The sequence below is a fragment of the Pseudomonas sp. GW823-FHT01D03 genome, assembly GCF_058798255.1.
Map to the genome: position 1 here is coordinate 4,741,932 of NZ_JBXAKK010000001.1, position 57,671 is coordinate 4,799,602.

General features: G+C 60.4%; 35 protein-coding genes (2 of these 35 cut by a window edge). 21 read left to right on the plus strand and 14 right to left on the minus strand.

Annotated features, from left to right (window positions below; all coding sequences use genetic code 11):
• Positions 1-208 carry the 5' end (the start) of an exodeoxyribonuclease I gene (gene sbcB / locus AC1RBR_RS20975; RefSeq protein WP_492566410.1) on the minus strand. 1,223 nt of this gene lie to the left of the window's left edge, so only the first 208 of its 1,431 coding nucleotides appear in the window; it begins with the start codon at positions 206-208; the stop codon falls past the left edge of the window.
• 181 nt (positions 209-389) lie between these two features.
• On the opposite strand from sbcB, the gene AC1RBR_RS20980 reads away from it, so the two are divergent.
• The 6 genes from AC1RBR_RS20980 to AC1RBR_RS21005 are packed head-to-tail and all read left to right on the plus strand — an operon-like array spanning position 390 to position 7,109.
• Positions 390-1,115, plus strand: a complete 726-nt coding sequence (locus AC1RBR_RS20980; RefSeq protein ID WP_492566412.1) for an RDD family protein — start codon at positions 390-392, stop codon at positions 1,113-1,115.
• Positions 1,112-2,089, plus strand: coding sequence for a stage II sporulation protein M (locus AC1RBR_RS20985; RefSeq protein ID WP_492566414.1), 978 nt, complete (start codon positions 1,112-1,114; stop codon positions 2,087-2,089). The genes AC1RBR_RS20980 and AC1RBR_RS20985 overlap by 4 nt, the downstream gene beginning before the upstream one ends.
• A complete protein-coding gene (locus AC1RBR_RS20990; RefSeq protein WP_492566415.1) occupies positions 2,076-3,623 on the plus strand; it encodes a DUF4129 domain-containing protein in 1,548 nt (515 codons plus the stop codon). Before AC1RBR_RS20985 ends, AC1RBR_RS20990 begins: the two co-directional genes overlap by 14 nt.
• Complete coding sequence (locus AC1RBR_RS20995) at positions 3,620-4,783, plus strand: DUF4350 domain-containing protein (protein ID WP_492566417.1); 1,164 nt, start codon at positions 3,620-3,622, stop codon at positions 4,781-4,783. The genes AC1RBR_RS20990 and AC1RBR_RS20995 overlap by 4 nt, the downstream gene beginning before the upstream one ends.
• Positions 4,780-5,781, plus strand: a complete 1,002-nt coding sequence (locus AC1RBR_RS21000) for an AAA family ATPase (protein WP_492566419.1) — start codon at positions 4,780-4,782, stop codon at positions 5,779-5,781. Before AC1RBR_RS20995 ends, AC1RBR_RS21000 begins: the two co-directional genes overlap by 4 nt.
• On the plus strand, positions 5,778-7,109 hold the full coding sequence (locus AC1RBR_RS21005) for a DUF58 domain-containing protein (protein ID WP_492566421.1): 1,332 nt from the start codon (positions 5,778-5,780) through the stop codon (positions 7,107-7,109). The genes AC1RBR_RS21000 and AC1RBR_RS21005 overlap by 4 nt, the downstream gene beginning before the upstream one ends.
• A 26-nt stretch (positions 7,110-7,135) precedes the next feature.
• Here the strand turns inward: AC1RBR_RS21005 and AC1RBR_RS21010 are convergent, their stop codons facing one another.
• From AC1RBR_RS21010 to AC1RBR_RS21025, 4 genes are read right to left on the minus strand one after another with little or no spacing between them, the layout of a single operon-like run.
• On the minus strand, positions 7,136-11,410 hold the full coding sequence (locus AC1RBR_RS21010; protein WP_492566423.1) for an Ig-like domain-containing protein: 4,275 nt from the start codon (positions 11,408-11,410) through the stop codon (positions 7,136-7,138).
• Entirely contained in the window at positions 11,403-15,479 is a 4,077-nt protein-coding gene (locus AC1RBR_RS21015) for a Tc toxin subunit A-related protein (RefSeq protein ID WP_492566425.1), read from the minus strand. The genes AC1RBR_RS21010 and AC1RBR_RS21015 overlap by 8 nt, the downstream gene beginning before the upstream one ends.
• 46 nt (positions 15,480-15,525) lie before the next feature.
• Positions 15,526-19,152, minus strand: a complete 3,627-nt coding sequence (locus tag AC1RBR_RS21020; protein ID WP_492566427.1) for a Tc toxin subunit A — start codon at positions 19,150-19,152, stop codon at positions 15,526-15,528.
• Complete coding sequence (locus tag AC1RBR_RS21025) at positions 19,149-22,676, minus strand: hypothetical protein (RefSeq protein ID WP_492566429.1); 3,528 nt, start codon at positions 22,674-22,676, stop codon at positions 19,149-19,151. The genes AC1RBR_RS21020 and AC1RBR_RS21025 overlap by 4 nt, the downstream gene beginning before the upstream one ends.
• Before the next feature lie 492 nt (positions 22,677-23,168).
• Between AC1RBR_RS21025 and AC1RBR_RS21030 the strand changes: the two genes are divergently transcribed.
• Positions 23,169-23,543, plus strand: a complete 375-nt coding sequence (locus AC1RBR_RS21030) for a DUF6124 family protein (protein WP_492566431.1) — start codon at positions 23,169-23,171, stop codon at positions 23,541-23,543.
• A 147-nt stretch (positions 23,544-23,690) separates the two neighbouring features.
• Here AC1RBR_RS21030 and AC1RBR_RS21035 read toward each other — a convergent pair whose 3' ends face one another.
• Complete coding sequence (locus AC1RBR_RS21035; protein ID WP_095137007.1) at positions 23,691-24,050, minus strand: PilZ domain-containing protein; 360 nt, start codon at positions 24,048-24,050, stop codon at positions 23,691-23,693.
• Between the two features lie 228 nt (positions 24,051-24,278).
• On the minus strand, positions 24,279-24,665 hold the full coding sequence (locus AC1RBR_RS21040) for a tetratricopeptide repeat protein (protein ID WP_166496431.1): 387 nt from the start codon (positions 24,663-24,665) through the stop codon (positions 24,279-24,281).
• 174 nt (positions 24,666-24,839) lie between these two features.
• On the opposite strand from AC1RBR_RS21040, the gene pyk reads away from it, so the two are divergent.
• The 4 genes from pyk (at position 24,840) to AC1RBR_RS21060 (ending at position 30,717) form a co-directional block, all read left to right on the plus strand.
• Complete coding sequence (pyk, locus tag AC1RBR_RS21045) at positions 24,840-26,291, plus strand: pyruvate kinase (RefSeq protein ID WP_003227610.1); 1,452 nt, start codon at positions 24,840-24,842, stop codon at positions 26,289-26,291.
• Positions 26,292-26,403: 112 nt separating this feature from the next.
• Positions 26,404-27,626, plus strand: a protein-coding gene (locus tag AC1RBR_RS21050; protein WP_177325627.1) for an IS3 family transposase whose coding sequence is annotated in 2 segments (ribosomal slippage) — positions 26,404-26,755 and positions 26,755-27,626 — 1,224 coding nt in all. Because the reading frame shifts where the segments join, the coding sequence is not laid out codon by codon here.
• Between the two features lie 209 nt (positions 27,627-27,835).
• Positions 27,836-29,104 carry an NHL repeat-containing protein gene (locus tag AC1RBR_RS21055; RefSeq protein WP_492566433.1) on the plus strand — a complete coding sequence of 423 codons (1,269 nt, stop codon included), beginning with the start codon at positions 27,836-27,838 and terminating at the stop codon, positions 29,102-29,104.
• A gap of 281 nt (positions 29,105-29,385) precedes the next feature.
• Positions 29,386-30,717 (plus strand): NHL repeat-containing protein, encoded by a 1,332-nt coding sequence (locus AC1RBR_RS21060; RefSeq protein ID WP_492566435.1) that lies wholly within the window; start codon positions 29,386-29,388, stop codon positions 30,715-30,717.
• A 233-nt stretch (positions 30,718-30,950) separates the two neighbouring features.
• Here AC1RBR_RS21060 and AC1RBR_RS21065 read toward each other — a convergent pair whose 3' ends face one another.
• The 3 genes from AC1RBR_RS21065 to AC1RBR_RS21075 form a co-directional block, all read right to left on the minus strand.
• On the minus strand, positions 30,951-31,700 hold the full coding sequence (locus tag AC1RBR_RS21065) for an enoyl-CoA hydratase-related protein (protein ID WP_492566437.1): 750 nt from the start codon (positions 31,698-31,700) through the stop codon (positions 30,951-30,953).
• Between the two features lie 180 nt (positions 31,701-31,880).
• Positions 31,881-32,816 (minus strand): iron-sulfur-binding ferredoxin reductase, encoded by a 936-nt coding sequence (locus AC1RBR_RS21070; protein ID WP_492566439.1) that lies wholly within the window; start codon positions 32,814-32,816, stop codon positions 31,881-31,883.
• Complete coding sequence (locus tag AC1RBR_RS21075) at positions 32,809-33,915, minus strand: GGDEF domain-containing protein (protein WP_027612505.1); 1,107 nt, start codon at positions 33,913-33,915, stop codon at positions 32,809-32,811. The genes AC1RBR_RS21070 and AC1RBR_RS21075 overlap by 8 nt, the downstream gene beginning before the upstream one ends.
• Positions 33,916-34,400: 485 nt before the next feature.
• Here AC1RBR_RS21075 and AC1RBR_RS21080 point away from each other — a divergent pair, with 485 nt between their 5' ends.
• The 9 genes from AC1RBR_RS21080 (at position 34,401) to AC1RBR_RS21120 (ending at position 52,596) form a co-directional block, all read left to right on the plus strand.
• Entirely contained in the window at positions 34,401-35,924 is a 1,524-nt protein-coding gene (locus tag AC1RBR_RS21080; protein WP_492566441.1) for a fumarate hydratase, read from the plus strand.
• A 191-nt stretch (positions 35,925-36,115) separates the two neighbouring features.
• Positions 36,116-40,642 (plus strand): SpvB/TcaC N-terminal domain-containing protein, encoded by a 4,527-nt coding sequence (locus AC1RBR_RS21085; protein WP_492566443.1) that lies wholly within the window; start codon positions 36,116-36,118, stop codon positions 40,640-40,642.
• A complete protein-coding gene (locus tag AC1RBR_RS21090; RefSeq protein WP_492566445.1) occupies positions 40,627-43,356 on the plus strand; it encodes an RHS repeat domain-containing protein in 2,730 nt (909 codons plus the stop codon). Before AC1RBR_RS21085 ends, AC1RBR_RS21090 begins: the two co-directional genes overlap by 16 nt.
• A gap of 27 nt (positions 43,357-43,383) precedes the next feature.
• Positions 43,384-46,206, plus strand: a complete 2,823-nt coding sequence (locus AC1RBR_RS21095) for an RHS repeat domain-containing protein (RefSeq protein ID WP_492566447.1) — start codon at positions 43,384-43,386, stop codon at positions 46,204-46,206.
• A 77-nt stretch (positions 46,207-46,283) separates the two neighbouring features.
• Positions 46,284-48,044: an ATP-binding protein gene (locus AC1RBR_RS21100; RefSeq protein WP_492566449.1), complete on the plus strand. Its 1,761-nt coding sequence runs from the start codon at positions 46,284-46,286 to the stop codon at positions 48,042-48,044.
• Positions 48,044-49,375, plus strand: a complete 1,332-nt coding sequence (locus AC1RBR_RS21105; RefSeq protein ID WP_492566450.1) for a sigma-54-dependent transcriptional regulator — start codon at positions 48,044-48,046, stop codon at positions 49,373-49,375. Before AC1RBR_RS21100 ends, AC1RBR_RS21105 begins: the two co-directional genes overlap by 1 nt.
• 321 nt (positions 49,376-49,696) lie before the next feature.
• A complete protein-coding gene (locus AC1RBR_RS21110) occupies positions 49,697-51,016 on the plus strand; it encodes an MFS transporter (protein ID WP_007965880.1) in 1,320 nt (439 codons plus the stop codon).
• 414 nt (positions 51,017-51,430) lie between these two features.
• Positions 51,431-51,706 carry a hypothetical protein gene (locus AC1RBR_RS21115; protein WP_095136995.1) on the plus strand — a complete coding sequence of 92 codons (276 nt, stop codon included), beginning with the start codon at positions 51,431-51,433 and terminating at the stop codon, positions 51,704-51,706.
• Positions 51,707-51,966: 260 nt separating this feature from the next.
• Positions 51,967-52,596 carry a flavin reductase family protein gene (locus AC1RBR_RS21120; protein WP_095136994.1) on the plus strand — a complete coding sequence of 210 codons (630 nt, stop codon included), beginning with the start codon at positions 51,967-51,969 and terminating at the stop codon, positions 52,594-52,596.
• A 6-nt stretch (positions 52,597-52,602) separates the two neighbouring features.
• On the opposite strand, the gene AC1RBR_RS21125 is transcribed toward AC1RBR_RS21120, so the two are convergent.
• Both AC1RBR_RS21125 and AC1RBR_RS21130 read right to left on the minus strand, forming a co-directional pair.
• Positions 52,603-52,845, minus strand: coding sequence for a hypothetical protein (locus AC1RBR_RS21125; protein ID WP_047296118.1), 243 nt, complete (start codon positions 52,843-52,845; stop codon positions 52,603-52,605).
• 43 nt (positions 52,846-52,888) lie between these two features.
• A complete protein-coding gene (locus AC1RBR_RS21130; protein ID WP_095136993.1) occupies positions 52,889-53,242 on the minus strand; it encodes an antibiotic biosynthesis monooxygenase family protein in 354 nt (117 codons plus the stop codon).
• Positions 53,243-53,579: 337 nt separating this feature from the next.
• Between AC1RBR_RS21130 and AC1RBR_RS21135 the strand changes: the two genes are divergently transcribed.
• Complete coding sequence (locus AC1RBR_RS21135; RefSeq protein WP_108183644.1) at positions 53,580-54,509, plus strand: AraC family transcriptional regulator; 930 nt, start codon at positions 53,580-53,582, stop codon at positions 54,507-54,509.
• A gap of 162 nt (positions 54,510-54,671) precedes the next feature.
• On the opposite strand, the gene AC1RBR_RS21140 is transcribed toward AC1RBR_RS21135, so the two are convergent.
• Both AC1RBR_RS21140 and AC1RBR_RS21145 read right to left on the minus strand, forming a co-directional pair.
• The gene (locus tag AC1RBR_RS21140) at positions 54,672-56,123 is read right to left on the minus strand and encodes an aldehyde dehydrogenase family protein (protein ID WP_492566453.1); all 1,452 of its coding nucleotides are present in this window, start codon (positions 56,121-56,123) and stop codon (positions 54,672-54,674) included.
• Positions 56,120-57,671: the 3' portion of a 5-guanidino-2-oxopentanoate decarboxylase gene (locus AC1RBR_RS21145; RefSeq protein WP_492566455.1), read on the minus strand. The gene runs 86 nt beyond the window's last position; only the last 1,552 of its 1,638 coding nucleotides appear in the window; its start codon lies off the right edge, out of view; its stop codon occupies positions 56,120-56,122. Before AC1RBR_RS21145 ends, AC1RBR_RS21140 begins: the two co-directional genes overlap by 4 nt.

Sequence of the window (57,671 nt, forward strand, 5' to 3'; positions counted from 1 at the left end):
GTTCGGCGAGACAGCTCGGGGTGATCCCGGTAATGGCGCACGCTGCCGGATGCGGCAGGATGTCTTCGCTGGGCTGGCAGTAGAGGTTGACCGGTTCGTCGATTTCATTGAGGTCGTGGTCGGTGCGAATCCCGGCGACCTGCAGCGGACGGTCGTTGCGCGGATTGATGCCGGTGGTCTCGTAGTCGTACCAGAAGATTGAAGTCACGGGCGGTTCCTGAACTGAAGATCGGCAAAGTCTAGGCGTTGAACCGCCATCGCGGCCAGCGCTGTGTCATTCAACCCGCGTGCGCCACACGCGGTGCAATACATAGTTATGTCGTTTTCCCCCAAGAGGCTGCTAGCATCGGACGAACTTCGCATCCCGATCCGGCCCCATCAGGTAGCCCATGCTCGAGAACACAGCACTGCCACGGAAAGCACCGCTGACCCCGCCACTCGATACCCGCTATCAAGTGGAAACCCCGGAGGGCATCGACCTGCCGTTGCGCCCGGCCGGTCTGATGGTGCGCAGCCTCGCCTTCGGCATCGACCTGGGCATTCGCGGGGCCATCCTCGGCGTGCTGTTTCTGGTGCTGGCGTTTCTCGGTCAGCTCGGTATGGGCCTGGGCTCGTTGCTGCTGTTTGCCGTCAGCTGGTGGTACATGGTGCTGTTCGAAGTGCTGCATCAGGGCCGCTCGCCGGGCAAGCAATGGATGGGCCTGCGGGTGATTCACGATGACGGCACACCGATCGGCTGGTCGGCCTCGCTGCTGCGCAACCTGCTGCGTTTTGTCGATCTGCTGCCGTTCGGTTATTGCTTTGGCGCCATCAGTTGCCTGCAACATCCCACCTTCAAACGCCTCGGCGATATCGCCGCCGGCACCCTGGTGGTCTACAGCGAACGCCCACTCGCGCGCCCGCAACTGCCCGACGCTCAGCCGCGCCGTTCACCCATCCCGCTCAACCTCAGCGAACAACGCGCGCTGCTTGCTTTCGCCGAGCGCCAGGCTGAACTGTCGCCGGCGCGGGTCAACGAGCTGGCTGCCCTGCTCGCCCAACCGCTGCGCATCTCGGCACCCAAAGCGGTCAGTGAACTCAACGGCATCGCCCGCGGTTTGTTGGGGCCGACATGAAGCAGAGTCTTTTCGAAGCTCGCCACAAGGCCGAATGGGAGCGTTTCACCCTGGCCCTCGAACGCCTCGAACATGGCAAGGACACCTCGCAGGTGGCCGCTTTCCCCAAGGTTTATCGACGCCTGTGCCAGCATCTGGCGCTGGCACAGGAGCGTGGCTACAGCAGTTTTCTGATCGACTCGCTGCAACAACTGGTGTTGCGCGGGCACCAGCAACTCTATCGGCACCGCAGTCGCTTCGGCGCCAATCTGCTGGGGTTCATCCTCGCTGACTTCCCCCGACTGGTGCGCGCCGAATGGCCGTTCGTGCTGGCCGCCGGCCTGGTGTTTTTCGGCAGCCTGATCGGCTTTGCCTTGCTGGTGTATGCCTTTCCCGAACTGATTTACAACCTGATCCCCGCCGAACAGGTGCGCGACATGCAAAGCATGTACGACCCTGTGGCCGGGCACCTCGGGCGCTCGGCCGAACGGGCGTCCAGCGAAGACTGGGTGATGTTCGGCTATTACGTGATGCACAACATCGGCATCGCCTTCCAGACCTTCGCCAGCGGTTTGCTGCTGGGCGTGGGCAGTGCGTTTTTCCTGTTCTACAACGGGCTGGTCATCGGCGCAGTGGCCGGGCACCTGACCGAGATCGGGTTTGGCCAGACGTTCTGGTCGTTCGTGATCGGCCACGGCGCCTTCGAGCTGACGGCCATTGCCCTGGCGGGTGCGGCAGGGCTGAAACTCGGCTGGGCGGTGATTGCACCGGGGCGGCTTACCCGTGGTGAAGCGCTGGTGGAGGCGGCGCGCATAAGCGTGCTGCTGGTGTGCGGGGTCATGCTGTTCCTGCTGATCGCGGCGTTCATCGAAGCGTACTGGTCGTCGAAGACCGGGGTCACACCGCCGATCAAATATGCGGTTGGTGCCACGTTGTGGATCGCAGTGGCGACCTATCTGCTGTTCGCCGGAAGGACACGCCATGCGCCTGAGTGACGCCACCGTGGCGATCCGCCCGCGCAGCAGTTGGGAGGCCATGGACCTGGGCGTGCTCATGAGTCAGCAGCACCGGCGCCTGTTGATGACCAGTTGGGCCATCGTCACCCTGCCGCTGTTCGCCGTACTGACGTTGTTGCTGTGGGATTCGCCGTCGCTGGCGGTATTCATTTTCTGGTGGCTGAAACCGGCGTACGAACGCCTGCCGCTGTACATCCTGTCCAAGGCCCTGTTCGGCGAAACACCGACGCTGCAACAGGCCCTGGGCGAATTTCCACGGCTGCTCAAGCCGCAACTGCTGGCCAGCCTGACCTGGCGCCGGTTGAGCCTGAGTCGCAGCTTCCTGCTGCCGGTGCTGCAACTCGAAGGCCTCGACGGCACGGCCCGCCAGCAACGCTTACAAGTGTTGCTGCAACGCAATGCCGGCGCTGCGCAATGGCTGACGATCATCGGCATGCATCTGGAAACCGCGCTGTGGATCGGCCTGATGGTGTTGTTCTACATGCTCCTGCCACAGCAGATTGAAACCGACTGGGACTGGCAATCACTGATCCTCGATGCCGATCACCATTGGCGTTGGCTGGAGCACCTGACCAACGCGTTCTACGCGTTGGTGCTGGTGGTCTGGGAACCGATTTATGTCGCCTGCGGTTTCAGCCTGTATCTGAACCGTCGTACCGCACTGGAAGCGTGGGACATCGAGCTGGTGTTCCGCCGTTTGCGCCAGCGCCTGAACAGCAGCGCTTTGAGTCTGCTGCTGGCGGTCTGTCTTTTGCTGCCGGCGGTGCCACCCGTATGGGCTGCGGCCGATCCCGCCAGCGCACCGCAGACGCCACGCCTGCTGCACCAACCGCTGACCAGTCAGGCTGCGCATGACAGCATCAAGACGCTGCTCGAACAACCGCCGTTCAAGAACAAGGAAAGCGTGACCCGCTATCGCTTTGGCGACGACCCGCCAGCCCCGCCCGAGGGCAAACCCGGCGAGGCACCGCAATGGCTGAAAACCCTGCTCGGCTGGCTGGACAGTCAGCGCTTCAATGCGCTGGCCGGCCTGATTGAAGTGTTGTTGTGGGGAGCGTTGATCGCCGCAGTCGGCTGGCTGATCTGGCGCTACCGCGAATTCCTGAGCACCTTCGTCAGTCGCCGCCCGAAGTTGCCCTCCCGGATCAGGCCACCGCTACCGCCGCAAGCGTTTGGCCTGGACCTGAGCCCGCAAACCCTGCCCGACGACATCGCCGCCAGTGCCGAACAACTCTGGCACACCCAGCCGCGCGCCGCGCTGGGCCTGCTCTATCGCGGATTGCTCAGCCGTCTGCTGCACGACTTCGACCTGACTTTGAAACCTGCCGACACCGAGCATCAGGTACTGCTGCGGGTCGAGCAATTGCAGCGCCCGGAACTGCTGGCGTTCAGTCGCACCCTGACACAGCACTGGCAGAACATGGCCTACGGGCATCGCGTGCCGGCAGCGCATCTGCAACGGGAACTGTGTGATGGCTGGCGCGCCTTGTTCGACCATGGAGCGCGCGCTTGAACCGGCGCAACGCATGGCTGCTCGGTGGGCTGATCGTCGCCCTGCTCGCGGCGTTGAGCGTTTATCTGTACCTCAAGGCCCGGCCCTATCAGGAAGTGGTCGATCACGGCCCTTCGCCCCTGGCGCAGGCCAATCCTTATCTGGCGGCAGAGATGTTTTTGCGTGAACGCGGCCTGAATGTCGGCCAGGCCGAAACGCTGGCGGTGCTGCCGGAGATCGATCCGCGTCGGCACACCCTGCTGTTATTCGGCGAACGTTCGCGCATGACCCCGCGTGAGGTCGATCAGGTATTGAACTGGGCCCGCGCCGGTGGGCGCCTGGTGTTCGTGGCCGAAGCGCTGTGGGACAAGCAGGCCAGACAAAGCGATGATCTGTTGCTGGATCGAGTGCAGTTGCAGCAGTCGCTGAGCAAGGACCTCAAGGAGCCGCCGGCAGAACTGACCGATGATCCGTACCCGAACCTGACCAAACTCTACCTGGAAGACGAGGACGCGCCGGCCTACGCCGGTTTCGACACCGCGTTCCATCTGGAAGACCCGAAGAATCTCGCCCAGGCCTGGGCCAACAGCGCCAAGGCCACGCACATGATGCAACTGCCGTACGGCCTCGGCTCGATCACCGTGGTCACCGATGCCGAACTGTGGAAGACCCCGGCCATCAGCAAGCACGACAACGCCTGGCTGCTCTGGTACCTGAGCGCCGACACCGACGTCACGCTGATTTTCAACACCGCACACGATGGTCTGCTGACCTTGCTCTGGCGTTACTTCCCGCAAGCCATCGTCGCCCTGCTGGCGCTGATCGGCCTCGGCCTGTGGCACGTTGCTGTGCGCCATGGGCCACTGCAGGCACCCGCCCCGAGTGGCCGCCGGCAGTTGCAGGAACACCTGCGCGCCAGTGCCGATTTCATCCTGCGCCACAACGGTCAGCACACGCTGTTGCAAGCCCTGCAGCAGGACGTGCTGCGTCGTGCCCGACAACGCCATCCCGGCTTCGACCAGTTGAATGTGGCCGAGCAATGGCTGGTGCTGTCGCGCCTGACCCGCCAGCCGACCCGCGCCATCAGTCAGGCTCTGAGCCCGGTGCCGAAACAGCACATGAGCAGCGCCGATTTCAGTCGCCAGGTGGCCCACCTGCAAACCTTGAGGAACACGCTATGAGTGAACAGATCGAGCCCGGCAGCGCCAGCCACGCCGCCCAGCAACGCCAGCGTGCCAGCCAGTTGGCGCAAGCGCTGCGCGGCGAATTGCAGAAGGCCCTGATCGGCCAGAACAGCGTGATCGACGATGTGCTGACCGCGCTGATCGCCGGCGGTCACGTGCTGCTTGAAGGTGTCCCGGGACTGGGCAAGACCTTAATGGTGCGGGCGCTGGCGCGTTGCTTTGGCGGCGAGTTCGCGCGCATCCAGTTCACTCCGGACCTGATGCCCAGCGACGTCACCGGCCACGCGGTGTACGACCTGCACACCGAGCAGTTCAAGCTGCGCAAGGGACCGCTGTTCACCAACCTGCTGCTGGCCGACGAGATCAACCGTGCCCCGGCAAAAACCCAGGCGGCGTTGCTCGAAGCGATGCAGGAACGTCAGGTCACCCTCGAAGGCCGGGCGCTGCCGATCGCCCAGCCGTTCATGGTGCTCGCCACCCAGAACCCGATCGAGCAGGAAGGCACTTATCCATTGCCGGAAGCCGAGCTCGACCGCTTCATGCTCAAGGTGCGCATGGATTACCCGGAGGCCGAGCAAGAGCTGAACATGGTGCGTCAGGTCAGCCGCTCGACCCGCGCCGACATGCTTGATGTGCAGCCGCTGCGCACGGTACTGCAAGCCAAGGACGTACAGGCCTTGCAACGCATCGCCAGCGACCTGCCGATCGACGATCAAGTGCTCGATTACGCGGTGCGACTGGCGCGCAGCACCCGCTCCTGGCCCGGTCTGAGCCTCGGCGCCGGGCCGCGTGCCTCGATTGCGCTGGTGCGCTGCGCCCGCGCCCGCGCGTTGCTGCGCGGCGGCGAGTTCGTGATCCCCGATGACATCAAGGGCTGCGCGCTCTCGGTGCTGCGCCATCGGGTGCGGGTGGCGCCGGAGCTGGACATCGAAGGTCTGCAGGTCGATCAGGTGCTGCAACAATTGCTCGACCAAGTGCCGGCTCCGCGCCTGTGAAACCGTCACGCCTGCTGCTGATCTGGCTCGCGATTCTGCTGGCCGTCGGCACGCTGCTGGGCACGCTGCAAGCTCTCGACATCGACGTGCCCGCCACGCTGTTGTCGATCAACTGGGGCTTGCTCCTGGCTCTGCTGGTGCTGGCGCTCATCGATGCGCTGCGCCTGAACAAGCTGCCCTCGCCGCGCATCCAGCGGCAGATGCCCGGCAGCTTGGCACTCGGCCGTTGGAGCGAGGTGCGGCTGCAGCTCAGCCATGACTTCAATGAGCCGGTCGCGGTGGAGATTTTCGACCACGTGCCACAGGGCCTGAGCTTCGAAAACCTGCCGCTGGCGATTGAACTGCAACCCGGGCAATTCAGCGCGGTCGGTTATCGCCTGCGCCCGCTCAAGCGCGGGCACTTCAGCTTCGAACAGTGCGAAATCAACCTGCCCAGCCCGTTCGGTCTGTGGACAGGCAAACGCCTGCTCGCCGTGAGCGGCGAGATCCGCGTCTACCCGGACTTCGCAAAGCTCTACGGTGGGCAGTTGTTGGCAGTGGACAACTGGCTCAGCCAGCTCGGTGTGCGCCAGCGCCAGCGTCGCGGGCAGGGTCAGGAATTTCATCAGTTGCGCGAATTTCGCGAAGGCGACAGCCTGCGCCAGATCGACTGGAAAGCCACCGCCCGCCAGCGCACGCCGATTGCCCGCGAGTATCAGGACGAGCGTGACCAACAGATCATGTTCATGCTCGATTGCGGGCGGCAAATGCGCAGCCAGGATGGCGAGCTGTCGCACTTCGACCATGCGCTGAATGCGTGTCTGCTGCTGAGCCATGTCGCGCTGCGTCAGGGCGATGCCGTAGGGCTGAGCACATTCGCTGTCGCGCAACCGCGTTTTCTCGCGCCGATCAAGGGTGCCAGTCAGCTCAAGGTCCTGCTCAACGCCGTTTATGATCTGGACAGCAGTCAGCGTCCTGCCGACTATTCGACCGCGACCAGCCAGCTTTTGGCCCGGCAGAAGCGCCGGGCGCTGATCGTGCTGTTGACCAACCTGCGTGACGAGGACACTGAAGACCTTCTCGCCAGCGTCAAACGTCTGAGCCAGCAGCATCAAGTGCTGGTGGTCAGCCTGCGCGAGGAAGCCCTCGACCGCGTGCGCAATGCCCCGGTACAAACACTGCCCGAAGCGCTGGCCTATTGCGGCACGGTGGATTACCTCAATGCCCGGGCCGAGCTGCATGAGCAGTTGAATGCTCATGCAGTTCAGGTGCTGGATGTGCGCCCCGACGAATTGAGCACCGGGCTGGTTAACCGCTACCTCAACTGGAAGCGCGCTGGGGTCATGTAACCATCCGCCCGTCGCACTCTGACGGCTTAGAAATCGATAGCCCTTTCATACAAGCGACCGCTCATACCAATTTCGATACCCACATAAACTCTGCGACCGCTGACAAAGTTGAATACTTTTATGGTTTTGCCATCCGGTCCGGTGATTGTCGGTTCATATTCGGTATCGTCGAGGCGCCAGAAAACAGTTTTTCGCTCAAGCGGCACCTGCCGGCCATCGGTGATGAACACTTCAAAAAGATCTGGCCGGGGTCTCACGATATTGCTGATTCGCGGTGCTTCTGGCCCTACGACTTCGATATCGAACGAGCGTGATTGCGGATAACCGACGACCGAGCACGTCATAGGGAAGATTCCCGATTCATGCATACGCACGTTATTCAAAGTGGACACACCCGCAGGGCTGGTAACAGTCGATCTGATTTCGCCGTTGACATTCCAATCGACGGTCAACCCGCCCCAACCTAGACCGTCGCTCGAACTGACAATTGTCACTTGGCCTGAAACATAATCATTGGGATAAACCACTGCCGGGCCAACTGCAAATCTGTCAATGACCGGCCCGATCTCGACATCCAACGCGAGCAACGCGCTGTCCCATCCACCCAAGCCACCGCGTACCACAGCGGACAAAATCAGCTCGCCTGAGCTGGCGAGGTCGAACCGCACAGTCGCCTTGCCCATTGCATCGGTAACCGCCGATGGAAGTGCCACAGCATCAAGGTCCCACATGACTTCGACGCCGCCAAGCGGGTGCCGGTCAATTGCCGACACGACCGTCACTTGGGCTTCCACTTCAGCGCCCGGATAATTGGCGGAGCGAATCATGATCAGCTCAATAATTTCCCGCGGCTCCTGCAAGGTATACGGCAACTCGACTGACTCCAGATACGCGGCGTCCTCCAACGTAGCCGTGAGCACCGCCGCACCCGGGGTCTGCGGCTTGAACCGTACACGGGCCACACCATAAAAGTCGGTCTGGCTGGTGACTGTACCCAAGTCGTTGTTGCGCCAGGTGACGACCACCCCCGCGATGCCCTTACCGGTGATGGACGAAACCACGGTGACCTGCTCGACCAGTTCCTGCCCCCACTCCAGCACATGCTGGAGGCTGCTACTGGCAGCAAATTTCAATACCTGCACGCCCTCCCCCAGCGACATCGCATTGGCCGGTGACAGGCTGGCGAGGCGCTCCGCTCCCAGGCGCAGCGCGAAGCCACCGTCCTTCAGGTCGGCGCAACGCAGGGAATAGCGCAAACCGATTGCCGAGGGCCGGCGCGATGCGCCGAGCGCAGGTTCGAAACTCAGACCCAGTTCCGCAGGGCCGGTGCCGGTCAAGCCCAAGGTCAGCTCCTGGTCGAACAACGGGCTGCCATCCGGAAGCAGTACTTCGATGGCATGTGAGCCATTGCGTCGCGGAAAGTACGTGTGACTGCCCCATGGATGTTCATCATGCCCATCGAAACGCACCCGCACCGCTTCCCAAGGATCACGGGTAAGCGCCGTGAAGGACAGGGCACGCTGCTCTTCGTAGCCATCAAACGGGCTGTGCACATTGGCCACCACCTCCTGTCGACCAACCGTGTCCGGCAGCAGGCCAAAACCCGACCAGCCGAGGTCATCGCTGGCGACGATGTCGGAGCCGTTTGCGCTCGTCCACTGCACCGCCACCTGCGCTACCGCCTGGCTGGTAAAAGCCGAGACCACCCGGACCCAGCTCCAGGCTTTATCCTTGCCAAGGACGGCATCGACCGCGGACTCACGCCAGTCTTCGATTCGCAACTTGTTGTGGCCGAGCTGCATCGGGTTGACGGTCATGGACAGGTTCAAGGCAGGCAAAGAAAGCTCAAGCGCAAAGTGGCCAGTGGTCTTGCTCGCGCTGAAGTCCAGTGCCCATCCGATCCCCCCGTCGTCGAGTGGCCGGGCATTATCGAGCGGAGGTTCGACGCTCGCGTCCAGCTCTTCGGCCGGGGTTCCCAGCCACATCAACATCCCCTGCAAACCCACCAGCGGGCTCAAGGCATTGGGTAGATAGCGCAAGGTGTGCGTGGCCCCGATGCAGGGAAACATTCTCTGACTGGCGCTTGTCGCAGTCACCTGATCCAGCATCAACGTCAGTTCATCCATAAGCTCTGTGGAGATCAGCCGACCGAACAACTCCCGGGGCGCGGTAAGCCCCGGGCTGCTCAAGGTCAGGCTGAACAGACTGCTGGTACTCGACACGACCTGCGAACTGAAGTGCCATTCCAGCCCCAATGGCCCAAGCCTCAACGGCTTGCCGATATCCGAGACGATCAAGCCGTTCCCCGGCGGCTCGCCACGCCATTGCAGCGTGACCATCTCTCCATCCAGCGTACTGCCGGGCGTGATTTCTATCCGCAAGGTGTGCGGCTCACCGCGCCAGCACAGCAGGCCCAATTCGGTCAGGTCAACCTCATTGCCGTCAAACAGGATGTTGATTTTGCTTTTCCAGGGACTGCTCTGCAGTGCCTTGACCGCAAACGGTCGCTCCACCGGCACCGCTTCGTCATGCGCCCGCACGCGGGCGGTCACCACCAGCTCACCGTCACGGCTCGGTTGATACAACACGCTGGCCCAGCCACCGATCCCCGATCGGGTGGCAATCGTGCCTTCGGGAGTCTGCCAGTCCACCCGTGCATTGTTGACCGGATCGCCGTTGCCGCCGGTGACCACATGCACCACCTGCACCCGCAACAGAACACTTTCGCCTTCGTCCACCACGGGAAATTTGTTGGCCTCCTGAACGTCGCCAATGCGCACCAGATTGCGTGCCAGTGACATCGGTTTTCTGCTGGAGGGCAACAGCAGCTTCGAACACAGCAACTGCAAGTGGAAGCGACCGTCGAGTTTGTCCTGGCAGATCAAATCCCAGTTCAGGTCTGTTGTGCCTACAGGTATCGAGGCTTCCAGCTCCGGGCGCAGTTGCACGCCCAACTGTGCGGCGCTATCGCCTTCCCAATGCAATGCCATCGTGGAGCCACGTAACACTTCAGGCACCCGCGCGCTCAGTTGATAGGTCGAGCCACGGTTGGGATAGCCGGTCTTCTGCGCCCAGGGCCAGGCGCTGCTTTCTACCACCGCCAGAACGTCCTTCCATGGATCGGTCGCCAGTACCTGAACGTCCAGCGTCGTGGTTTCCACCCCACTGGCATAGTAGTGACTTGCCACCGAAGCCTGGATAGCAAGTTTTCCAGCAGCCGTTGGCAGATACTCAAAATATGCCCAGCCCTCGGCGTCGGTCGGTGTCGTGCTCAGCACCCCAAGCCCTTTGGTGGTCCAGGTCACCGTGCGCCCGGCCAGAAACTGACCGGTGTACCAGGAGGCCACTCGCCCCCCCAGGCGCACCGATTGCTCCAACTCCAGCACCGGGAAATACGCAGCCTCCAGTACCTCGCGAAACACCAGCCGGTGATGCCCCAGCGAGACCTGCATCGAATAAGGCTCGGCGGTGTACTGGTTCACCAGTTGCATCGTGAACAGGTAAGGATCCTGATCACCGATCAGCGGGCACTGCAGGTTCCACGGCAAATCCAGCGGTTGATCGACGCCCCAGTCAGGCGTTGCGATAACCGCGCCTTGTGGATTGTCATCGCTCACCAATGCAGCTTTGGTGTGCAGCCAGGGGCTGTCGGGGTCGGGTACGAACGCAAGCTGGTGCTGGAAGCCCCCGTCCGCGCCCAGGCAGAGGTGAACCAGCTTGCCGGATGACGATTGCTCCGCGTCTACCTTCACCGTCTGCATTCGCGCGGGCTCAAGTTGCAAGTCCAGGCGAATCCGAGTGATCAAAACCTGAAAGTTATAGTCCTCGGGATCATTACCCGGAGCGACCACTGTGACGCAAATCTTGTCCTGGCGCTGCAACGGCAGATCGAGCTCGGCGTTGTATTTGAGCGGTCTGAATTCCAGCGGCAACCCTTGAGTGATCCGTGCCTGGTCCTCTTCAAGGTTACGAGGGCTGCCGGGCGGCAACGGGATTTCTCTAAGGGTGGTTCCACCTTCATCAGTGAACATCATGCGGCCCGCTTCGGTATGCCGCGTTTCATACAGGAAACTCAGCACATACCTGGCTCCGGCGCTCGGCGTTACAGGTACGGACATTTCCTGAAAGGCAGAGGCAAGGTTTGCTACTGAAAGCATCCTGATCTGTGTGCCTTCGTACGGCTCGCCCACGACCGAAACCCAGCGGCCGTTAACCGGCCCCTTTTCCCAATGGCTCAAGGCCTCACGGAAATCACCATTGCGCACCAGACTTTCATTAGCCTGAATGACGGGTTCAACCATGATGGCCTGCTCCTTTGATATTGCCTGACTGGCGGGACGTGATCGCCCGGTTGACCAGGTCTTTGACGGCGAGGGTAAACGTCGGCTCACCGGCCTTGGCCGTGTATCGGACGCGCAGAATGATGTCGGTGAGTGATTTGAGCATCGGCGCTTGCGGCTCGCACTCGGGCCAGGGAAAGTGCAACTGCCAGCGCGAAACCGCACCGGTGTTCTCGAACGGGTTGAGCAAGCCTTCATCCGGTTTGCCGGCGTTCATGCCGGTGTCGGCGATCCCCACGGATAAACCGATCTGCTGGCCACTGCGCAGATTGAACAGCACCTCGACCGGCGCCACCTTGCCCGCCGGCTGATGCAGGTACTCGACCGAGCGCGCCGAGGCCTGGGTAGCGGTCATGCTGCCGACCTGCAGCAGCGTCGCCTGTACATCCTGATAAGGTCCGAGCAGTACGGGCAGGTCGACCTCGACCAGATTGAGCAGCCGGCAATACTCGCCCGGGTGATCGCGATCGAATGACAACTGCGTCAGCTGGAACTCCAGCACGCCCTTTTTGATCAACTCGGCCAGCGCCTGGGTCCAGTCGGAGAATCCCGTCTGCGGATCAACCTTGTCATCGAACAGCCGTCGCAGCGAAATGGTCTTGACCCGCTCCAGACGGCGCTCATGGCTTTGCAGGTACAGGCGATCCATGCGCAGCAGGTACTCGCGCAAGTGTTCACCGGCAGTCAGTCCATGACGGTTGTCCAGCCAGACCTGCGGCAAGGCCTCAGCGGTTTCGTAATCGCCGGTTTCAGCACTCAATGACGACCGGGCACTCAGGCACAGACTGACCACCGCATCGTAAGCCTGGTAGTGCAAGGCCTTGAGCTGGCCCAACAGCCAGCCGAACAACTCTGCGTTGGTCGCGCGTTTCTTCAGGTAGTTATAGAGCGCCAGTGCCTGACCGTTGGCCCGCAGGGTTTGCTCCAGACTCGTTCTGGCGGCATCGAGGGCAAATGTCTGCGCAGTGATCTGCTCGGCGATCGCCCCGACCTCGGCCAGTGCCTGATCTCGTTGCAACTCCCACTCTCTGCGGCGCAGGCGGTAGCTTTCGGTGATGGCTTGTTTATCCGCGTCGATCTGCAACAGCATCGCGCCGATTTCCAGACCAAAGACCACGGCATCGGCGATTTTCTCCGGACGATGGTTACCGTTGGCCATGCCGAAAATGCTCGGCAGGGCCCCCACGACCGCGCCTCCGGTCTTGATCGCGTGTGTCCCGGCATTCATCCATTTGACGGCCTGCAGTTTTTCCATGACCTGGTATTCGGCATCGCTGATGTGTTCGTAGTGCCAGGCTTTGTATCGATCGGCCCGTTGCTGGGCCATGGCCTGACTCTGGCCGAGGGCCGTGAGGCTGGCTTCAAGCTGGCCAATGGATTGCTCTTGAACCGTACGGGCGTAGTCGCCCAGCTCCTTGAGGTGCTCTTGCTGCAGCTCTTCCTGTTCCGCCCGGTCGCGCTGTTCCAGCAGACGCAATACCTGGCTGCCGTACTCCTGCAGTGTCTGCACGGCGCGCAACGCGGCCTCGTAGCTGACGCGCCAGCGAAAGGCGCCCACCACCAGACGTCCGCCCATCGGCCGCGGCATGCCCACCCCGCCAGCGGCCAGATCGCGCAACAATTGATTGGGATCGGTGGGCGGGCTGAACAGCGGAACGTCCAGTGGTTTACCGTCAAGGGTCAGGTTGTTGCGCAAGTTGCTCAGGCGCTGCCCCGGCAAGTCGAACAGCTCAAGCAACTGCTCATTGATCGGCAGTTTGAACGACTCGTTCGCCAGCAGGCCCATCAACGGTGACGCTTCGGCGGCCGGAGGAATGTCAGCCAGGGAAAACTGCAGCTCCTGCTCGAACTGCTCAAGCGCCGGGCGGCTCGTGCTCTGGTCCAGCAAGGCTTCTACCGTCTGCGTTTGCCAACGGGTTACTGCCCGGGCGGAAGGTGGCTTGCCCATCAGAAACTGCGCCTGCACGTAACACAGTTTTGCCGCCACCAGCGCATCGCGGGTGAGCTGGCGGTAGTACCAGTCGCCCCACGCCACCAGGTTCCTCACATACTCGGTGAACACCAGAATCTGGTAGTGCTGGGGTGCGGCATAGGCGATCGCATCCGGATCGGTCGGCAGCAAGGCTTCGACGCCCGCATTCCCCGCAGCGGCCAAAGGCCGGCAACGCCAGTATTCAGGCCTCGGCGGTGCATTCCCTGGTTTTTCCGGGTCTCGCGAATCTTGCGGATCGAACACGTAATGGGACCAGCTTTGCGCTTCCAGGTAGCGATCCTCGGCCCGCAGACGGGCCGCCACCAGATGCGGCAGATGAAAAAACAGCTCCCAGAAATACAGACCGTTGGCCCCGTCGAACGCCCCGTTCGGTTCGGCGATCGGGCCCGCGGCTGGAGGCGGTTCCGTCAGGAACTGGGTCTCCCAGTCGAGTACGGCATCCACGGAAATATTGCTCAGCTGCACCAGCACCGGGCCGAACAGCGAGTTCAAGCGCGCGCGCTCCAACATTCCGGGCTGCCTGAAACCGATGAACTGCGCCGCATCCAACGCGTTCTTTTCCAGAGTCGGCGGTACGAAACGGGTGATCTTGGTGAGTGAGACTGTAAAGGTCTTGCTGCCTTGGCCTGTGCCGCTCAAGGTAAATTCGGGCAGACCGGTAAATCCGCCTTTCGCGCGTTGCAGTTTCATCCACTCAGTAGCCCAACCACCCGCGACGGGCTGCTGGCCTTTGGTTTCTGTCGGGTCATCCCCGGCCGGATTGTTCAGCTTCAAGGTAAAATCGACCTTCGCACCTCCAACCGGAGACCGCGCCCGGCACAGGCCTCTAACCCATAGAAAGTCGTTTATTCCTATCTCCGAAAACACCGCCTGCAGCCCGTAATAAGCCGTCAGATCCCCCGAGGTCTGACTCTTGATCTCGACCACCGGCTGATTTTTCGGCGTCAGTGCATGCTGCAAGGTCAGGACATCGGTGAAGCGATGACTGGCCAGATATTCAAGCCAGTTGCCGTCGTCTTCAGGCAACGGACGAAAGAACACATCACGGGTGGTGCTCACCCTCAGACCCGCCGGGCTGATAAGCAATACGCCCAGGCGACCCTTGGGGTGAATTGCATCGGAAAACGTTGTTGCAATCAGCCGGGAATCAAGGCTCCTGTCGCTGTTGTTGGTGTCCTGATCAGCGCTATACAAGCTCAGCGGTGCCGACCATTCGGCGTTCTGGCTCATGAACGCCAGGTTGATATCCAGTCTGGGGGCCAAATAGCCCTCGCTCCCCTTGATACCCACCGGGTCGCGCCACTCAGCCCACACCAGACACAAACGCCCGCCCCAAAACAGCGGCCGCATATCCAGGACTCTATTCCCCACCGGAATGTCGACAGGTTGCCATTCACTCCATGCCGCCGGGTTGACCGGATTGCCGGAAGCGGTGAGCTCGATGTCGGCCTTGCGCCAGAAATACTGAAACGGCTGCACCCGCTGCCGGCCGACGAAATAGTAAGTGGCATCGCTTGCCGAGTCGCCATCCAGACAGGCGCTGATGACATCCAGATTGCAGGTCTGCTCGAATGCCTTGAGGTATTGCTGCGAGGCACGCTGCACCGAATCGCCGGTCAGCCGCGCCTGATTCAAGTCATTTTCCAGTGCCTTGAACAGGCGGGTCTTGCGCTGCCGCACGAAGGGGTTGATGAAGTTTTCCGGATAGACCGCGATCAACGCCAGCGCCGCCCAGTCGGGGTAATTGCTGTACAGCTCCCAGAGTTTCAGGTCCTGCGCCGGAAAAGCCGTGTTTTTGTAGCCCGGTTCAAGCTTGCGATACGCCGCATGAATGAATTGCTGCGCGCAACTGGTCGCCTCGGCGACCCACGAACTTTGCACCGGGTAGTTGTCCAGCGGGTCCATGCGCAACAGCTCGAACAGATCCTGCGGCGTTTTTACAAAGGAGTAGTGGGTCCTGGCAGCCTGACCGATGCAGTAATCGACCAGTGCTGCGCGGCGTTTTTCCAATAATGGAGCCAGATTGCGTTGAGTCATGGTCTTGTCCTGCATCCTGAGGTGAACGCTGCGTCAACCAACACGGTCATTGGTGAGTCAGTGCTTCGGTGAAGGTGATCGGGTCAAAAAATGTTTCTTTTTCACTGGCATCGCAATGCGCGCTGAAAATGAACTTGCCGCCGGAGGAACTCGACACGTAAACCCGTGTAACGCCCTCGAAGTCGGCGTAGTTCTGCCCGGGGCGAATCACCGCCGAGCCGCCACTGCCGCTCGCAGGTTCGACGGACCAGCGCACCAGACGGTTGCGCCCGGGGTTTTGATATTCGTCGCGCAGCGTGGCGTACAGCTCGACTTCCTGCCCCGCCGGAACCGGTTCCAGCGGCACCTGGGCAGTTAATGGTGCGGGGAAGAACAGCGTCTTGGGGTCATCGGAGATATTGATCGTCGGGGCCTGTTGTGCGTCGATCAGGTCAAGCCAGAACAGTGGCGTTTCCTGCCCCATGACCTTGCCCGGCAGATACTCGACCGTCACCGTTCCATTGACTTCAGTGGGCTTGGCCACAATCGTGCCGAGGCTCACTTGCCAGTACACATTGACGCCGCTCAGTGGCTTGTCATCGGCGTCCGTCAACGTCACGGTCAACAAGACTTTCTCTTCGGGTTTGCCGGCCACCACCTCGGTCTTGTCCACTTCACATTCCATTTTGACCAGTGGTTGCGCCACCTCATCGGCAAAGGCAACCACCGATTCACGGGTGGCTGAAAGGCTGAGCAGCGCGCGCTCGGCGGCGAATCGATACTTGTCCTTGTCTACGTCCTCCGGCAGATTTCCCACGAGGAAAATCGTCAGGGCGTCCATGCCGCTGTGCCGGGCCAATACGCGGATGCGCATCAGCAAATCGAGCTGGGGCAAAGTCTTGAGGATCTTCAGTTCAGGATCGATGTGGCTGACGCACTCGCGCACCTCCTGCACACTCCAGTCAAAAAACGCCGCCAGCCGCAGCGCTGCCGCGTCCTGTGCCAGCCGCAGCGCATGGCATGACAGGGGCGTGGGTAATGCGTTGACCTGACGCAGGTAGTCGAGCAGTTTGCCGGCCGGTTGCTCGCTCAACTCGAAGGCCCGTCCCAGCGCGCTCAGGTAATACAGGGTGCGGATCGACAGCAGGTGCCGATCGTCCTGAGCCATCCAGGCCGTGTGGCCGTATTGCAGAAAGTCTTCGAGCAACACCGCAGACAGTTCCAGCTTGCTCGCCACCGCACTGCGGCGTCGCACATCAGCCAGCAAGCTCAGCAGCGGGTCGGGTTGCTCTGCGGTGCGTGCAGCGGGACTGAGTGCCTCAGTTGCATCGGCACGCGCGCTGACCTGCGACAACAACTGATAAACCGTGGACTGCGCCCAGGTCAGCATCAGCAACCCGCGTTCGGTATCAAGGCCGGTGTACACCGCCAGACACTCCCGGGCGACCGAGACCTGCGCCTCCCGCGCCTGCAACAGCACGCCGAGCATGCGCTCGACGAGAATGCCCCGCACACTGGCGTCGTTCTCGCCCAGCCCTTCCCTGATTGCCTGGTCGAACCTTACCCGGGCACGGTTCAGGTAGTCGGTCTCGGGTAATTGCAGGTCGATGACCAGACCCGTCGGGTCGACCAGTTCGGTCAACAACCGCAGCCAGTCCAGCCCCTCCAGTGAGGGAACGCCAGCCATCGACAGCCCGGCATTGTTGAACAGTGCGGCAGGCAGCAGGTTGCGGATCTGCTCGAACAACTGCTGCTCAGCCTGCGTGGCAACCGCCAGGGCCTGCAGCGGTGCCACTTGCTGCAGCATCCACAGCACGGGAATCTCGCGATCCTTGCACCAGGACACACAGGAGTGCAGGGCGTAAATCAGATTCAGCACGTCCGGTGTGGTTTCGCTATTGAGCCGTGAGTGCACGCGCGGCAAACCTGCCAGCCCGTCGACCCAGCTCTCGCCGCCCAACAGCGTCAGCATCAGCACGCCTTCGACCGGAGTAATGCCCAGCAACCGTGGCAATTTCACCAGCCGGTAGAAACTCGAAATGACTGCCGTAGTACGCTTCAGCGTGCCGTTGAACTTGTGCGCCCGTTCGATCGCCACTGCCAGGTAGGCATACGTCTGCAGATCGATGCCCAATCCGCTGCACAACTGGCTGATCGTCAGCTCCGCGACACCCTGCGCCGGCAGCGTCGCGAACGTCGCGCCGTCCAGCAGCAGGGGCTGGCGATAATTGCCCTGACTGTTGAAGGTGCGATCGAACAGTGACAGGGCATTGGCACGCCCGTAAATCGAGACTTCATCGATAAATGCCGCGAAATCCTCTGCCGAACAGCCATAGCGTTCACGCAGCGACTGAAACAGGCCCAGCGCATGCACCTGATGGGTAGAAATCCACCACGGATTTGCCGGTGTCGCATGACGGGCCTCTGCCCTGATCGCCGCCGTCAACAACGCATCCACCTGCTCGCTGGGCAGCTCCAGCCATCGATCCAGGCGCAACTTGCGATTCATTCGTTCGTAGCGGTCAATGATGGTCGGGTCTTGTGTCAAACGATGCAGAAAGGCTTCGCTGTCTTCCCTGTAATCAATGTCGAGCGCCGGGATGGTCGCGGCGTTTAGATACACCGAGCCGGATCGCTGGCTCTCGTCAGCGCCCGGTTGCTCGCTGTCATACACGCTGACGTTGGCCGAACGCGTCGGGGCGAATTCGCGAATCGACAGCAACGCCTCGATATCCCGGGTGTCCAGCCCCGTCCGCTCGCCAAAGAATTTCACCTGATTGAGATTTAGCCAATCGGTCCCAGGTGCTCCAAAGTTGCATTGGTAATAATCGTCCCTTGCGTCGGTATCACCAGATTTTATCGGAGCCTCCGTCAGCAATTTACGCTGATAAGGCCCCAGCCGCGACGCATGGGTAAAGGCGCGCCCGGCATCGTTGTCCCATGCCTCGGGCTGCAGGAAATAGGGATAGGCCAGATCCACCATGTGAGCGATATTGCCCACCGACAGGCCATGTTCACGGGCGACAAAATCAAGCGTGACCCAATGCTGGTAGTACGGCAGGCCATTGGGGTAACGGGTCTGGATCAGTGCCTCTTCGAGGTCCGGAGCGCTATCGTTTTCTTCGATAAACGTTTCGAGCACCGGGACGATGATGTCCAGCGCCGACACTGCCTGATGCACGGCATTGAAGTCGACCAGCAGCTTTTTCAGATCCTGACGGCGCTCATGCAAATCGAGCTTTTGCTCGCCGCCAATGGCGTGGATTCTGTCCTCGATCCAGCGCAACAACTCGATCAGGTAAGCCACCGGAGATGCGATTGACTCCAGGGCCTGCGGTGGGCACAACCCATCGAAATTGGTCGAGAACAAACTCTCGTAGCTCGGTCCCGCGACCATCGACAACAGACCGCTGTCGGGGCGCGTGACCCGGGCCTGCGAACCGCGCAACGAGTGTTCGATGAACTGGCGCCGGACAAACACCGCCAGGCTATTGGCCCTGCGTAAAAAGGCCCGCGCGTCGTCGGGACTCATCCGGTAGTGGCTGACCAGTCCCCGAACGCCTTGCTCAACCAGCGGAAAAATCGAACCGCCGTTTTCGAGGTAATTGCAAAAATCGGTATAGGTTTCGCGCTGTTCATCGCTGAACACTTGCCTCAGCAACTGCTGCACTGGACGGATCACAGGCTCGGTCATGGTCTTGCTCCCGGTGGAGTCGAAATCACCTCGAAACGCTCGCTTTCGACCCAGTCGGAAATGCTCGAGACATCCGCAGCGTCGGTGATGGTCTGTTGGAATCGGCACCAGTGGCCGCCTGGACGCAAGGCGTGCGATGCCTCGCCGCGCCAGCCTTGATCGGTGACGGCAATGTCTTCGCTCAAGACTTGATCAGGGTCGTACCAGGTCACCACGCGCCCCACGCCCGTGCGGCCTTTACCGACGAAGCGAAGCGGATTTTCTTTCCAGCTTCCCGGCGTCGGCTCATCAATCTCGGGCAGGTAAGTGCCGAGCTCCACTGGATGTGCAGCCGAGGGGGCAGACTCGAAGCCATCACACGAGGACACCGCCACCAACTGCGCAGTGCCGCCGGACTGCCCCGTTTCAAGCGTCAGCGACCAGGTACGATCCTCGAGCACCGGAGCGCTTGCGCGTACCGAGCCCTTGCTGCCCGTCAGCGTCACCAGCACTGTGTCACCGGGATAGCCGAAGCCGGACACAACAACCCGACGACCGACGTGCACACCTCGCCCGGGGCTTTCGATAACCGGCGCGGCGGGCACCACCTTGAAACTGCGCACAAGGCTTTCCTTCGACTCATGATTGTCGAAGAATTGCCGGGCCTTCACCTTGTAGTTGCCGACCGGCAACGTTACGTCGGCAAACCAATCACCCTTGGCGTCTATCGAGACTTTCTCGCGCAGGATTTCGCTCGGACTTTCACGCCAGATCGTTACGTGCCCAAGGGGTTCGCCGGTGCCATGAAGAGTCGAGGTGCGCGCCAGCGATTGATGCTCCTGCGGCACCGTGATGACCGGCGGCACCAGCACGACAAAAAAACTGCGCACAGCGCTGGGCAGAGAGGGTCTGCCGGCGATGGTTTGCACGGCATCGATCTGGTATTTGCGGAACTCGAGTTTTTTCAGCTCGATGAACCAGTCGCCATGAGCGGTCAGCCGTTTCGGCTCACCCAGATTCCGCCCGAATTGCGCGTCCCGCAGTTGCAATGTGGCACCCTTATAGCCGTTGATGCCGTGCACGTTCATGTCGTAGTGGGTGTCTGCGTTTTCCTCCGGCGCGGTGATATCCGGTTTCTCCGGGCTGACCGAGAACGTTTGCGAGGCTGGCGGCGACGGATGCCCGGCGACGGTCTGGATCACCGTCACGGTGTGCTGCTCGTCCGGAGCAAACCCGGCGTCGCGCTTGAAGGTCCATGTGCCACTGCTTCCATCAGGTTTGTGCTCGGTCGCACTGTCGCTGTACTTCAGGCTCAGTGTCGCGCCGGGCCAGCAGGTGCCGGAGATTTTCGGCGAGAGTCCATCGTCTTCGACGGCAGTGATGATGGGTGCCAGCAGCGGCACGGTGATGGTCATTTCCACCGGATCGGAGGCGAAAGCGTCTCTGGACTGCACCACCAGGACGATTCTGCTGGTATTCGGCTGCCAGGGTGTCGATGCCTCTGCCGTCCAGCCCTGGCCCGTCACGGGCGCGGGTGGTGCAATGGCGGCGCCGGTCTGCTTGTCCGTCACTTGCACGGTGGCGCCGGCTATCCCTCTGCCAGTGATACGCGGCTTGTAGTCGACAACGGTAAAAGCCAGCTCGGTCGGCGGTGGGAAACGGTCGATATTGATGACCAGCTCAACAGCGTCCGACACCGCCGCATCGAGCCTCTGCACCACACGCACGGTGCGGGTCGAACCCGGTGCCCACGCCTCGAAGGCACGGGTCAACCAGCCCTGATTCGTGACCTGCGTCGATGGCGCGAGCGCAGCGCCGGTCGCCTTGTCGGTGACCTCGACAGATGCCCCTGCAATACCTTCGCCGATGAATGTCGGCGTGTAGAGGTCATTGGTGTATCTCACTGCAGAGGGCGGTGGAAGTTTCGATGAAGCCTTGAAATGGTATTCATGCGAGGGAATCGAGCCACCAGCATTGTCGTCAACTTTCTGCACGACCTTCAGATCGTAGTCGCCGATGGGCCAGTACTGTGAAGTCGTTCTCCAACTGCCTGCGGTCACGACAACGGCAGATGGCGGCGTAGCTCCTGTCGGACCTCGGACAATCGTGATCTCGACCGTGGCGCCGGTAAAACCTGCGCCGGAAAACTCGATGGTGGTGAGGGACGGGTAGGTGAAGTTGATTGTGCTCGGTATTGGGGGGCGGACTTTGAACGAACGGGCCACACTCACTTCCGAAGTGCTGCTAGATACCTTTTGCTGCGCCACAACCGTAAAGCGGCCCGGCGGCATGTCGCGGGTGAACGTTGTAACTCTCCATCCTCCGTTGGCATCAGCAATGCCTTGGCCGACCTTGAATGAATGTTCGAAATCCTTGAGGACTTCGACGGTCGCACCTGGAACAGCCCTCCCCCCTTCTATCGGACCTCTCGGATCGGTCACCGCTGATTCGGATGGCGTCGTGATTGTCGGCTGCAGAAGCAAGGTGAAGAATTGTTGAGCGGTCCAATCATCCATGCCTCTGTGGCCAGCCGTGATATCGACGCGACCGCCGTCAGGGTAGTTGGACTGGTTGAATGATGCTTCCCACGTATCGTCAGGCTTGACGGTTGTCGTGGCGTGTAACACGCCGCCCCCCGGGGTCATCACATCGATGACTTTACCTGGCGTACCTCGGCCTTTGATCAGCAATCCGCTGGCCGACTTGAGTACCGCACTGTTTGCCGGAGAGTCGATACGTGGTGCCACGTACCTTGGCTTGAGGGTAACGGTATTGGACTTACCGGAGTTCTGGTTGCCAATGATTTGTACGGCGTAGAAATCCAAAAAGCCGGGCGGCAACACGATGGAGGTATTCCACCCCCCGTTGTTCTGGACAGTAGCAGTACCCAATGTAATTTCAGCGTTGTTAGACTGCCGCCGCAAATGAATTGTGCCGGGGACAAGCCCTTTGCTACCGGATACAGTGAACGGCTTCTCGACATCGATCTCGGTTCCGGAAGTGGGAACCTCGATAATCGGTTTCTGTGCTGGATAGATATCAAGGCCCCACCCTTCGTGGGGTTCAACATCGTTGTTTTCTCCGTCGTAGTTAACCCGGATTGCCAGCGACACGCCAAAATCAGGAGGACCGAGCGGGGAGTCGACATATTCCACATACTCGTGCCACCGGTCGTCTTGCAACATGCTGTCAGGTGAGTTCTTGCGCACCCATGTACCGGCCTGCAGGCCCAAATCTATGTTTGCCCTATCTTTATTGGCGCCCCGTGTGGTCATGTGGTAGCGCAAGGTCTTCACATAGATGCGGCCTGATTCGAACTTGTACCGGCACACCATTTGAGTTCGCAGCTCAGACACTCTGGGGTGTGTCTGGTAAAGCGATGTTTCGACCGCATCCGCCCAGAAAACCTCGGAAAACTGCGCTCCATCGCCCAGTTCCTTGAGTGATCCGTCTGCCAGTTTCGTGACCTGAGCGACAGTGGTCTGAACCTTTTCGGTATCAAGCCAGGCTCGTCCTTTCTCGTCGTCCTCGACGGTTTCGTTCATGTCGGCAATGCTCCGGGCAATGGGTCGCTCACGTTGTGGGATCAACATACGTGTGCTCATTGCACGCGACCACTGTCAGAACTGACAGTCCAAAAGATCCAATTCATCTAAAAAAATATTGCTTGAGTACTAGAGCATCTAAGTCTTTCGACGCCCTACTTCGACACGCGCAGCAAACTACAACGCCTTGCGCCTTTGCCTACAGATCCGCCAGAATCCGCCGGCTTGTGCGCTTTGCCGATGCTCCGTAACGTGGTCCGTGCCGCTGCCAATCAGTGGTCGGGTTTAGTCGTCCGGGGGTTTCACCAATGTGCATAAGCGTCATCAAGTCGGGTATTCCCTATCCCCGCACTCGATGGTGGCTGTTCGCAGGGCGCCTTCGGGCGCGCCGGTTTTTGGTGATGGTTTCCCCCGGTCGACTAACCTGCGTTCAGCCGCCACCCTCTCGTTTAGTCGCGAGATCGTGCTGGCATCACTTAAGGGAAAATCACCATGTTCAAACCAACTCCGAATCCGCCCGAAACAAATCCTGCCGATACCTCGCCCTACGAATCCCCTGATTCACGAAAGCTCCACGAAGCCGCCGAGCGCGCCCTCGATCACTACCTCAAACCTGAACCGCCCTCGCGCAATTCCGTGGATCGTGGCATGCAGATGTTCCGGGTCGCGCCCGACATCAACCCCGAAGCGATCGCCATTCAGACCTACGAAACCTTTTCGTCGGTGAGCATTCTGTTGCTGGATCTGGCGGACAGCCTGGAAGACAAACCACGGCATCTGGCGATGGCGATTTATCAGTTGAGCGAGATGGGGTTACTGCTCGCGGAGAAGACGCTGGACAGTGAGCGGGCGATTGCTGTGGGTTAGCCTTTGAAGAAGCGTTGTCCGGGCTGATGCCTTCGCGGGCAAGCCCGCTCCCACAGGGATTTGTGGTGTGCACAAATGCTTTGATCAACCCCGGACACTGTGGGAGCTGGCTGGCCCGCAATGGCAATTCGGCGAGCGTCGCCGAAGTCAGGCCGAGGCGGGCAATGGCTGGAAGCTGAAGTACTGACGCAGCGCCTCGACCAGTTGCGCATATTCCGGGGGCGGACGCTGCAGGCTGAACCCGGCGTCGTAATGCAGGGGCGTCGCGTCTTCGTGGCACCACAGGCAGCACGCCGTGAGGTCGATGACCTGCTGGCAGCCGTCGCTGAATGGCAGTTTGAGACGCAGACTGAAATCGACGCCGATCATCATCGGCAACTGGCTGATGAGCATCAGCCCGTCCTCGGACACGTTGCCCAGAAAACCGATGGGTTTGTCGGTGACGCTGTTGTACACCCGCAGGAAGTACGGCAACTGGTGCCGTTCAATTCGACGATCGGTAAACATGCGCAGTACGCCATGCAAGGCTCCATCACAGAGCCGCACCTTTGCTTCGGAACGTGCCTGCCCTGCAGACGCGCTCTCCCCGCTTCCGGTGTGACGGTCGCCAATACGCCATCACCTCAACCTCTACCAGTCGCAGGTGTTGCCCCGGCCCAAAATCAGACTCTGAACCGGATCACTGGACTATAGCTCAGCTTGTACAGTCGGCCAGCGTTTGTATGACAACCAGCATCAGAAACGTTGCGGACTTGGTGCTGCCGCTGCGCTGCGAGTCGGGTAATGTCCCAGGCTCTGCAGGGTTTCCAGGCGGGCGCGCGCACGGAAGGCGTATTCGCTGTGGGGGTACGAGGCGATGATGAACTGGTAGGTCTGCGCCGCATCGATGTACATTTTTTGCCGTTCCAGGCACTGGCCGCGCATCATCGACACTTCCGGCCAGACATATGGCCGGGCCCGGCTGGCGCGTTCAACCTTGGACAGTTCGAGCATCACCTGCTCGCAATTGCCCCGGTCGTAGGCGCTGTAGGCGTTGTTCAAATGATGGTTCATCGACCAACGGGTGCAGCCCGTGACGGCGAGGACGCTGAGGGCAAGGGCGGCAATGGGCAACAATCGCATGGGGAGGTTCTCCTGTCTTGAGCTCTGTATCGACCCCTGGTCGTAAATCTTCAGGCGCGTTTGTCCCAAAGTTGCCACGTTCAATAAAGAAAACAATAAGTAGTGCAAACGAACAATGACTACACCCCAAGAGCATAGTAGCCTCTGCTAGCGCTTGAACTCAGGAGTCTTTGCATGTCCGTCCGTCGTACCAAAATCGTCGCTACCCTTGGCCCGGCCAGTAACTCGCCGGAAGTTCTCGAACAGCTGATTCTGGCTGGTCTGGACGTTGCCCGTCTGAACTTCTCCCACGGCACCCCCGACGAGCACAAGGCTCGCGCGAAGCTGGTGCGTGACCTCGCCGCCAAGCACGGCCGTTTCGTCGCCCTGCTGGGTGACCTGCAAGGCCCGAAAATCCGTATCGCCAAATTCGCCAACAAGCGCATTGAGCTGAAGATCGGTGACAAGTTCACCTTTTCCACCAGCCATCCGCTGACCGAAGGCAACCAGCAAGTGGTCGGCATCGACTACCCGGATCTGGTGAAAGACTGCGGCGTAGGCGACGAGCTGCTGCTCGACGATGGCCGCGTAGTGATGCGCGTCGAAACCGCCACTGCTACCGAGCTGCACTGCGTGGTGACCATCGGCGGCCCGCTGTCCGACCACAAAGGCATCAACCGTCGCGGTGGCGGCCTGACCGCACCAGCCCTGACCGAAAAAGACAAGGCCGACATCAAGCTCGCCGCCGAAATGGAAGTCGACTACCTCGCGGTGTCCTTCCCGCGTGACGCGGCTGACATGAACTATGCCCGTCAACTGCGCGACGAAGCCGGCGGCACTGCCTGGCTGGTGGCGAAAATCGAACGCGCCGAAGCCGTGGCCGACGACGAAACCCTCGACGGTTTGATCAAGGCTTCCGACGCAGTGATGGTTGCCCGTGGCGACCTCGGTGTGGAAATCGGCGACGCCGAGCTGGTGGGCATTCAGAAGAAGATCATTCTGCACGCACGCCGCCACAACAAGGCGGTGATCGTCGCGACCCAGATGATGGAGTCGATGATCCAGAACCCGATGCCGACCCGCGCCGAAGTGTCCGACGTGGCCAACGCCGTGCTCGACTACACCGACGCCGTGATGCTCTCGGCCGAATCCGCTGCCGGCCTCTACCCGCTGGAAGCCGTTCAGGCGATGGCGCGCATCTGCGTCGGCGCTGAAAAGCACCCGACCAGCAAGACGTCCAGCCACCGTATCGGCAAGGAATTCGAGCGCTGCGACGAAAGCATCGCCCTGGCGACCATGTACACCGCCAACCACTTCCCGGGCGTGAAAGCGATCATCGCTCTGACCGAGAGTGGCTACACCCCGCTGATCATGTCGCGTATCCGTTCCTCGGTGCCGATCTACGCCTTCACCCCGCACCGCGAAGCCCAGGCTCGCGCAGCGATGTTCCGTGGCGTGTACACCGTGCCGTTCGACCCGGCCTCGCTGGCCCCGAACGAAGTCAGCCAGAAGGCGATCGACGAACTGGTCAAGCGTGGCGTTGTGGAAAAAGGCGACTGGGTCATCCTGACCAAGGGCGACAGCTACCACACCACCGGTGGCACCAACGGCATGAAGATCCTGCACGTTGGCGACCCACAGGTCTGAGTGATTCGTTGAAAACCAAAAGCCCCGGCATGCGAATGCCGGGGCTTTTTTATTACTCGTGTCGCGTCCTGAATAAGGTTTACACCTTCTGACCAATCTTCAGGAGGATTCAATGGATACCGGAAAAAGGCGGAGCCAGCGCGATTACACGCTAGCTTTTAAATTGTCAGTCGTAGATCAAGTCGAAAAAGGCGAGTTGAGTTATAAAGAGGCTCAACGGCGCTTTGGCATTCAAGGCCGGTCCACGGTACTGGTTTGGTTACGCAAGCATGGCCGACAGGACTGGAGCCAAGGCGCCTCAATCCGAGCGCTGCGGAGCAGGCCGATGACCGACCCCAACCTACCGCTGACACCCGAACAGCGGATCAAAGAGCTTGAAGAACAGTTGGCGCTGAGCAATCAGAAGGCCCAGTTCTTTGAAGCTGTCGTGAACGTCTTGAAAAATGATTACGGTGTGTCCATCGTAAAAAAGCGACCCGGCAAGTCCTCTCGCAAGGGCAAATCCAAGACCTGAGCATTACCAGGGCTTGCCTGTTTATGGGCATTTCGCGCCAAGCGTATTACAAGCGCAACCGAGCCTTTGACGCGAGAGTTTGCCAAGACCAGCAGGTAGTGGAATTCGTTCTGGAAAAGCGTCGGCGCCAGCCGAGGCTTGGGACGCGCAAACTGCACCACCTGATGCTAATTGAAGCCGCAACAGCGCTACGTGTCGGTCGAGACCGCCTGTTTTCCATCTTGCGAGAGGCGCGAGAGCTGGTTCCTCGCAAACGTGCTTATCATAAAACCACGCATAGCCATCATCGCTTCCGCCGTCACCCCAACCTACTCAAAGCTGGCCCGGAACAAGTTGTAGCCAGCAGACCTGAGCAGGTTTGGGTCGCAGACATTACCTATCTCCCAACGCGGGAAAGTGTCGCTTACGTTAGCCTGATAACAGACGCGTACTCACGCAAAATCGTGGGTCATCATGTGCACAGCAGCCTGCATACGGAGTCGGTGGTCAGGGCGCTGCAGAAGGCTGTTAGTCAGCGAAAATCCAATCAACCGCTCATTCATCATTCAGATCGCGGAGCCCAGTATTGCTCTGATTTATACCAACGGATGCATACCCGGCATGGAATCAGGTGCTCAATGACTGACGGTTATGATTGCTATCAGAACGCTATGGCGGAGAGGGTAAATGGGATTTTGAAGACTGAGTTTTTGCTACATCGCCCCAAAGACCTGGCGGATGCAGTGAAAATGGTGGATGAATCGGTGCAAATCTACAACCGGGAGCGGCCGCACTTATCCCTGAAATACAAAACGCCCGATGCGGTGCATCGGGCGTTTTGAGACTGAAACAGGTGTAAACCTATTTCAGGACTAGACATCGTTAACACCTGTCGGGCGAATCTACAACTGTCAGACCTGACAGTTGTGCCACTGAAGATGGAAGCTTTTAATCGAAACTCGTCCGATCATTAATCTTCAGAGTTTTACGCTTTTCTATCGTGCAATGAACTGACGACCTGTTTTTTCTGCAATTGCACGAGGTCGAAAAAATGACTAGTCAAAAAACTTACGGCGGGATGCTCGATACCGATTTCGGCGACGACGGAATTGTGACGATAGTCAACGGAAATCCGGACTACGGAACTGTCCATATCAAACAACTGCTGGTAAAGGATTCCTGGATTTATTTCGGCGGGCATTCCTCCAAAGGCAATTCCAGCTACTTCACCCTGGGCCGCCTGGATCTAAATGGCGATCCTGATCCTGATTATGGTGAGAACGGTTTATTCCAACACCCGCTTCCCGAGTTTTCCGGCCTTTCCTCGTTTGCTTTGCAAGATGGCAGGATTATCGTTAACGCCGAATCCAAATCGTCTATTGCTACCAATTTTTCGTATTTTTACCGATTGGAAGCAAATGGATCACTGGATAAAACGTTTGGCGAAGATGGCCAGGTTTGTCTGGAGCTCGGTTCGCTATCCACGCAACCAATTGAAGTTCTGGAAAGCTCCGCCGCTGACCAGACGAGTATGGTGATCTTGCGTGACGGCAAGATTCTCACTATTCATTACTATGGATGGATCATACGCCTGACGCCAGAGGGAGCCCCGGACACAACATTCTCCCCTACAGGCTTCATCCATATCAAAAACCCTCATAATCCAACGAGTCTGTTGCAGAGCTTGCTGGTTGACGATGAGCAAGAGAAGTATGTGGTTGGAGGCTTGACGCTCGCCGCATCAAGTCACCATGCCATGCTTGCCTGCTTGCATAAGAATGGCGAGCCCGATGAGTCGTTTGGCCGGATGAAAAATGGTTTCGTGGTGTTCGATGTGCGTACATCAGAGTTCAAACAACTTGTGCGACAGCACAATGGACGGATTCTTGGGGTTGGTGAAGCGGGAGCATTTCCAGATACCAAAGCGTTGCTGATCAGCTCCGAGCCCAATGGTGAACCGAACATTCAATTCAATCAGAGTCAACCGTTGCTGACGTCCCTGGCCAAGGAAACACAGTGGGAGGCCGGCGCATTTCAAAAAAACGGCCGGTCTGTTGTCGTGGGGTCGACAGGCACTTTCACGCCCATGACTCACCAGCTTGTCGTGGCCCGCTTTGACAGCGACGGGACACCAGATACCAGCTTTGGCAATGGACAGGGTTATGTCAAACAGACGCTGCCATCCTATGGAAAAGGAAGGTATATGGCGAGAGTTGCCCTGCAACCCGATGATGAAAAAATCCTCGTGAGCGCCATCCCGCTCGTCCCGAAAGACGAGGAACCTGGAAATCCGGTGATCTTGCGGTACTTACCCAACTGAAGTGCATTCCTCGCTGATAGCAGTTTAGGCAAACGTCCTATGCACGGGAGTTAATGTCTTGCCTCATCAAAGCCCCGGCATGTGAGTGCTGGGGCTTTTTTATGCCCGCTAACACCTCTTCAGCGGATCTACAACTGTCAGACCTGACAGTTGTGCTCACTCCAATGGACGACTCTAATCAAACCTCGTCCGGTCATTAATCTTCAGACTTATATGTTCTCGCCTATTGAGCAATGAGCTGACGGCTTCGCTGCAATTTCTCTTTAGACGAGGTTTGAACAATGACGACTCAAGAAAATATTCTCTCGGGAACGCTTGACCCAACCTTTAACGGTAATGGCATGTTGACCATCGATTATGGTGATTCTGACATGGGAGATATCTATATTCGCCAGATCAAGACCAAGGAAACGGGACCGAATCAAGGAATTTATTTTGCCGGATTTGCCCACCATTTTTACAACCGCACAGCGATTACTGTGGGCCGATTGGACTTCGACGGTAAACCTGACCCATCTTTTGGACCAACAGAAAATGGTTTAGTCCAAATCCGGTTTCCGAATGACATTGAAGCAACTGTAATGTCTTTCGCCATTCAGTCTGATGGCAACATAATCATCGAAGCGATTGACAACAACTACAACAACACCTTGTCCTGTTTCGCTCGGTTTAAACCCGATGGGTCGCTCGATTCGGATTTTGGCCAGGATGGCTTCGCAATCATACCTCTAGAGCGCTATGGCACCCCCCTGCCGCTGCCGGAGGATTCAAACACCACCCCGCGCCAAAGCGCCGGCGGCCTGATGGGAATGGAGTTACTGCCAGAGGGCTCTATATTGGCGTGCCACCCGAGCGGTGTAATCCTGCGTCTGACCTCTGAAGGCAAAATGGACAAAAGTTTCAACAAGGAAGGATTTCTCAAGGTCGATCACCCTGACTACCCCGAAGCTCGGATAGAAATCAGTGGAGTTATGCGGCGTGACGATGGCAAATATGTGGCAGTGGGCACTATTGTCGTCAGTCCATACAAAGCGATATTCGTATGCTGTGACTCTACTGGGATAATCGACACTTCATTTGGCTCGGATGGAAACGGTTTTGTCGTGATCGAGGGAACGCCGGAGCATCAGGGAATAGGTCTCGACCTTCTGGCCAAACAACCCAATCAGAGGCTACTCGGTATTGGTTCCGATTTTGCGTTCCCATTTGAATCGGGTCTATTGATCAGCCGCGAGTCCAATGGCAAGCCCAACATCCAGTTCAACAAGGGCGAACCTGTTTACACGCGTCTGAATGACGAGAAGATGCGAACCATCTGGATGGGCGCGGCTTTTCAAGAGAAAGATGGCAAGACCGTGGTCTCGGGCGCGTTGGGCACTCCCGATTTGGAGAACTTTTGGATTGTCATTGCGCGTTTCAACGCCAACGGAGAAATGGACACAACCTTTGGCGCCGAGCAAGGCTGGGTAAAAAAGCGTATGCAAACACAAGGAGGAGGCTATGCAACCAACGTGACCTTGCAGGGCGACGGTAAAATCCTGGTATGCGCTATACCGACCACCCTGAGGGGCGTCGAAGATAAAAACGCGAGGATCTTGCGCTTTTTATATTGATAGATGGCAATGCCGGCAGGTGCACCATTGAGTCTGCAGATGAAACACAAAAGCCCCCGGCATGTGAATGCCAGGTCTTTTTGTATTCTGAGCTAAAAGATCGGCGTCTATCTGCCCTCATCGCTGACAAACCAGCTCCCACAAGGCTCGCGGCGCCCATAGATTTTGCATCCACTACAAAACCTGTGGGAGCGGGCTTGCTCGCGAAGGGGTCCGCATGCTCAGCGAAGATCTCAGTGCCGCTTGATAAACCCGGTCAACGCCGCCAACGCCTCCGGCGAGCGCAAGCGCTGGGTGAACAGTGCGCCCTCCTCCTCGATCACCTTACGGACCAATTCGCGATCCGGCGCTCGCATCAATTGCTTGCTGATGCGCACCGCTTCGGCCGGTAGCTCGTCGAAACGCAGCGCCATCTCCCGCGCCTTGCTTAGCGCCGCAGCGCCGCTACCCAATGCTTCGGTGGCAATGCCCCACTGCGCCGCCTGCTCACCGCTGAATCCTTCGCCGAGCAACAACAGCTCCGCCGCTTTCGCGTGTCCGAGCAAACGCGGCAGGATCAGGCTGGAGCCGAACTCCGGGCACAGCCCGAGGTTGACGAATGGCATGCGCAACCGCGCATCGCGGCTGACGTAGACCAGATCGCAATGCAGCAACAACGTGGTGCCGATGCCCACCGCCGCGCCGGCCACGGCGGCGATCACCGGTTTGCGGCACTCGAGCAGGTTGAGCATGAAATGGAACACCGGGCTGTCGAGGTCGCTCGGTGGCTGCTGGATGAAGTCGGCGATGTCGTTGCCGGCGGTGAAGCACTCGGCGCTGCCGGTGATCAGCACGGCGTTGATTTCAGGATCGTTGTCGGCCAGCCTCAAGGCCTCGGCGAGGCGGCTGTACATCGCTCGGGTCAGGGCGTTTTTCTTATCCGGGCGGTTGAGGCGCAGGGTGAGCAAACCGCGTTCGCGTTCCAGCAGGATGGCTTCGGTCATCAGCGTTACTCAACATTTAAAAGGGCTGACAAAGTTCTTTTGGTGAGGCAAAACTTCTGTGGTGAGGGGATTTATCCCCGATTGAGTGCGCAGCACTCACAAAATCCCGGGGCCGCTACGCAGCCCATCGGGGATAAATCCCCTCACCACAGGAGTTCACCTTCACACGAGATTCAGCGCTTAACTGCGGGACAAAAACACATCGGCCAGCAGTTGATTGCGCGGCAGTCCGGCCAGGTACAGACGCTTGGCAAACGCATCGACGCTGGCGGTTGAGCCGCAGACTAAGGCCAGGGTTTGCCGGGAAACAAGGCGCAGTTGCGCCAAAGCGGCGGCTGACTCGGCCGCCGTCCACAGCTCGACGCTGAGGTTTTCGCGCTGCGCAGCAAGCGCCGCCAGGGGTTTGGCCAGATAGTGCTCGCGTTCGTCATGGGCCAGGTGAATGACGCGGATGGCGCCTTGGTGATCCTGGCGCAAGGCTTCGCGCAGCACGCCGAACAACGGGCCCAGCCCGGTGCCGGCAGCCAGCAGCCACAGCGGTCGGGTGTGCCAGTCCGGGTCGTAATGCAACGCTCCGCCACGCAGTTCGCCGAGGCGGATCGGGTCGCCGATCTGCAGGCGCCGCGCCGCATCGCTGAATTCGCCGGGCTGGCGACAGTCGAGGTGGAATTCGAGAAAACGGTCTTCCTGCGGCAGGCTCGCCAGCGAATACGGCCGCGCGATGTGATTGATCCACAACACCAGATGCTGCCCGGCGCTGTAGCGCAGCGGTCGTTGCGGGGTGAGGCGCAAACGCAGGACGTTGTCACTGAGCCAGTCCAGCGCCTCGACCAGCGCCGGGCGCCCGTCGGTGACGGGGTCGAAGGTGTGTACCTGCAAATCTTCCGTGACCTGACACTGACAGGCCAGCCGCCAGCCTTGCTGGCGCTGTTCAGCGCTCAAGGCATCCGGGCGACTGTCGGTGGGCGAGCCCTGAACACACTGCACCAGACAGGCATGGCAACTGCCGGCGCGGCAGCTGTAAGGCACCGCGACGCCGTGCTGATTCAGCGCGTCGAGCAAATTGCTGCCCGCCGCCACCGACCATTGCCGATCACCGACGCGAAGTTCAGGCATCCACATTCTCCCATGCCGCTGCACAGCGATTGCGCCCGTCGCGCTTGGCCCGGTACAGCGCCTGATCAGCGCGCTGCAAGGCGTCGTCCAGATCATCACCCAGTTCCAGCAGGGTCATGCCTGCCGACAGGCTCAGGCTGCGCACATTCAGGCCCACCAGTTCGACGTCGGTGAAAGCAATGCGCAGGCGTTCACAACAGGCGGTCAGGCGTTCGGCATCGCAGTCGGGCAGCAACACCACGAATTCCTCGCCACCGTAACGCGCCAGCACGTCGCCGTCACGCAGGCAGGCACCCGCCACACCGGCGAACGCCTGCAACACCTGATCGCCGGCGGCATGGCCGTGCAGATCGTTGATGCGTTTGAAATGGTCGAGGTCGATCAGCGCCAGACCATGCACCACGCCCGGTTCCATCTCCGCCAGCTCCCGTGAGGCCAGGCGCAGAAAATGCCGACGATTGAACAGGCCGGTCAGCTCATCGGTGGCCACCAGATCTTCGAGCTGGCGCATCATCCCGCGCAGGGTGTCCTGATGCGCCTGCAAGGCAAACCGGCGCTGGCGCATGCGTTGCCGCGAAACCTGGACGAAGCGTGCGTAAATTACCAGCCACGCCAGCACCATCGCCAGAATGCACACCTGCAACGCCGCCAGTGCCGGATCCGGCAGACGGAAGTGGTAGCCATCCCAGAGGGTGATCGCACAGAAACTGAAGAACACCAGCAGCGCGCAACGAATGAACGCGCGCCGGGTTAAATGAAACAGGCCGAACAGCAGGATCAGTACGTAGAACACCAGAAACGCGCCACGTGCTTCGTCCAGATGAGCGATCAGCCAAGTCTGCCAGCCGAGCCCGAGCAGCACTTGCGCTTCGGTCAGGCTGGGGTCGGCAAAGCGCTGGTTGCGCCCGGACCAGAACAGCGTAAACAACGTGGCCTGGCAGATCACCACCAGCGCGCTGCCGATGGCCACGCTGTTCAATGATTGCGGGTAATGCCCGGTGAAAAACGCCAGCCACAGCAGCAGCAAAGCCAATCCATAGGTGGCTGCGGCGAGGGCAAAGCGCTTGAGCAAAAGACGTTGAATGGCGTTATGGGTCAATCGTTGACTCACCGTGCGATAGGAGGCTGACCGAGTGTCCTACTCTACAGACCGGATGCCACTTTAGAGGGGCGGTCGATAAATGACCACCGATTTTCGGCGCCAAAAATTGACGTCAAATGCATGACCCGATTGTCGGATTGACGCCGCCTTCTGTGGCGAGGGAGCTTGCTCCCGCTGGCCTGCGCAGCAGGCCCAAATCCAGCCAACTCAATATTTCAGTTCCACCGTGTAAACCGATTTACGGCTGCTGCGCAGCCGAGCGGGAGCAAGCTCCCTCGCCACAGGGGCCAGCAGTGTTCGGTATGCGACCAACGAATGACTGCCGACGCGTGTATGCCCGGAAGAGGCGCGGTATACTGCCGCGCCTTTTTAGCGTCGCGCCAGCAGCCCCGGCGTGCCTTGAAAGGTGTCTGCGACCGACCGATGCACCCAAGCCGCAGGCACCTTATTGAATGTTCCCGTCTTTTAGAGGAGCGCGACTCATGACCGTGATCAAGCAAGACGACCTGATTCAGAGCGTTGCCGACGCCCTGCAGTTCATTTCCTATTACCACCCCGTGGATTTCATCCAGGCGATGCACGAAGCCTACCTGCGCGAAGAATCGCCAGCGGCCCGTGACTCGATCGCGCAGATCCTGATCAACTCGCGCATGTGCGCCACCGGCCACCGGCCGATCTGCCAGGACACCGGCATCGTCACCGTGTTCGTGCGCGTAGGCATGGACGTGCGTTGGGATGGCGCGACCATGAGCCTGGACGACATGATCAACGAAGGCGTGCGCCGCGCCTACAACCTGCCGGAAAACGTCCTGCGTGCTTCGATCCTCGCCGACCCGGCGGGCGCTCGCAAAAACACCAAGGACAACACCCCGGCAGTCATCCACTACTCCATCGTCCCGGGCAACACCGTGGAAGTGGACGTGGCGGCCAAGGGCGGCGGATCCGAGAACAAGTCGAAAATGGCCATGCTCAACCCGTCCGACTCGATCGTTGACTGGGTGCTCAAGACCGTTCCGACCATGGGTGCCGGCTGGTGCCCACCGGGCATGCTGGGCATCGGCATCGGCGGCACCGCCGAGAAAGCCGCGGTCATGGCCAAGGAAGTGTTGATGGAATCCATCGACATCCATGAGCTGAAAGCCCGTGGCCCGCAGAACCGTATCGAAGAGATCCGTCTGGAGCTGTTCGAGAAGGTCAACCAGCTGGGCATCGGCGCCCAGGGCCTCGGTGGCCTGACCACTGTGCTCGACGTGAAGATCATGGATTACCCGACTCACGCCGCCTCGCTGCCGGTGTGCATGATCCCGAACTGCGCCGCCACCCGTCACGCGCACTTCGTGCTCGATGGCACTGGCCCGGCCTCGCTGGAAGCGCCATCGCTGGACGCCTACCCGGAAATCGTCTGGGAAGCCGGCCCGTCGGCTCGTCGCGTCAACCTCGACACCCTGAGCCCGGAAGAAGTGCAGAGCTGGAAGCCGGGCGAAACCGTCCTGCTCAACGGCAAGATGCTCACCGGCCGCGACGCTGCGCACAAGCGCATGGTCGAGATGCTGAACAAGGGTGAAACCCTGCCGGTGGATCTGAAAGGCCGCTTCATCTACTACGTCGGCCCGGTTGATCCGGTCGGTGACGAAGTGGTTGGCCCGGCTGGCCCGACCACCGCGACGCGGATGGACAAGTTCACCCGTCAGATCCTTGAGCAGACCGGCCTGCTGGGCATGATCGGCAAGTCCGAACGCGGCCCGACCGCGATCGAAGCGATCAAGGACAACAAGGCCGTGTACCTGATGGCCGTGGGCGGCGCCGCTTATCTGGTGGCCCAGGCCATCAAGAAATCCAAAGTGCTGGCCTTCGCCGAGCTGGGCATGGAAGCGATCTACGAGTTCGAGGTCAAGGACATGCCGGTCACCGTCGCGGTGGACAGCAACGGTGAGTCGGTACACATCACCGGCCCGGCGATCTGGCAACAGAAGATCGCCGAAAGCCTGGCGGTAGAAGTGCAGTAAGCGTTTCGCAGCTGTAAAAAAGGCCGGCCCGTCATATGACGGGCCGGCCTTTTTTGTGCCCGCCTGTCCGTGCGGGGCACCCTGCACATTAATGGCTCTTTGGCACCTGTCAGATCTGACAGGTTACGAGATCTTCACTTGTTGGTAGCGTCTGTCCACGCACGTGCTTCGCGTGTGCAATGGATCCGACCATGGCTGATCAAGAGCTGAGCATCATCACCCCGTCCATCGCCAGCAGCGCCTCGATCACCACGATCGGCAAAAGCTGGGGGGCGGTTGGCGCCACTGGCGCGGCTTCATTTGAACTGCCACTGCCCCTGTCCGCCGGACGTGGCTGGGATCCACGGCTGTCACTGAGTTACAGCAATCAGGCCGGCAACGGGCCGTTTGGCATCGGCTGGAGCCTGGGCATTGCTCAGATCAGCCGTCGTACCGCAAAAGGGGTACCGCGTTATAGCGATCTCGATGAAATCATCGGTGACGATGGTGAGGTGTGGCTACCGGAACTCAACGATGACGGCACACTAAAGTCGCGCCTTGAAAATTCCTACAACGAAATTGAAATCGGCTATCACAACGTGGTGCGTTACTGGTCGCGGGTCGAACGTGACTTTGCGCTCCGCGAGCGCTGGCAACGTGCGACAAAAACGGCAGCCGAGCCACCCTTCTGGCTGATCCACGGCGCAGACGGCTCACTGCAGGTATACGGCAAGACCAGCGCGTCGCGCCGGGCTGACCCGGACGATGCACTACGCGTCGGCAGCTGGCTGCTGTGCGAAAGCATGAACCCGTATGGCGAGCACATCTGCTTCGACTACCTGGCCGATGATCAGGACGCCGACCCTATTCACGACTACCGCGCCCAGCGCTACGTGCGCGCAGTGTTCTATGGCAACGTCACTGCCAGCCAGCATTTGTATAGCTGGACCGTGGATGATCCGGCCGAACTGGATTGGCATTTCCATCTGCTGTTCGATTACGGCGAGCGCACCCGTTCACTGACAGAGGCTCCGGTGTACGGTAGCGACAGTCTGGAAGACTGGGATAAACGCCGGGATCCGTTCTCCACCTTCGGTCAGGGTTTCGAGCTGGGCACACGTCGTCTGTGCCGGCAAATCCTGATGTTCCACAACTTCTCGCGGCCTGTCGGTGAGGATCCGCTGTTAGTGCGGCGGCTGCTGCTGGAATACCCGTCGCCCTCTGATCCGTGGACTTACAACCGGATCACCGCCGCCCACTATCAGGCCTTCGATGCCAGCGGCGCGCTGGAGACGACACCGCCGGTGGAGTTTGATTACTCACCCTTCGAGATCAATAAAACCCCGTCACGGATGTTCGCCGAAGACACCATGCCGGGCCTTGAGGACGGACAGTTTTACCAGTGCGTCGATCTGTACGGCGAAGGTGTACCGGGATTTCTCTGCCGCTACGATCAATGCTGGTATTACCGCGAACCGCTGCGTGCAACGTCGGGGTCAGACGCCATCACCTACGCTTCCTGGACCGAGCTTGAGCAGATCCCGGTGGCCAGGCACGACGCCGCCCAGCAGTTCTTGCTCGACCTGACCGGTAACGGGCGGCTGGACTGGATCGCGGCCCTACCGGGCAGCAGCGGGTATCGCACGTTGAATGCTGACCGCAGCTGGGCGCCGTTCATCGCGTTTACCGGCATGCCGCTGGAATTTTTCAACACTCTTTCGCAGCTCGGCGACCTGATGGGTGACGGCCTCAACTCGCTGGCAATGATCGGTCCGCGCGCGGTGCGCTTGTATGCCAACCAACGGGAACAGGGTTTTTCCGGCGCCGAAGACGTGCCTCGCGAAGACGATGAGGACAGTTTGCCGCTGTTCGGCAACGCCCCCACAGAGCTGGTGTTTTTGGGCAACATGCTCGGCAGTGACATGAGCGAGCTGTGCCGGATCCGGTACAACGAAATCAAATGCTGGCCCAATCTGGGGCATGGCAAATTCGGCAAAGGTCGGGTCATCAGTGCCCTGCCCTTCCGGTATGACCAATTCAACGCAGAGCACATCCGGATCGCCGATATCGACGGCTCCGGCGCGCCGGCCTTGCTGTGCCTGAAACCTTCAGGCTTCGAGATCTATCTCAATCGTGGGGGCAATGGCCTGGAACAGACGCCTGTCTTCGTGCCGTGGCCGGAAGGCGTGAGCTACGACCGCCTGTGTCAGGTCAGTTTCGCCGACCTGCAAGGCCTGGGTTGTGCCAGCCTGATCCTGACGGTACCGCACATGACCCCCGAGCACTGGCGCTACGACTTTGTCGCGGCCAAGCCTTACTTGCTGACCGCTACCAACAACAATATGGGCTGCGCCACGCAGGTGGTCTATCGCAGCTCTGCACAGGAATGGCTGGATGAAAAACAGCAATGGCTTACCGATCATCCCGACGAAACGCCGGTGTGCCATCTACCGTTCGCGGTTCAAGTCGTCGCCCGGCAACGCCAGCTGGATGAAATAACCGGCAATTGCCTGACGCAATCATGCTTCTATCGCGAAGGCGTCTACGACAGCATCGAGCGTGAGTTTCGGGGTTTCGGTTACCGGGAACAGACCGACAGCGAAAGTGCCACGGGCGATGACGAGCTCGGCTTTACAGCACCGGTGCGCGTCTGTACCTGGTACCTGACCGGGCAGGCGATGGATCGGCCAAGACATGGCTACTTCGACGGTGACAGTGAGGCCGTTGACTTGCGACCAACCGTATTCAGCCGCTATCACGACAGTGATGAATGCGAGGAACCGGTCACGCCAGACGACGAAGACGTACGCTATAAAATCGCACGCGCGCTGGTCGGTGCCGTCGCCCGCATCGAAACCTGGACCGCCACTGACGAGCCAGCCAATGCACGGCTCTACGCCGTAGAAGAATTTCGTTACCTGGTGCGTGATGTCCGGCCCGCCAACCTGCGAGAGCCGGCAAGTGTGCTGCTGGTACGGACCCTGGAAAAAATCAGCTATCAGTACGATGGTTTCATTGACGACCCGTTGTGCCGTCATGAAGTCTTGCTCGCCAGCAGCGAATACGGCCACGCCACTCACACCCTGACCATCAGTTACGCGCGACGGCGCCTGCCCGGCGATCCTCCGCCTTTCAGCGACCCCGACGAACAACAGTGGTGGCGGGACGCGCATGACATGGCGCAGCGGTTTTTTTATCTCAACGAAACCCGCGCGCGTGCAATTGATCTGAACGACTGCCAACAATGGCGGCTGGGCCTGCCCTCACAACAGCGCAGCAATGCCCTGATGCTGCCCAAAGGTGATCTGCCGTCGGGCCTCAATCCGCAACAGATGACATGGGATTTACTCAAGGAGCATGTTCGCTCGCCCGAGTGGAATGCCCTGCGGGTGCTGACCGGGCAAACCGTGCAGCGCTATATCAACAAAGAGGACGGCAGTCTGCTGCCCGACGGCTCGGCGCAATTCGAAGCACTGAAAGGGCCGCTGGAAATGGCAAGCTTCGACAAGACGGCCCTCGCCGCCTACGACATTCTGCCGCCACCGTTCGATATCCTGCAGGAGCTGGCGAACATCGGTTACACACTGATGGCGCTGCTATTCGAAGACACGGCAGTAAACGCGGACGCAGAAAGCCTCTGGTCCGCGCATTACAACTACGCGAAGTACGCCGATGCCAAGGGTTTCTTCCGGGTACTTGAATACCGCGAAACCCTGAGCCACGGTTGGACCAAGGCGCAGTACGACGAGTACCACCTGCTGATCATCAGCGTCGAACTGCCGGATGGCTGCATCACCCGCTGCGAATACGACTACTGCGCCCTTGCGCCGTGGTGCATCATCGATGCCAACGAAAACATACAGGAAGCGCTTTACGAACCCTCGGGCCAACCGTTGGCGACCAGTTTCCACGGTACCGAAAATGGCATTGCCGCTGGCTTCCGCCCACTCAGCGAATACCTTCGCCCGGCAGATCCGCGCCCGGACGCGGCCATTGCCGACCCGCAAGCGGCCGTACAAAAAGCCGCCAGCACCTTGCGCAAGGATTTGTTCAGCTGGATGGGACAGCTGCCTGCGGCGGTCAGCGCAACGCCGCAGCTGCTTGAGCAATGGCTGGCCAGCGGCGATGTGTTGCCGAGCCTGCACATTCGCGCCAGCGCGCGACGGCGGCTGGCGCAATTGACGTCGCCGACTCCCGCCGAACAGGCCCTGCGCGAACTCATCAGCACGGTTGCACGCAAACCGGTGCACAGCGTGGCGCTGAGTGCCGACCGTTACCCGAATGATCCGATTGCGGCATTGGTGCAGATCATCATCAGCTACGTGGACGGCTTTGGCCGCGCGTTGCAAACCCTGCAACGGGTCGAGCCAGGAATCGCCTATGCGGTGGCTGCCGATGGGTCGCTGATCGTCGATCGCGGACAGCTGCGCGAGGAGCATGCCGAGTCGCGCTGGCGGGTCAGCGCGCGGGTCGAGTACAACAACAAAGGGCTCGCGGTGCGGCAGTTCCGGCCGTTTTTTGCCGACACTCATGGCTACGTCAATGATCAATCCCTGCGGCGGTACGGCTACTTCGATCAACTGTTCTATGACCCGCTCGGGCGTGTGGTCAAGTTGATCAATGCCAAGGGCTATTTTTCCCGCGAGACCTATCATCCGTGGTATCAGGCCAGCGAAGACTTCAACGACACTGATGAATCCGCAGAGCCGGAATCGACATCACCATGGACGCTGCACTGATGAGCGCCAACCTGCATCGGCGTACACCGTCGCTCGTCGTGATAGACAGTCGCAGCTTGCCACTGCGTCAGATTGCCTATCTGCGCGTGCTGGCCAATGAGGCTGCCGAGGCCTTGGTGACTCGCCAACAGCACGACATTGCCGGGCGTCTGGTGGCGCAGTTCGATCCACGCCTGAGCGGTCCGAGTACCACCCACGTTTACAATCTTAACGGCCAGCCACTCAAGGTCAGCAGCGTCGATGCCGGCTGGCGCCTGAGCCTGCCGGGGCTGGCCGGGCAAACCTTGCAGCGCTGGGACGCGCGCGGCGTGCACTGGAGCAGCCGCTACGATGAGCTGCTGCGCCTGGTGGCGATCAGCAACAGCGTCGACCCGCTCAGCGACACCTTCACCTATGCCGATGCCAGTGCCCCGCCCGATCACAACCAGCGCGGTCAATTAGTGGAACAGGTCGACCCGTCCGGCAGCCTGCACCTGGACAGCTACAGCCTGGCCGGGCAGCCACTGCGCGAAAGCCGCACCTTTGCCGACGCCCGGGTGTTTGTCAGCCAGCGCATTTTCAGCCCGTTGGGCGCGATGCTGGAGCAGACCGACGCCGGCGGCCACCGCCAGCAATCGCGCTACGACGTCGCCGGTCAGCTCAAGCAGTTGCAACTGCTGCTGGCCGGCGACCACGACTGGCAAGACGTGTTGCTCGACACGCACTTCAACGCCGTCGGACAAATCATCGAACAACAAACCGGCAATGGCATTGCCAGCTACTGGGACTACGAACCAACCACTGGGCGCCTGCAGCGGCAGTGGGCGCAAAAAGGTGCGCAGCCGCCCCTGCAGGACATCAGCTATGAGTACGATCCGGTCGGCAACCCGACACGCATCCTCGACCACGTGTTCACGCCCAGCCACTTCGCCAACCAGCGGGTCGACGGCGAACGTGCGTTCCATTACGACTCGCTGTATCGGCTGACCAGCGCCAGCGGTTACGACGACGCGGCCCCCAGCGACCTCCCCGGACGACCGCAGCCGAGCAACCCCAACGACCGGCGCAATTACCTGCAGACCTACCGCTACGATAACGGCGGCAACCTGACGCAACTGTGCCATGTGCGCGACGGCGCCTGTCAGACCCGCCAGATGCGTATCGACCCTGCAAGCAATCGCGGTGTGCGCTGGAAAGAAGGTGATCCCGCACCGGATTTCGATCAGCTATTCGACCGCCACGGCAACTTGATGGCCCTGCAACCGGGACAGGCACTGCGCTGGGACGCCCGCGATCAACTGGCCTCGGTGACCCTGGTCCAACGCGAAAACGGCCTGGATGACGCCGAGTTCTATCACTACAGCCAGGGTGCGCGCGTGTACAAACGCCATGACACCTACAGCGGTTCCCACCGGCATTTTCACGAGGTGCGCTACCTGCCCGGACTGGAGATCCGCAGCAAGGACAACGGAGAGCAATTGCACGTCATCAGCCTCGCCGCCGGCGCAGGCCATGTCAGTTGCCTGCATTGGCTCAGCGGCAAACCGCCGGGCATTGCCGACAACCAGTTGCGTTACACCCTCGATGATCACCTGGGCTCATGCGTGATGGAACTGGATCAGCAGGCACGCCTGATCAGTCACGAAGGCTATTACCCGTTCGGCGCGACCGCGTGGATGAGCGCCGACTCGGCTGTCGAGGTTGACTACAAGACACTGCGTTATTCAGGCAAGGAAATGGATGTCAGCGGTTTGTATTACTACGGTGCGCGGTATTACGCGCCATGGTTGCAACGCTGGGTCAGTGCGGATCCGGCGGGAGATGTCGATGGGCTGAATCTGTTTGAATTCGTGGGGAATAATCCGCTGCGCTATTTCGATGCGCAGGGGCACCAGCGAACCGCTTCCGAGTTATTAACAGTCGTGGAGGACTATGAGAATTTGCTCGCCACCGTCACAACCAAACTGGATAAATCGATCTATCAATTCAACCACTTGAACTCCGTCAAGGATATCTACCTCTCCAGTGGCAAGAAGGCTGCCCTGACCCTGCTCAACGTTATGGCCTCCTCCATCACAGCCGCCACAGCGTTTTCCGCCGGTGCGGCGGCAGGAACATTTCTGACGTTAAACCCGGTCACAGGCATCGCCATAGGTATAGGCACCGCAGCACTGGCCGCTGACATTACAGGCGCACAAATCGACAAACTCGGCGAGGACAACTCGTTTGGTTATGCACTTTTGCCCGATAGTGCAGATTACGACGTGGGTCGTCTGAACATGGAAGCCAAACCCAAAAGCTGGAAGTCGAGAATAAAATCCGTGTTCTCAAAATATGCCCCGGACAGCATCGACGGAAACAAGGAAATATTAATTGCAGGCACCATCGGAGCCGCTGATGTGTTAACGGGCGGCACTCATCTGGAAAAATTTCTGGCCTTCTTCCGTCTCAGTGTCGAAGTGACCGAAGCACTCAATGACTCACTGGGGCAACGCGACTTGGATCTGGTTGAACAAGGTATCGAACTGGTCGCCGACTACCTCAATTCCCGCAAGGAACTGTCGGATCAGGCACTGGAAGACCTGGAAGGTCTCGGTCGAGAAAACATAGCCACGGCACAGGGCACCCGCTACCGTCTCGCGCAGAGTGAAACCGCCGTGCTGGGCAAGATGAATCGTGTCCTTGAGTTACTGCCTAGAGTGTCTTCACACATGCAACAGAAAAGAGCGGCCTGAAATGAATCACTGCACGCAGGTGCGCGCATGAATCCTTCAGTGCATTGGCGTACGCCTGCTCTGTCGGCTCACGATCCCAGAGGGCTGCCGGTCAGAAACGTGGCTTACCTGCGAGCGGTGGCGGGCGCCGAAGTCGAATGCCAGATCAACCGTCAACGCCACGACTCCAACGGCCGCCTGATCGAACAATGGGACCCGCGCCTCCCCGTGCCTTGTCTGACCACTGTTTATCGGCTGAATGGCGAGGCGTTGAAAATCGTCAGCGTCGACGCCGGCTGGCGCGTAAACCTGCCCGGTCTGGCCGGTGAGGTGTTGCAACGCCACGACCAACGCGGCACGCAATGGCGCTATCACTACGACCCGATGATGCGGTTGATTGCCGTCGATGAAAACGCGCAAGTCGATGTCGAGCGCTACACCTATGCCGACCACAATGCCGACCCCGGGCATAACCTGCGCGGTGAACTGAGCGAAAGCGCCGACCCGGGCGCCACGGTGGTGGTCGACGGCTACAGCCTGCAGGGCAAGGCAGTGAGTGAAACCCGTACGCTGTCTGGCGAGACGGCGGCTTTCATCACTCGTACGGATTTCGACGCGCACGGCAATGTGGTGCAAGTCACCGACGCCGGTGGTCACCGGCAACGCTCGAGCTACGATGTCGCCGGCCAGTTACGTCAGGTATCGCTGTGGATAGCCGGGGCTGACGCGGCACAACCGGTGGTCGACGCTGCCACGTACAACGCCTCCGGCCAACTGCTCGAACAACGGGCCGGCAATGGTGTGCGCAGTCGCCGCGTGTACGATCCCGCTGACGGTCGCCTGCTGAATCAGCTGGCCTGCAAGGATCAGGAAAAACCGCTGCAGGACTTGCACTACACCTACGACCCGGTCGGCAATGTCCTGCGTATCGAGGATCGCACCCTGGCCACGGTGTATTTCGCCAATCAACGCGTCGATGGTGATCGTCATTTTGTCTACGACTCGCTCTATCGGCTGAGCGAAAGTCGCGGATTCGAAGGCCAGATCCCGCAACAGTCGCCAGGTTTGCCGCAACCGATCGAACCCATCGACCCAGGGCGGCGCTTCAACTACAGCGAGCAGTATCACTACGACGCGGGAAATAACCTGGTTGAACTGGTGCATGTGCGCAAAGGCCACAACTTCACGCAACAGATGAAAATCGCCGCCAACAGCAATCGGGGGCTGCGCTGCCAACCCGCTGATCCCGAACCGGTGTTCGGCGACTACTTTGACCGCCACGGCAACCAGCTGAAACTGCAGCACGGCGGCCTGCCACTGGAGTGGGACAGCTACGATCAACTGGCCCGCGTCACCCTGCTGCAACACAGCAACGGCCTGCCCGACGACGATGAAATCTATCGCTACAGCCAGGGTCAGCGCGTTTACAAATGCACGCGGAGGCATACGCCGTCGATCACCGATCGCCGCGAGGTACGTTACCTGCCAGGTCTGGAGATCCACAGCCGCAGCGACGGCCAGCAACTGCATGTCATCGTGCTGCCCGGCGCCCGTTGCCTGCATTGGCTAAGTGGCCGACCGCCCGGCATCGAAGCGGATCAACTGCGCTACAACCTTGATGACCATCTCGGCTCTTGCGCATTGGAGCTGGATCGGCAGGCTGACGTCATCAGTCTGGAGCATTACTACGCGTTTGGTGGAACAGCCTGGCTGGCGACTCGTTCGGCGCTGGAAGTCAGCTACAAAACCATCCGCTACTCAGGCCGGGAAATGGACAGCAGCGGCCTTTATTACTACGGCGCACGCTATTACGCAGCGTGGTTGCAACGCTGGGTCAGTGCTGATCCGGCGATGGATATCGACGGGCTGAATCTGTATGCCTTTGTCGCCAACAACCCGATTGGCCACATCGACACCGACGGCCAGAGCTGGGACAGTTTTCTCGAAACACCCGCTCAGCGCGATCAGAGAAAGGCACTGAGTGCAGCGAAAGAGCGGCGTTACCGGGACCGGGATAACCTGTCACAACAGGTCGAACGTCACCTGAACATTCTGGCGCTGTCACTGCGCCGGGGTCTGGATGCCCAGCAACAGGTACTCAATCAGCGCTCGACGGCACAATTTACCGGTGCCATCGTGCGCCGCACCGGTGTACATCTGACAGGACAGATAGTGTCTTACGGTGGCGGTATTCTGGTCGGCATGGGCGCCCAGGCGCTGGGCGCCGTCGCTCCCGGCGCGGGTAACGTCGTTGGGGTCGCGATGGGCATTGGCGCAAAGAAACTGATCAGTGGATTGTGGGATTACGCCGCCGAGCGCACCGGCGCCAGCGCCTCTGTCAAATTCAAGGCCAGCCGCCTGTCCAAGGAAAAAATTGTCGGGAAAGCCGAATATAAAACCATGGCACCGATCGATTACCTGCAGCAAAAGTACGCAAAAATGATCCCCGATACGCAGAAGGGTGTGCTCAAGGGCTCCAAGGAGGTGGCGTCCACGCTGATCAGTGTCGGTGCCAAGGAAATGTTGCCGCAAGCCGCCGCTGAAATCAGCGCCACGGCGAGTACTCTTTTGGGTGCAGTTGAAATAGCCCATGAAATCGCTGGAGCAAGTCATGAGCTCAGCGCTGAAAAAACGGCCAAGGGCATCGCCAATGTGAGTGGGCTGATCGATTATTTGTCCGCCAACATGAACGACATTGAAAACGCCTTCGAAGCCGGTGGCTTCAAGGCAATAAATACCTATGGGCTATTGGGCAGAAACGAAGGCGATACACCGCAAAATCTATGGCATGCCACGGCGGCCGTGATCAACGAGCTGGAATACACGCGCACTATGCTGCGTTCCAGATCCAGCCAATTCACATCTGTCTGATCTGCGCGCGCACAAATGAGAAGGACGGACGAGCACATGCTATCGTGCCCGCCCGTCCCTCTATCCATTAGCCCAGCATGCTGCCGACTTCCCGTACCCTGCGTTTGTCGTTGTACACCCTGCTGATCATTGCCGGCGCGGCCATCGCTGCGACCCTTGCCATCCGCCACGCCGAACGTCAGGCGCTGGAGGAAGACGCCACCCGCGCCAGCCAGCAATTGGCGCTGTATGCCAACTCGCTGCACACCCTGATCGACCGCTATCGCGCCCTGCCCGCCGTGCTGGCGCTGGACCCGCAATTGCGCAGCGCGCTGGCCGGGCCGGTGGGTGCTGAACAACAAAACGCGCTGAATCTGAAGCTGGAGCAGATCAACGGCGCGGCGCAGTCCTCGACCCTTGAACTGCTCGATCACACTGGCCTCGCGGTGGCCGCCAGCAACTGGCGCCTGCCGAGCAGTTACGTCGGCCACAACTACGGATTCCGGCCGTACTTCAGCCAGACCCGCACGCAGGGCAGCGGACGCTTTTATGCGGTGGGCGTGACCAGCGGCATTCCCGGTTATTTTCTTTCCAGCGCGGTGCTCGGCGACAATGCCGAGTTTCTTGGGGCGATGGTGGTCAAGCTGGAGTTTCCCGAACTTGAGCGCGAATGGAGCCAGGGCAGCGACACGCTGCTGGTCAGCGATGCACGCGGGATCATCTTCATCGCCAACCAAGCAGGCTGGCGCTATCGCTCGTTGCGGCCACTGGACAGCCGCGACATGGCCGAGATCAAGCGCACGCGGCAGTACGACAAACAATCGCTGATCCCGCTTACGCATTTGTCGCTGCGCCACTTCGACGACAACAGCGACCTGCGTCGGGTCGAAGGCCCGGACGGAACGGCGGACTACTTGTGGGAATCACTGCCGCTGGCCGCCGAAGGCTGGACCCTGCACTTGTTGCGCCGCCCGCAAGTGGCTTTCGAAGACTTGCGCAACGCCGGGCTGGCCGCCGCAGGAGTGTGGCTGGCGCTGGTGTTCCTGCTGTTGTTCCTCAATCAGCGCTGGCGCCTGTCGAAAGTCCGTCAGCGCAACCGCGAAGAACTCGAACAACTGGTCGAAGAACGCACCCGCGATCTGCGCACCGCGCAGGACGGTCTGGTGCAATCGGCCAAGCTCGCGGCACTGGGGCAGATGTCCGCCGCACTAGCCCACGAAATCAATCAGCCGCTGACCGCGCAACGCATGCAACTGGCGACCCTGCGCCTGCTGCTCGAACATGGCCGCGTCGATGATGCGTACAAGGCGCTCAAACCGGTGGACGACATGCTCACGCGCATGGCGTCGCTCACCGGCCACCTGAAAACCTTCGCCCGCAAAAGCCCCAGCGGCCTGCGCGAACGGCTGGATCTGGCGACCGTGGTTGACCAGTCGCTGCAACTGCTCGACGCGCGCCTGCGTGATGAACAGGTCAGTCTGGTGCTGCATCTGACGCGTCCGGCCTGGGTGCGTGGCGATGCGATCCGTCTCGAACAGGTGCTGATCAACCTGCTGCGCAACGCCCTCGATGCGATGCAGGGCAAACCGTGCAAGCGTCTGGAAATTCGCCTGGAGGTGGATGAACAATTGTGGCGCCTGAGCGTGATCGACAATGGCGGCGGAATTGCCGAACAGCACTTGAATCAGGTGTTCGACCCGTTCTTCACCACCAAACCGGTGGGTGACGGTCTGGGTCTCGGGCTGGCAGTATCCTTTGCCATCGTGCATGAATCCGGCGGGCGCCTGAGCGTGGAAAATGGCGAGGCGGGCGCGGTGTTCAGCCTGACCCTGCCGATCGATCTGGAGGCACACATCTGATGCTCAACTCGGTGATGGTGGTCGATGACGAAAGCAGCATTCGCAGCGCTGTGGAGCAGTGGCTGAGCCTGTCGGGGTTCGAGGTGCAGTTGTTCAGCCGCGCCGAAGATTGCCTGGCGGCACTGCCGGCACACTTCCCCGGGGTGATCCTCAGCGATGTGCGCATGCCCGGGCTCAGTGGTCTGCAGTTGTTGGCCGAAGTGCAGCGCCGTGACAGCGATTTGCCGGTGATACTGCTGACCGGTCACGGTGATGTGCCGATGGCGGTCGAAGCCATGCGGGACGGCGCCTACGATTTTCTGGAAAAACCGTTCAGCCCGGAAACCCTGCTTGGCAGCCTGCGCCGGGCGCTCGACAAGCGGCGCCTGGTATTGGAAAACCGTGCCCTGCACGAGCAGGCCGACCACCGCGCCCGCCTCGATGCGACGCTGCTCGGCGTGTCCCGTGGCATGCAGACTTTGCGTCGACAGGTGCTGGATCTGGCGGCGCTGCCGGTCAACGTGTTGATCCGCGGTGAAACCGGCAGCGGCAAGGAACTGATCGCCCGCTGCCTGCATGATTTCGGCCCGCGCGCCGCCAAGCCCTTCGTGGCGCTGAACTGTGCGGCGATTCCCGAGCAGTTGTTCGAAGCCGAGTTGTTCGGTCATGAAAGTGGCGCGTTCACCGGCGCGTCCGGCAAGCGCATCGGCAAACTGGAATACGCCGACGGCGGCACGCTGTTTCTCGATGAGATCGAAAGCATGCCGCTGGCTCAGCAGGTGAAATTGCTGCGGGTGTTGCAGGAACAGAAGCTGGAGCGGCTGGGTTCGAACCAGAGCATTCGCGTCGATCTGCGGATCGTCGCCGCGACCAAACCTGATCTGCTGGATGAGGCCCGGGCCGGACGTTTTCGCGAAGACCTGGCGTATCGCCTGAACGTCGCCGAGCTGCGCCTGCCACCGCTGCGCGATCGCCGCGAGGACATTCCGCTGCTGTTCGAGTCGTTCGCCTTCAGCGCCGCCCAGCGCCTGGGTCGCAGCTTTCCACCGTTGAGCGGAGCGCAATTGAGCCACCTGCTCAGCCACGACTGGCCGGGCAACGTGCGCGAACTGGCGAACGTCGCCGAGCGCCAGGTGCTGGGGCTGGATGAGCCGGTGCAGGGCATCGATCCGGGCCAATCGCTCGCGGCGCAGCAGGAAGCCTTTGAAGCGCAGTGCCTGCGTGCGGCGCTGACCCGGCACAAGGGCGATGTGAAAGCGGTGCTGGAAGAGTTGCAAGTGCCGCGCCGAACCTTCAATGAAAAGCTGCAGCGGCATGGGTTGAGTCGGGAGATGTTTGTTCCGGGCAGCTGAATTTTGCAGTGATTGATCGGGCCTCTTCGCGAGCAAGCCCGCTCCCACAGTGGTCGGTGGTGTTCACACATTCTGTGTTCAGCACGAAACCCTGTGGGAGCGGGCTTGCCCGCGAAGAGGCCCGCACAGGCAGCATTTATCCATCAGCCCGAATGAGCAATTTTCCGCTCACCAGAATCCAGATATAAGCGGATTTCCGCTCATAAAATCCTGCCACCCCCTCTAAACCGCCCCTCCCCCCGTTGGCACAGCTCCTGCTATAGCCCAGGCAGGCTGCGTTCCAACGCGCTCCACAAAAACAATTAAACGAAGGATCCTTCAATGGATAACTCCAACGCCCTGCCCCTTGGGTCGGCTGCCGCGCCCGCCAAAGAAAGAACCACCGCCAGCCGGATCAAATCGATCTTCAGCGGCTCGGTCGGCAACATGGTCGAGTGGTACGACTGGTACGTCTACGCCGCTTTCTCGCTGTACTTCGCCAAGACCTTCTTCCCCGCCGGTTCCACCACCGCGCAACTGATGAACACCGCCGCGATCTTCGCCGTGGGCTTCCTGATGCGTCCGATCGGTGGCTGGCTGATGGGCCTGTACGCCGACAAGGTCGGTCGCAAGAAAGCCTTGATGGCCTCGGTCTACCTGATGTGTTTCGGCTCCTTGCTGATCGCTCTTAGCCCCAACTACGAAACCATCGGCATCGGCGCGCCGATCCTGCTGGTCTTCGCGCGCTTGCTGCAGGGTCTGTCGGTCGGTGGCGAGTACGGCACCTCGGCCACCTACCTGTCGGAGATGGCGACCAGGGAGCGTCGCGGTTTCTTCTCCAGCTTCCAGTACGTGACCCTGATCTCCGGCCAGCTCATCGCGCTGGGCGTGCTGATCGTGCTGCAGAACATGCTGACCACTGAACAGCTGTACGCGTGGGGCTGGCGTATTCCGTTCGCCATCGGCGCACTGTGCGCGATCGTTGCGCTGTACCTGCGTCGCGGCATGGAAGAAACCGAGTCGTTCACCAAGAAAGAGAAGTCCAAGGAAAGCGCGATGCGCACCTTGATGCGCCACCCGAAAGAACTGCTGACCGTGGTCGGCCTGACCATGGGCGGTACGCTGGCGTTCTACACCTACACCACTTACATGCAGAAATATCTGGTGAACACCGTCGGCATGAGCATCTCCGACTCGACCACCATTTCCGCCGCCACGCTGTTCCTGTTCATGTGCCTGCAGCCGATCATCGGTGGCCTGTCGGACAAGATCGGTCGGCGTCCGATCCTGATCGCCTTCGGTGTGCTCGGGACGATCTTCACCGTGCCGATCCTGATGACCCTGCACACCATCCAGACCTGGTGGGGCGCGTTCTTCCTGATCATGGCGGCACTGATCATCGTCAGCGGCTACACCTCGATCAACGCCGTGGTGAAAGCCGAGCTGTTCCCGACCGAAATCCGCGCGCTGGGCGTCGGCCTGCCGTACGCACTGACCGTGTCGATCTTCGGCGGCACCGCCGAATACATCGCGCTTTGGTTCAAGAGCATCGGCATGGAAACCGGTTACTACTGGTACGTGACCGCGTGCATCGCGGTGTCGCTGCTGGTGTACATCACCATGAAAGACACGCAGAAACATTCGCGGATCGTGACTGACTGATCGGATTTCCACAGCCACTGCAACGGTGGCTGTAGGGGCCCCTTCTCGAACAAGCCAGCTCCCACAGTGGAATGCACTCCTCTGTGGGAGCTGGCTTGTTCGCGAGAGGCGCACCCTGGTTCCAGATCTATCAGGACAACTCGGCAGCCCCACTTGCCAACCGCAAGTATGAAAAATCCCTCACCGTCGGGTAACAACGATTAATCGCTGATTAATGCTGCCCCCTCATTCTGCAATCACCTGATCGATGACCTGCGACGCTCGCTCCGAAGACGAAAGCGTTTTCAACGCGCCGCCCTTAATATCAATTTAATCGATTGTTTTTAGCATTAATTTGCGCTTTTTAATCAACTTATTTGGCGTAGCATTAAACCCATGCAAGACACACCCACCAACGAATCTGGAGTAAAGAACATGAAAACCAAACTGATCCTCGCCCTGACCCTGTCCGTACTGGCCGCCAACACCTTCGCTGCCGATGGCTCGGACAGAACCAAATCCGCCGACTTCATCAACGGCGCCAGCGCTGCCATCGAAACCAGCCATTCGGGTACTTACGCCGCTGACGGTTTCGATAAAACCAACCTCGGCAAAACCGTCGCCGCCGATGGCTTCGACAAGACCGGTACTGCCAATGCCATCGCCGCTGACGGCTTCGATAAAACCGGTACCGCTGCCGCCATCAGCTGATCATCGGCAGTCTCCCCACAGCCCGGCTTCGGCCGGGCTTAGTCATTTCTGGGGCATGACAAATATCCCCTGTGGGAGCGGGCTTGCTCGCGAAAGCGCTGGGTCAGTCAACCACGGTGGCAACTGAAAGATTGCATTCGCGAGCAAGCCCGCTCCCACAAAGGGGATTGCATCAACTGGAATATCTTTGTGTGACTGGAAAATGCTGTTTCAGACTTGCACTATTAGCCGTCTACGAACGCCCTCCAGGAACCCCAGCCATGTCCGATGACATCCACTTCTACGAACCCGCCAACGGCCACGGCCTGCCTCACGATCCGTTCAACGCCATCGTCGGCCCGCGCCCTATCGGCTGGATTTCTTCGCAGGATGCCCACGGCCGGCTGAACCTTGCGCCTTACAGCTTCTTCAACGCGTTCAACTACATTCCGCCGATCATTGGTTTTTCCAGCGTCGGACGCAAAGACAGCCTGAACAACATCGAGCAGACCGGCGAGTTCGTCTGGAACCTCGCCACCCGGCCGCTGGCCGAGCAGATGAACCAGAGCTGCGCGATGGTCGCGCCTGAGGTCAACGAGTTTGAACTGGCGGGGCTGACGCCCGTGGCGTCGAAGGTGATTGCGGTGCCACGGGTGGCCGAAAGCCCGGTGTCCTTCGAGTGCAAGGTCACGCAGATCATTCAGTTGCAGCGCGCCGATGGCGAAACCGTGCCGAGCTGGCTGATTCTCGGCGAAGTGGTCGCTGTGCATATCGCCAAGTGGCTGTTGAAGGACGGGATCTACGACACCGCCGCGGCAGAACCGATTCTGCGCGGCGGCGGGCCGGCGGATTATTTCCAGTTGGGGCCAGAGGCCTTGTTCAAGATGTGGCGCCCGGGTGCGGGCAAGTAAGCACAGTTACCAGATCAGCTCGGCGTCATCAGTGACGCCCTGCAGACGTTCCAGCTCCTGGGTCGCCGCGTCATCGGCCGCGATGGCGCCGGGGAACACCTGATCACCCAGCAGTTTGTGGAAGCGTGGCGCACCGCCATCGACCAGGGCCTTGACCGCGATTGCCGCGTGGTAACCCTTGTTGCCGCCCAGCTCGACGGGGACGACTGCGGAGACTGCTTCGAAGTGTTCGAACTCTTTACGTGCCATGGCACACATCCTGGCTCAGATGAATAAGCCGGACATTAAACCCTCAACCGGCGAGTTTGTGTATCGGTGCCGGGCATTGTCCGAGCGCCTGCGCCGCCGACACCTCTTTGAAGGTGTGGAAATCCAGGCTGTTGACCACCAGGTCCTGAACCAACTCGGCAAAGATCTGCATCGACGGGCTGTTGAAATACGCGGTCATCGCCTGTTGATGGCTCCAAAACCCGGAGACCAGCCACAGGTCCGGATCGCATTGCGAATGCTGCAAGGCGAAGTTCAGGCAACCGGGGGCGTTGCGTGACGGTTCGATCAAGGCACTGAGGCGTACACCCAGTTCGGCGGAGCGTCCGGCGCGCGCTCGAACGAAGGCCATATGACTGACGGGAATCTGCTTGGACATGTTCAACCCTCCCAGGGAGTCGCGTGGCAGCCGGGGACGGGCTGCGACAGGATCAAAGGTTAAGGGCCAGGCGCAAGATGCCGTTAGTCGATTCCTGCCGGCCTGTTGCACAATCCTGCGAGACTGCGCACAGGGCTTGTAACAACCTGCAAAACAGCGTCACGCGGTTGTCATGCGGCGTATCAAGCAAGTTTTCCGCCCTGTCTCCTGCTATGGCTGGTCACGCCGGCAAACCAATGCAGAATCAGGCAAGCATTTGACAGGATGTGTCTACCGCTGGCGCTTGCACAAACATATGCTCTGCTCCATTCCAGATTCCTTGCCGAGGATGCCGTGCATGACGTCATTCGATCGTTTTCAGTCTCCGCCCGATGCCGACATGGAAAAACAGCGCGCAGAACTCGCGGCGATCATCCGCCGCAACACCACGGACGACGGCAGTTACCAGACCGCCATCGGCTCGCTGTTCATGTCGCGCCATACCCAGTCCCACGACTTCGCCCCGGTACTCGCGCAACCGGCGCTGTGCATCATGGCCCAGGGCCGCAAAGAGGTACGACTGGCGGATGAGTTCTTCAATTACGACCCGCTGAATTACCTGGTGGTCTCGGTCTCGATGCCGCTCAGCGGGCGGGTGGTGAATGTCTCGCCCGAGGAGCCGATCCTCGCCGTGCGCCTGGACATCGACCCGGCGGAAATCACTGCACTGATCGCCGACGCCGGCCCCATGGGCGTGCCGACCCGGCCGACCGGGCGCGGCCTGTATGTGGAAAAGATCGACAGCGCGATGCTCGACGCGGTGTTGCGTCTGGCGCGACTGCTGGATGCGCCGAAAGACATCGCCATGCTCGCGCCACTGATTCGCCGGGAGATTCTCTATCGCCTGCTGCGCAGTCCGCAGGGTCACCGTTTGTATGAAATCGCGATTGCCAACAGCCAGAGCCACCGCATCAGCCAGGCGATCAAATGGCTCAACGGCAACTTCGAACAGCCGCTGCGCATCGATGATCTGGCGAAAGAAGTGAACCTCAGCGTCTCGACCTTGCATCACCGTTTCAAGGCGATGACCGCGATGAGTCCGCTGCAGTACCAGAAGCAGCTGCGCCTGCAAGAGGCGCGACGCCTGATGCTGGCCGAAGGGCTGGAAGCGTCGGCAGCGGGCTATCGCGTGGGATACGAAAGCCCGTCGCAGTTCAGCCGCGAGTACAGCCGCTTGTTTGGCGCGCCGCCGTTAAGGGATCTGGCGCGGTTGCGGCAGTCGGTCTGATCCGCCTATTGCGCTGTATCGACTGACGTTTTCGCGAGCAAGCCCGCCCCCACAGGGGATTAGTGTTGATCACACATCCAATGTGGGAGCGAGCTTGCTCGCGAAGAGGCCGGAATGCTCAGCAAAAAATCCGGACCAGATCGGCAACAGCCGACATGCCGTTCAGAGCGCCCGGATCACGTGCTTGATTTCCTGAAACGCGGCCAGGCCCCACGGCCCCAATTCGCGGCCGATGCTGCTCTGCTTGTAGCCGCCCCACGCCGTCTGCGGGAAGATCACTTGCGGCGCGTTGAGCCACACCAGCCCCGCCTGCAGGGCGTTTGCGACGCGGTCGGCAGTCTCGGCATTACGCGTCACCACACTGGCGACCAGCCCGAACTGGCTGTCGTTGGCCAGGGCAATCGCCTCGGCTTCGCTGCTGAAACGGCGCACGCAGAGCACCGGGCCAAAGATCTCTTCACACCACAACGCACTGTCGAGGGGCACGTCGGTGAACACCGTCGGCTGCAAAAAATAGCCGCGCGGCAGATCCGCCGGACGATTACCGCCGCACACCAGCTTCGCCCCGGCACTTAAACCACGGTCGATGTGGCCGAGCACGCGCTGGTATTGCGCCTGATTGACCAGTGCGCCCATCTCCACGTCCGAGTCAAAAGGGTCAGCCACGCGAATCGCTTGCGCGCGCTTTTGCAGACGTTCAAGAAACTCATCGGCCAGCTCATCGGCAACCAGCACGCGACTGGTGGCCGAGCACATCTGCCCGGCATTGAAGAAACCGCCGCCGCAAGCCAGTTCCACCGCCAGTTCCAGATCGGCATCTTCGAGCACCAGCAACGAGGATTTGCCCCCCAGTTCCAGGCTCACGCCCTTCACCGTTTCCGCAGCGCGCTGCATCACCTGCACGCCGACGGCGTTGCTGCCAGTGAAGGAAATCTTCGCAATGCGCGGATCCGCCGACAGCGGCGCACCGACCGCCAGACCCGTGCCGCACACCAGGTTGAACACGCCGTTGGGCAGACCGGACTCAGCGATGATCGCCGCCAGTTCCAGCTCCGGCAGCGGCGTGACTTCCGACGGTTTGAGCACCACGCAGCAACCGGCGGCCAGCGCCGGCGCGAGTTTCCACGCGGTGGTGACCATCGGGAAATTCCACGGCACGATCAGCCCGACCACGCCGCACGGCTCTCGGCGCAGACGTGCGCTGAAGTCATCACTGGGCAGCGCCACATTGCTGTCGAGTTGTGCGTCGAGACCTTCGGCCAATTCGGCGTAGTACTCGAACGTGGCGATCACATCATCGACGTCGATCGCCGCTTCGAATTGCGGTTTGCCGTTGTTGCTCGACTGCAACTTCATCAGATGATCGCGACCGTCGCGCACGCCGTTGGCGATGTTGCGCAGAATCGCAGCGCGTTCGGCACCGCTGGTTTTCGACCAGCGCTTGAATGCTTCAGTGGCGGCGCTGACGGCCAGATCGACCGCGCTTTCGTCGCCGCCATTGACCGTGGTCAGCAGCGCTTCGGTCGCCGGGTTGATCACCCGCAGGTGTTCGCGTCCGGCCGACCATTGGCCGTTGATGTACAGGCCATCGAGTGTGGTGGGGAAATTGATCATTGGGCCACCGCCTGCGTCCATTGGGTCTGGTCGATTTCGATCAGGGTCGGGCCCTGACGATCGGTGGCGGCGCGCAGCGCGCCACGCAATTGTTCGACCGAGCTGATCGCTTCGGCGGCGCAGCCCAGGGCCTTGGCCACGCCGATGAAATCCGGGGTGTAGATGTCGACGCCGACCGGTTCGATGGCGCGGTTGACCATGTACTTCTTGATCTCTTCGTAGCCCTGGTTATTCCACAGCAGGATGATCACCGGCGTGCGCGCTTCAACCGCGCTGGCCAGTTCCGGCAGGGTGAACTGCAAGCCACCGTCGCCGATCAGGCACACCACGGGCGGACGAGCACCGCCCTTGACGCTACCGCCCAGCCACGCGCCAATGGCTGCCGGCAAGGCGTAACCGAGGGTGCCGTAACCGGTGGACGAGTTGAACCAGCGTCGTGGTCGTTCCGGGTTGAACGTGAGGTTGCCGGTGTACACCGGTTGTGTGGAGTCGCCGACGAATACTGCGTCTGGCAACTCGTGCAGCACGGTTTCGAGGAAGCGCGTCTGGGCCAGGGTTGGCGCATCCCAGGTCGCGGCCAGCTCATCACGCAGACGTGCGGCCCGCACCTGGCCCCAATCGTTGCAACGCTCAGCCAACGGCTGCTGCGACAACGCGCTGAGCAGCGCTTGCGCGGCGTTGCGCGAGTCGGCAACCAACGCCACGTGCGGCGGATAGTTGCGCACGGTCTGATCGGCGTCGATGTCGATACGCAGCAACTTGCCGGGAATCTCGAAGCCGCCGGCGAAGGTCACGTCGTAATCGGTTTCGGCCAGTTCGGTGCCGATCGCCAGCACCACGTCGGCATCGGCCACCAGTGCGCGAGTGGCAACCAGGCTGTGTGTCGAGCCGATCAACAACGGATGGCTGGAGGGCAGCATGCCTTTGGCGTTAATGGTCAGCGCCACCGGGGCGTCGAGCAATTCGGCCAGCTCGGTGAGTTCGGCAGCGGCATCGATGGCGCCGCCACCGGCGAGAATCAGCGGACGCTGAGCGCCGGCCAGCAACTCGGTCATGCACTGTACGGCAGCTGGTGCAGCCCCGGCGCGGTCGATATGCACCGGAATGCTGGCGAGCAGCTCATCGGCTTCTTCCACCAGCACGTCCAGCGGAATCTCGATGTGCACCGGACGCGGGCGCCCGGCCTGAAACAGTGCGAAAGCACGGGCCAGCACGCCGGGCAATTCCGCCGCCGACATCAGGGTGTGAGAGAACGCCGCGACGCCGCCGACCAGCGCACTCTGATTCGGCAACTCGTGGAGCTTGCCGCGACCGCCGCCTAACTGGCTGCGGGTCTGAACGCTGGAGATCACCAGCATCGGGATCGAGTCGGCGTAGGCCTGGCCCATCGCGGTGGTGATGTTGGTCATGCCCGGGCCGGTAATGATGAAGCACACCCCCGGTTTGCCGCTGGTGCGCGCATAGCCGTCGGCCATGAAACCGGCGCCCTGTTCATGCCGTGGAGTGACGTGGTTGATGCTCGAACGGGCCAGCCCGCGATACAGCTCC

Coding starts and splice junctions, on each gene's coding strand:
- AC1RBR_RS21140 (WP_492566453.1), bottom strand. CDS start 56,123: ATGATCAATTTCCCCACCACACTCGATGGCCTGTACATCAACGGCCAA.
- AC1RBR_RS21120 (WP_095136994.1), top strand. CDS start 51,967: ATGTCCGATGACATCCACTTCTACGAACCCGCCAACGGCCACGGCCTG.
- AC1RBR_RS21055 (WP_492566433.1), top strand. CDS start 27,836: ATGACTAGTCAAAAAACTTACGGCGGGATGCTCGATACCGATTTCGGC.
- AC1RBR_RS21060 (WP_492566435.1), top strand. CDS start 29,386: ATGACGACTCAAGAAAATATTCTCTCGGGAACGCTTGACCCAACCTTT.
- AC1RBR_RS21010 (WP_492566423.1), bottom strand. CDS start 11,410: ATGGTTGAACCCGTCATTCAGGCTAATGAAAGTCTGGTGCGCAATGGT.
- AC1RBR_RS21105 (WP_492566450.1), top strand. CDS start 48,044: ATGCTCAACTCGGTGATGGTGGTCGATGACGAAAGCAGCATTCGCAGC.
- AC1RBR_RS21065 (WP_492566437.1), bottom strand. CDS start 31,700: ATGACCGAAGCCATCCTGCTGGAACGCGAACGCGGTTTGCTCACCCTG.
- AC1RBR_RS20985 (WP_492566414.1), top strand. CDS start 1,112: ATGAAGCAGAGTCTTTTCGAAGCTCGCCACAAGGCCGAATGGGAGCGT.
- AC1RBR_RS21070 (WP_492566439.1), bottom strand. CDS start 32,816: ATGCCTGAACTTCGCGTCGGTGATCGGCAATGGTCGGTGGCGGCGGGC.
- AC1RBR_RS21020 (WP_492566427.1), bottom strand. CDS start 19,152: ATGACCGAGCCTGTGATCCGTCCAGTGCAGCAGTTGCTGAGGCAAGTG.
- AC1RBR_RS21000 (WP_492566419.1), top strand. CDS start 4,780: ATGAGTGAACAGATCGAGCCCGGCAGCGCCAGCCACGCCGCCCAGCAA.
- AC1RBR_RS21090 (WP_492566445.1), top strand. CDS start 40,627: ATGGACGCTGCACTGATGAGCGCCAACCTGCATCGGCGTACACCGTCG.
- pyk (WP_003227610.1), top strand. CDS start 24,840: ATGTCCGTCCGTCGTACCAAAATCGTCGCTACCCTTGGCCCGGCCAGT.
- AC1RBR_RS21135 (WP_108183644.1), top strand. CDS start 53,580: ATGACGTCATTCGATCGTTTTCAGTCTCCGCCCGATGCCGACATGGAA.
- AC1RBR_RS21035 (WP_095137007.1), bottom strand. CDS start 24,050: ATGTTTACCGATCGTCGAATTGAACGGCACCAGTTGCCGTACTTCCTG.
- AC1RBR_RS20990 (WP_492566415.1), top strand. CDS start 2,076: ATGCGCCTGAGTGACGCCACCGTGGCGATCCGCCCGCGCAGCAGTTGG.
- AC1RBR_RS21085 (WP_492566443.1), top strand. CDS start 36,116: ATGGCTGATCAAGAGCTGAGCATCATCACCCCGTCCATCGCCAGCAGC.
- AC1RBR_RS21080 (WP_492566441.1), top strand. CDS start 34,401: ATGACCGTGATCAAGCAAGACGACCTGATTCAGAGCGTTGCCGACGCC.
- AC1RBR_RS21100 (WP_492566449.1), top strand. CDS start 46,284: ATGCTGCCGACTTCCCGTACCCTGCGTTTGTCGTTGTACACCCTGCTG.
- AC1RBR_RS21125 (WP_047296118.1), bottom strand. CDS start 52,845: ATGGCACGTAAAGAGTTCGAACACTTCGAAGCAGTCTCCGCAGTCGTC.
- AC1RBR_RS20980 (WP_492566412.1), top strand. CDS start 390: ATGCTCGAGAACACAGCACTGCCACGGAAAGCACCGCTGACCCCGCCA.
- AC1RBR_RS21095 (WP_492566447.1), top strand. CDS start 43,384: ATGAATCCTTCAGTGCATTGGCGTACGCCTGCTCTGTCGGCTCACGAT.
- AC1RBR_RS21130 (WP_095136993.1), bottom strand. CDS start 53,242: ATGTCCAAGCAGATTCCCGTCAGTCATATGGCCTTCGTTCGAGCGCGC.
- AC1RBR_RS21115 (WP_095136995.1), top strand. CDS start 51,431: ATGAAAACCAAACTGATCCTCGCCCTGACCCTGTCCGTACTGGCCGCC.
- AC1RBR_RS21030 (WP_492566431.1), top strand. CDS start 23,169: ATGTTCAAACCAACTCCGAATCCGCCCGAAACAAATCCTGCCGATACC.
- AC1RBR_RS21110 (WP_007965880.1), top strand. CDS start 49,697: ATGGATAACTCCAACGCCCTGCCCCTTGGGTCGGCTGCCGCGCCCGCC.
- AC1RBR_RS21040 (WP_166496431.1), bottom strand. CDS start 24,665: ATGCGATTGTTGCCCATTGCCGCCCTTGCCCTCAGCGTCCTCGCCGTC.
- AC1RBR_RS21025 (WP_492566429.1), bottom strand. CDS start 22,676: ATGAACGAAACCGTCGAGGACGACGAGAAAGGACGAGCCTGGCTTGAT.
- AC1RBR_RS21015 (WP_492566425.1), bottom strand. CDS start 15,479: ATGACTCAACGCAATCTGGCTCCATTATTGGAAAAACGCCGCGCAGCA.